A 57,671-nucleotide genomic window follows, 5' to 3' on the forward strand; every position below is an offset into this window, starting at 1 on the left:
ACTCTACATTATTTTCAGAAGAAGAAAAGATCTACTATTTGAAGCAGAGGTCATTAATTCAGGAACTTTATGAGAGTGTTGATATAGAAGAAATTAAAATTGAATTTGAGTCTTATATTTTCGATAATCTAAATAATATTATGCAATTATTTTGCAATGAGGAAAGTACTCACAATACATTTAGCACCTTTTTAGATACGCTTAATCTTAATTCAGAATTCAAAGAAGTAACTATTAATGTGTTTGATTTTAGAATAAGCGAACCTCATGGAATGATTACATTATTTGCTCATCAAAATGAAAATGGAGAACCCTCGAATTATGATCCAGCTAAAGAGGTAATGACAATAGATGAGTTTGAGGAAATATTTAATTTTACAGGAGAGGGAGGCATGCGTTTTGAAGATGAAGGCATAATTGAAAACTATGACTATGATTCAAAATATCATCAATTACTCGAAACAACGTACTATTTCATATCTCGTCTTACAGAAGATTTTATGAAAAGAGCTGTACAGAAATATTTTACGAAAGAAAATTTAGCAGAACTAAATATTAATTATCCTGTTTCATTCTATTACAATGAAGATTATGACGGAAATGAGGCTACAGGAGGTACTTTATTATTAGCATTAGAAGCTTAAATTAGATTTGCTTTACAACTTAGATAGAAATAAAACAACATGCTTAAAAATTAACTAGACAATCCCTCGCTCTTTTTTAATCTGATCATATGCTTTTTGTACCTCTCTAAATTTGGTTTCGGCACCTTTGATATGAATCTCATCCATATGCTGTACTTTATCGGGATGATATTTTTTTGCCATAGTTCTAAATGCTTTTTTTACTTCGGCATCGGTAGCAGTTTTATCAATTTCCAGAATTTTATAAGCATGATCCCCAGTTTTGAAAAACATAGCTTTAATACTCTCGAAATCTTTAAAATTTATTCGTAAAAACCCCGCTATTTTCTGAATCTCTTCAGCTTCAGAGATACTTACTCTTCCATCAGCATTTGCAATTCCAAATAAAAAGTGTAGAATCTGTAATCTAGATGGGTATCGGGTATGTTGATTGATATACAAACAAACACGTTGTGCAGAAACATGTCTGTTTTTGATAATTTCATTAAATGTTCTAAAAGTAGCATTAGCTCGCTCTTTGCCGTAAGCACTTACAAAATAACGTCTTACATAATCAAGTTCTGTTTGGTTTACTCTTCCGTCTGCTTTAATAACAATAGAAGACAACGAGAGTAAATTAAGCTCAAAATCGGCTGGAGTTACTTTTGGTTCTTGAGAAAATACTGTTTTAAATCCACCACTGGTTTTGATTTTTGTCGCATCGAGTAGACTACCTAATATAAAACCTAGAACTGCTCCTGGTAATCTGAAAAATATATAGCCTAATATAGCAGCAAACCATTTAATCATTCAAAACATTTTTTTGGGTTGTAAAGATAAACTAATTATTAAAAGATAATTTTTTAGTTCTCTATTATATTAGTAAGTGATATTCTTTATTTGTTACGAAATAGATTATGATATTAAATCTTATTGATTAATTCTCTATATGGGTTAAAAGGAGCTTCAGGTTTTTAAATAATATATAAACAGATAAAATTATAACATCAACAATTGGGTTTTATTCATAAATCATAATCGAATTTTCAGACTACTTGTCAGTTGTTCTTATGTGGTACATAATTTGTAACTTTGCATAAAATTGAAACACGAAAATAAAAGATAAAAATATGTATCCAGCAGATTTAGTAAAACCAATGAGAGAAGATCTTACAAGTATTGGTTTTGAAGAATTACATACAGAAGAGGCAGTAGAAACGGCAATAGCTAAAGAAGGAACTACTTTGGTAGTTGTAAATTCGGTGTGCGGTTGTGCTGCTGCAAATGCTCGTCCGGGAGCAAGAGCGTCATTAGAGAATGATAAAAAGCCAGATAATTTGGTTACCGTTTTTGCAGGAGTAGATAGAGAAGCGACTGATAAAGCACGTAGTTACATGATCCCGTTTCCTCCATCATCACCTTCTATGGCATTGTTTAGAAATGGAGAATTAGTTCATATGCTAGAGCGTCATCATATCGAAGGACGCCCTGCAGAAATGATAGCAGAAAACCTTAAAGATGCTTATAACGAACATTGCTAAAAAAGTAAAGCGTATACGTTAAAAATAAATTTAAACCGTTTGCCATTGCAGGCGGTTTTTATTTTGACAAATCTATTGATTTGCTCACATAATATAAGACCTTTTAATACCTTTACACAAATTAAATTTTATTAATTATACAGATAAAATGGGGGCAATAAAAAAGATATTAAGTTATCCGCTTTCTATAGTTTTCTATTTGTTTTTTGGTTTGACCCTGGTGATTTTTCATGGGCTACAATGGCTAGGCATAAAATTAGGGGGATCCAAAGGACATAGAGGAGTTGTAAATATTATGAATCTATGTTTATTACGATGTTTACACATTTTGGGAGTAACATTTAGTTTTAAAAACCAATATGCGTTACCTCAGAATCAACCTTTAATTGTGGTGTCGAATCACCAAAGCATGTTTGATATACCTTTGATATCTTGGTATTTACGAAAACATAAGCCAAAATTTATTTCTAAGATTGAGCTAGGTAAGGGCATACCAAGTATATCTTTTAATTTACGTCATGGAGGTAATGTTTTAATTGATAGGAAAAACCCAAAACAATCAATTCCGGCATTATCAAAATTTGGAAAATTTGTGGCAAAAAATAATTTTTCGGCGGTTATTTTCCCCGAAGGAACACGTAGTAGAGATGGAAAACCTAAATCGTTTGCTCCAACAGGGCTAAAAATCTTATTTAAGAATGCTCCAGAAGCTTTGATAGTGCCAGTAACTATAAATAATAGCTGGAAGCTGGTTAGATTTGGTAATTTCCCTATGGGAATAGGAATCCATATGACATTAGAAGTACAAGAACCAATAACAATTAACAAAGAACCCGAAATATTATTAGATAAAATAGAAGAAAGGGTTACTTTAGCAATCAGAACGTAACATCAACCATAATGGCTTTAGATAATATTAGATTAGAGGTAATGCAGCTACTAGAAAAGAAAGTAGATGGTTTTATAGATAAATTCTTGATTCCAGTAGATAAGATATGGCAACCAACTGATTTTTTACCAGATTCACAAAATGAAGATACTTTTTTTGAAGAAGTAAAAGAATTAAGAGAATTGGCTAAAGAACTCCCTTATGATTTCTGGGTAGTATTGGTTGGAGATACTATTACCGAAGAAGCTTTACCTACTTACGAATCCTGGTTAATGGATGTAGAGGGAATCAATCAACATGAAAATGGGAAAGATAATGGTTGGGCCAAGTGGGTACGTTATTGGACAGGTGAAGAAAATAGACATGGAGATGTATTGAATAAATATCTCTATTTGTCGGGTCGAGTGAATATGATTGAAGTAGAAAGAACTACGCAACACTTAATTAACGATGGTTTTGATATAGGTACAGATAGAGATCCTTATAAAAACTTTGTATATACTAGTTTTCAAGAATTGGCAACCTATATTTCTCATAACAGAGTTGCAAAATTAGCTAGACAATACTCTAATAAATCATTGTCTAAGATGTGTAAAATTATTGCAGGAGATGAGATGCGTCATCATAATGCATATAGTGAGTTTGTAAGAAGCATTTTTGAGGTAGATCCAAGTCAGATGATGATTGCATTTAGTGATATGATGAAGAAAAAGATTGTTATGCCTGCACATTTACTTAGAGAATCTGGGCAATCTATAGGAACTGCTTTCGAAGATTTTTCGTGGTCTGCACAACGTATCGGAGTATATACCTCACAAGATTATATCGATATCATGCAACGTCTTATCGATCGATGGGAAATTGACAAAATAATTGATCTTACCGATGAAGCAGAAAGAGCACGTGACTTTTTAATGAAATTGCCTGCCAGAATGCAGCGTATTAGTGAGCGATTGGTTATCCCAGAAGAAATTTTTGAATTTAAGTGGGTACAACCAGCAATGGCAAAATAAATAGTATTGGGTATGATTGAAGATCAGATTATATCTAAAACTATTGATTTTGTAAAGGATACGCTTAATGGAGCAGAGGGAGGACATGACTGGTTTCATATCCAAAGGGTTTTTAAGAACGCTCAATTAATTTCTAAAGAAGAAGAGGTTGATTTTTTTGTAGTCTCTCTGGGTGCATTACTTCATGATATTGCAGATTCAAAATTTTATGATGGTGATGAAACTATAGGTCCAAAAATAGCTGCAGACTTTTTAGAAAACCTGCAGGTAGAACCAACAGTTATCAATCATGTCGTTAAGATCATCAAAAATATTTCTTTCAAAGGAGGAAATATGGATCAAAAATTTAGATCTCCCGAACTAGATGTTATACAAGATGCAGACCGTTTAGACGCCATTGGAGCTATAGGAATAGCAAGATGTTTTAACTATGGAGGGTTTAAAAACAGAACTCTGTATGATCCAGAAATTGCTCCAAACCTAAAGATGAGTAAAGAAGAATATAAATCTTCAACATCGCCTACTATTAATCATTTCTACGAAAAATTATTACTGCTTAAAGATAGAATGAACACTAAAACCGGAAGAAAATTGGCAGTAGAACGACATCAATTTATGGAACAGTTTCTAGAACAGTTCTATCAAGAATGGGAAGGGAAATCTTGATTAGAAAAGTCGTAACTGCTCATCTTTATAAAATTGATGTAGATCGCAATTTAAATGTATCCTTTGCTCTTGAGAGAAGTATTTTTGTCTCGCTATAGTAAATAACTGGTGGATTTGATCTGCCATATTACCCGAGCCTCTCATTCTTCTTCCAAAAGCACTATCATTTAGATTGCCTTCATGACACTGCATGATTTGATGTAGGATTTTATCTTTACGATCTGGTAAGGTGTTTTCTAACCATTTAATGAATATTTTTCCGATTGCTCCATTTAATCTTACGATTGTATACCCAATACTTTTTGCACCATGCTTTGAAATTTCTTTGGCTAATGGCAATATTTCGTGACTATTAACTGAAGGAATTATTGGTGCCATCATCACATTCGTAGGAATCCCAGATGCATTTAGTTTTTCTAGAGTTTCTAATCGTTTTTTTATACTTGTGGTTCTTGGTTCAAGGATTCTTCGTGTATCTTCTTTTAATGTAGTGATAGAGAGGTATACCGCTACCAGACTATGTTTAGATAATTCAGAGAGAAGATCCAAATCTCTAAGGATTAAAGCATTCTTAGTGATGATACCAACAGGGTGCCTGTATTTTAGAAAAATTTCAAGAAGTTTACGGGTGATTTCAAGTTTTTTTTCAATAGGTTGATAGCAATCTGTATTTCCAGAAAGTGAAATAGGATATGCTTTCCATTTTTTATTTCGCAACTTCTTCTCTAATAATTCAGGAGCATTCTTTTTAACCAAAATTTTACTTTCAAAATCTAATCCAGCACCATAACCCCAATATTCATGAGAATTTCTAGCATAACAATATACACAACCATGCTCACAACCTTGATATGGATTGAGAGAATATAGCATGCCAACATCAGGGCTGGTAACTTTGTTCACAATCGTTTTTGGAAACGTTTCTATATAAGTAGTTTGATATTTATTGATCGATTCTCCCTGGTCAAGACAATAATTAAGAAAATCATCTCTTGTTTCATGATGCAGTTCAAAAAATCTATTATGAACTTTTTCTTGAGCCCCTCTACCTTTTATGTGCTTTTTTATCTTCATTACAATGGATGATTTGAGGTATAAAGGTAAAATTTATTTATGGAATAATTCCTTTTTTATATGGAATTATTCCATATAAAAAATAAACTAATAAAGCTAAATATTTGGATAATGATTATCATTCGAATGATATATTCAGGTATTTGCTCCTGTTGTTTAGGGGGATTTACCCCTTGATGCTGACCCTCTTAAATAGTAATTTCAATCTGTGATAAATAATAGTGTTTTATGAAACCTAAAAAAGGAATTGTAGAATACGTAATGACCTCAAGAAATAGTAAATAACTATAAGCTTTTAAAACCATAATCACCTATTAAAAAATAACAGTACAGAGTAAAGAATATCAATAATTTGTAGAGATTGAACTTCACTTTATTGAATGTTTTTTTAAAAAATATTACCCCATTTAATTTTCACATTTTATCTTATTTATTATGATCGGTAAAGCTATGTCTTTTATTGAAGACAGGACTAATCAATATTTCCAAGGAATTCTTGGTCCATCCACAGAAAAATATGCTGCACTTGGTAATATCGCCAAGATTGTAGAAGGAGGGGACACTACTGATGAAGAAGGAGGTTCTGGTATTGTCATTACACTGGTTAATATAGAAGAGGATAGGATATCAAAAAACCCTGATGGTATATATAGACAGGGTGATAAAGTAATTAGAAGTAATCCCGAGATATTAGTTAATCTATATGTGTTGTTTTCGGCTAATTTAACCTATACAACGGCTTTAAGCAGGATTTCGAGTGTTATACAATGTTTTCAAAGTAACAATTTTTTTACCGTACCCAAATTTCCCTCTCTTGATGAAGATATCATGAAATTACATATAGAATTGTATACCATGAATTTCGAACAAATCAACCACCTGTGGAGCACTCTTGGTGGAAAGTATTTACCCTCTGTGCTGTATAAAATGAAATTGATTCCGATTTCAGATAAAGATAACAAAATAGAAGGTAGTCTAATTACCGAAATACAAACGAAAAAAAGTGCAATTGCAGGAGCACTAAAGTAACCTGAATACATATAGAATTTGCCCCAAAATTCGATTATCATTTTAAAGTATACGGCCAGTAATACTAGCCAGAATTTAAGGAATAACGTCCAAAATTAGGTAAAGAAATGAAGTATACTCCTTTATTTACTATAGAAATAGAACATGATTATTTTTCTGTGACCAAACCTCAGTTGCTACGTATTGTACCAACTGTATCAACACAAAAAATACTTCAGGGAGCTGGCTTGATTTCAAAATTTATTCAGAACAAATTATATGTTCTGGTAAAACATAATGATAGTAGCGAACCTTATCTTAAAATTTCGAATGATTTTACTCTTCAGTTTTTCCTTGAGGTTATTGGATATGATTTTACAAAAATCACAAATTATGAGTTAAAAGACCCCTACAATACAAAACTATACTTCAGCAACGCAAATTCTATTATTGATGGAAATGATAAATCTGTTGAAGATGTATTATATCTAAATGAAAAATTACCAGTATTTGATGCAACACAAGAATATCTATATAATGATATTGTACGTAATGGTGCTAATACAGCATATGAATGCCTTACTAAGATAAACGCTAATACAGGTGATCTTAACAATGCTGATCAATTCAGAGAACTCGAAAAAGTAAGTTATGTAACCTCTGCAACAAGATTACTATTTACAGGACCAGAAAAAGTAATAGTTTTAAATACTCCATCTGCAAATGTTGAAATCAAATACTATCAATATAATCCGGTATCTAAGCAATTTGATATCGAGATAAAGAGCACCAATATTGGACCTGTCGAAAATCCTACTAACGCTAATATAGAAACCGTTTTATTGAATTTCTATACCCAAGAAAACATCCCGTTTTCAGAAGGGATTTATAAAGTAACAATTAATACACAAGAGGAATACTTGTATCTCAGATTAGAAAATGACTGGAAACCATATTTGGGGCTAATTAACATTCATAATGATACTTTGGCAAGCACAGAAAAATACCGATTCCTAAAAGAAGACGGAACATTCTATATGATCGCTCCGGCTAATACAGAAATAGAAACACGTAACTATAAGATTCGATTTGCACCAGCACAGTATTTATTAAAGTATGTATGTAAAAGTGACAAGGTAACTAACATAACAGATGATGATGGTACTATCGAATTTGATAACCTGGGAGCAAATATATTTCGAAGCAAATTACCTGTGAGAATGAATGAAAAGGCAATTGATACGATCTCTGTTACTTACGATAACTCTGAGATACTGAAGAAAATGGAAATCCCAGGGCATGAGGATTTATCTATCCTGGACGGTGAAAATAAATATATAGTAAGCGAAACATTTTTGAATTTATAAAATAATTAAAATCACACATTATGGCTACAGTTTTTAAAACACCAGGTGTCTATGTTGAGGAAATACCGAAACTACCACCTTCAGTTGCCCAAGTAGAAACGGCAATTCCTGCCTTTGTGGGTTATACTCAGAAAGCAGAAAAACAAGGAGGCTCTCTCCTAATGAAACCAACCCGTATTTCTTCACTATTAGAATATAAAGCATTATTTGGTGGTGATAACCCAATAGATAACATAGAGGTTGTGGTTGATGAAACCAATAATTTTGCTGTTAGCAGTATAAGTATCGGAAATGATGTTCGATATTTAATGTATGATAGCTTACGATTGTTCTTTGATAATGGTGGTGGAGAGTGCTACATAGTATCTGTTGGTAAATATGGCACAGCACCAGAGTATGGTGATGAAAACACTGTTCCTGCTACTGGATTAAGAGGAGGGGTAAAGGCCTTAGAGAAGTATGACGAACCCACCATTATTTTGTTTCCAGATGCCACTAATGTACTTAAAGATGGTAATGATGATGCAAGCTTCTATAGTTTGCAACAAATGGCTTTGGAGCAATGTGCAAAATTACAGGATAGAGTTGGTTTATTTGATTTAAAAGAAAATATTACAGGAGATCTTGATAACGCGATAGATAATTTTCGAAATAATATAGGAATCAATAACCTAAAGTATGGTACGGCCTATACACCTTGGGTTGTTGCTACCTATCCCAGAGAAATTGACTTAAGTACTTTTAAAGATAATATTGATGATTCAAACGGTGATGTCTCTTTAAAGGCACTTTCTTCAGATGGTGAACACTTATCTTTAATTGATAGCTATGACCTTGCAAATAAAGAAGGGGATTCGGTTATAGATATTGTTGTTACCATAAAAAGAGCTAATGAAAGTAGTGGAGCATTCGATGATAATGTTCCATTGATTGATATACCACCGTCATTAAAAGAAAAGTTTCTGGTTTATAAAAAAGCTGTAGATGCCGAAACCACTTCTGGACCCGCTAAAACGGCTTTAAAAGCATTATTTACCTTTTGTAGAAATACAATCATGGAGTTTCAAAAAGCCGCCGCCGCTTTAGATGCTGGTTCAAGTCAAATACTCAATGATGTAAATACCTATGCAAAATCTGTTAATATGTGGCGAGGTGGTGCAGGTGGAATTATTGCGATCGATAAGAATGCAGAAGTTTTGGCCCTAAATGATTTAGCGAATGAAGCTGCTGCAGAAGCATTATATACCACAGTGCCTGATCCAGCATGGCTCGGGGAAGCTATTGGAGATGTAGACCCTGTTACAGCAGGAACCTATGATGCTGCTACTAATGCAGATAGGGCCAAACAGGTGGCAAATTCTGTATTAGGTGAGTTTGAAAAACTAATTGCCTATGCAGATGCAATCACTAGTGCAGCAAATGGGTATAAAAAAGCAGCCCAAGATGCCTTGTATGAAAAACACCCGGTTATAAGTAATATTGTTAATCATATTAAGAAAAATATCAATACGTTACCACCAAGTGGAGCTATTGCGGGGATTTATGCCAAAGTAGATAATGCAAGAGGGGTATGGAAAGCCCCTGCTAATGTGAGTGTAAATTCTATTAGCGCGCCATCGGTGATGATTAGTCATGAGGAACAAGCCAATATTAATGTAGATGCCGTAGCCGGAAAATCGATTAATGCAATCAGAAGCTTTACTGGTAAAGGTAGTTTAGTATGGGGAGCAAGAACCTTAGCAGGCAATGATAACGAATGGCGATATATTAGTGTAAGGCGCTTCTTTAATATGGTCGAAGAAAGCTGCAAAAAATCTACAGAACCCTTCGTATTTGAACCTAATGATTCTAACACCTGGGTCAAAGTACAAACTATGATAGAGAATTTCTTAACTAACCTATGGCGACAAGGCGCTTTACAAGGAGCTAAGCCAGAACATGCATTTTATGTGGCAGTTGGTTTGGGTAAAACCATGTCTGCTCAGGATATTCTCGAAGGAAGAATGATCGTAGAGATAGGAATGGCAGTAGTACGACCTGCAGAGTTTATTATACTTCAATTCTCTCATAAACTAGCTGAGTCTTAAACCCAGTTAGCATCATAAAATATAAACGAATTCATAATTAAAAAAACAATAATCATGGCAGCATATCCATTACCAAAATTTCATTTCAGCGTCGACTGGGGTGGAAGTAAATTTGGCTTCAGCGAAGTCACAGGTTTAGATGTTCAGATTGAACCCATAGAATATAGAGATGGCAGCAGTCCAGAGTTTCATAAGATCAAAATGCCTGGGATGCAAAAGTTTAGTAACATTACTTTTAAACGAGGCACTTTTAATGAGAATTTTGACTTCTCAGACTGGATCGATACCATAAGTCTTAATCAGGTAGAACGAAGAGACATTACCATTAAGCTATTAGATGAAGGACATGAACCCGTTATGACTTGGAATGTAAAAAATGCATTTCCGATAAAGTGGCAACCAAGTGATCTTAAATCAGATGGTAATGAAGTTGCTATAGAAACCCTTGAAGTAGCGCACGAAGGGATGAAGATTCAAAAACCATAATCTAATCGTTTAATTGTAAATCGTGGCTAAAGAAAGTGTTCATACCGCTGGGGGATACTATCCTCCTGTTGGTTTTCATTTCAGGGTAGAGTTTATCAATATCGGCAATGATAACGACGTTCGTTTTCAAAGTGTCGGTGGGCTCAATATGGAGTTAGAGGTCGAAAACATTAAAGAAGGAGGCCAAAATCTGTTTGAACATAAACTCCCGGGGAGAAGTAAGTTTTCAGACCTCACCTTGAAAAGAGGCTTATTACTCGATTCTGATATTATCAAATGGATCAAAAACGCACTTTATAATAAGGAATTTGAACCTGTAGATATGAATATAAGCCTCTTGAACAGCGATCATACTGCATTACTAACATGGAAAATTTTTAGGGCATGGCCGCGAAAATGGAGTATTAGTGATTTAAATGCTACAGAAAACTCAATCATGGTAGAAACACTTGAGATCGTGTACAATTATTTTGAAATTGAAAAAGGATGATATGTCACTAGAAATAGGAAATCTAACCGTAAAAATATCGGTAAATCAAGGAAAGTCTGAAGGTGGAGATGGTAGTAGTACTCCTTTGACCGATACAGATGTGGGTAAAAAACCGCAGCCCGAAAAAATGGCCAAAGATATTGTAGAGCAGATTATAAAAATTATTGAAGATAAAAACGAAAGATAATGGCTAAAGGTCAATTAGAAAAATTAAAGATCATTGCATTCAAAAATGCAGATTACTCTGATCTGCCCAATGAGCAACAAACTTATACCGCCATGCTAAATCCAGAGACGTACACTTTAGATTATAAGGTAGAGTATCAGGATGGGCAAGGACAGGGAGCTAGTAGTGCGCAGCAAAAATTTACCGTTACAAAACCAAAGGAAGCTAACTACGAATTGTTATTTGATAGTTCTGGAGTTATTGATGGCAACCCAAGAGAGTCAATAGAGGATGACATCAATGAGTTTAGAGATTTGCTATTAAAGTATGAAGGAGAAATTCATGAACCTAAGCATTTTCAGATCATATGGGGGAGCCTAACATTTAAAGGTAGATGTACCGGGCTAAATATCAATTTCAAGCTTTTTAACTCAAATGGTAAACCTACACGAGCAATTTGCAAAGTTTCATTTATTGGTAGTGTCGATGATAAGTTAAGAACTGCAGAAGAAAAAAAGAAATCTCCCGATATGACGCATTATCGAACGCTCAAGGCTGGAGATACTTTACCCATGATGTGCTATAAAATATATGGGAATTCGGGTTATTATTTACAGGTAGCACAAGTAAACAAGCTTTCGAGTTTTAGAAACCTTTCTCCTGGGACAGAAATCTTTTTTCCACCACTTAAGAAAAATACACCTGTAGCATGAGCGAAGTTAATGCCATACCAAGTACAAAGCCTAAATCGGTATCAACATATACGATACTACTCGATGGCAACAAAATATCTGAGCAATTTAGAGTAATGAGTATTGTAGTACAGAAAGAAATAAACAGTATTTCTAAAGCAACAATTTTATTACAAGACGGATCGGCTGCAGAGCAAGGGTTTACATCTAGTAATAGTGAAGAATTGGTTCCTGGAAAACAAATCGAAATCCAAGCTGGATATCAAAATGATGAAGAAACTGTTTTTAAAGGAATCACCATAAAACATAGTATAAAAGTTAGAAAAAGTGTTTCGGTTTTGGTTATCGAATGCAGACACGAAGCTATTAAGATGACTACCAAATTAAAGAATAACTATTTTCATGAGTTAAATGATTCTGACATTGCAGATCAACTTTGCAGGAATCATGGTCTTAGTTTAGATAGTGATTCTTCAGAAATTACCCATAAAGAGATTGTACAGTTTAATTGTACCGATTGGGATTTTATGGCTTGTCGAGCTGAAGAAAATGGATTTTGGATTACTACAGAAGAAGGAACCAAAGTAACGTTTAAAGCCCCGGATTTTAATCAGGAACCAATCCTAACATTGGCTTATGGAGGTACCATTAAGGAACTGGATGCCGAAATTGATGCACGATATCAATATGAAGCACTAAAATCTATTAGTTGGAATCCGGCAGATCAAGAAACCATCAATAGTGAAGCACAAGACCCATCGGTTCCCGCAGCGGGAAATATATCAGCTACAGATTTGGCTGGAGTTGTTGATAACGACCAACTAGAAATAAGACATATGGCTTTATCTGAGGCAGAGCTCCAGAATTGGGCAAATAGCATATTAAAAAAACAACGGCTCTCCAAAATAAGAGGTAAGCTTAAAATAGATGGTATTCATACCCCTAAACCAGGAGGAATGTGTGATTTACAGGATATTGGCGAACGTTTTGAAGGGAAAGTAATGATTTCTGGCGTGAGACATCATATTGAAAAAGGAAATTGGGAAACTTTTATTCAGTTTGGAGAATCTCCACAACGATTTGCAGAGAAATTTGAGATAGAACAACCTCTCGCTTCGGCTCTTTTACCGGCAGCACAAGGACTACAAATAGGGGTGGTTACAAATTTAGAAGACCCAGATGGAGAAGAAAGAATTCAAGTAAGGTTACCCATGGTACATGATAGCGATGATGGAGCATGGATGAGATTATGTGCACTAGATGCTGGAGAAAATAGAGGATGGGTTTTTCGACCCGAAATAGGAGATGAGGTAATAGCAGGGTTTCTAAATTCTGACCCCAGATATGGTGTTATCCTCGGAAAAGTACATAGTAGTAAACATACTGCACCTTATGAAGCAGCAAATGATAATCATGAAAAAGGATATTTGTCCAGAGAAGGACTAAAACTTTTGTTCGATGATGATAAAAAAGTAATTACAATTGAAACATCAGGGGGGCATAAAGCCATCCTTGATGATGATGACACCAGCATTACATTAGAGGATAGTAATGGAAATAAAATTGTAATGAACAATGAAGGAATCGAAATAAAAAGTATAAAAGATATAAAACTAGAAGCATCTGTAGATATTAAGATGGACGGAGGAGCAAATGTCGAGATCGGTGGTGGGGCAAATGCAAAATTAGAAGGAGGAGCAGGAGCAGAACTTTCATCGGGAGGTTCTACTGCGGTAAAAGGAAGTACAGTAATGATAAATTAAAAAATATGGGAGCACCAGCAGCAAGAGTAACAGATTTTCATGTTTGCCCTATGGTAACAGGAGTAGTGCCACATGTTGGCGGTCCGATTTCTATGGGTAGCGGTACCGTAATGATAGCAGGAATGCCTGCCGCACGCGTAGGGGATATGTGTACTTGTGTAGGTCCTCCAGATACAATAATGGCAGGGTCTGGAACAGTAATGATAGAAGGTAAACCAGCAGCCAGAATGGGTGACTCGACAGCCCATGGAGGTACAATTATATTAGGAGCACCAACAGTTTTGATCGGATAAGAATAAAATTATGAATAAAGCAAAAGACTTTATAGGAGTGGGTTGGAGTTTTCCTCCAACATTTAATCGAGAAAAAGGCCAATTAGAAACCACAGAACTATTTGATGATATCCAGAAAAGCTTAGAGATATTATTAACAACAAGACCTGGAGAAAGAGTAATGCAACCAAAATATGGTTGTCATATGGAAACCTTATTATTCGAATCGTTAGATACGGGGACTAAAACCATGATAAAAGAACGAATAAGAATTGCCATACTATATTTTGAACCGAGAATTGAAGCAAAAAAAATTACACTCGATGATTCCAGACAAAACGAAGGAGTATTATTGATTTCAATAGAATATATCGTTAGCTCTACAAATAGTAGATTCAATTTTGTATTCCCATTCTATAGTGAAGAAGCAACCGAAATGAATATTTTAACTACAAACCATCCATTAGCTGTATAAAATGAGTGATTGTCCTGAAAATAGAAATCCACTAATTCGAAATGGCACTAGCCAAGGACAACGAGTATTGTCAAAACTCAGTCCATCATCTGTAGAAATAATTGATAAATCTACGGAAGATTGGATGGTATGGGCAGGTAAATTTTCGGATAATATTAGATATACGGCATTAAATAATGCTGCTGTTGGAACAATGAAACCTTTTTTTACTTCCAATATAAGTGCGCAGTTGGCATTGGCCGCAAGCTACCCTCCCGAAATGTTGTCACAGTATATCAGAGAAATATTGTTGTATATAGAAACAGAAGATACTGGACTTAAAAAAGCATACACTTATCTTTTTGATATCATTTTCTCGTATTTTGTTATAGTAGATAAGTTGTTTCAATTAACCCAAGAAGATAAAGAATATAATAGCATTCTTCTTAATCATATTCAGGCAAAATTATTACCTCTGGAGCACAGAGCTTTTGCGTATTATAAAGCATCTTTAACAGGAACTCCTGCTCAAAAATTAATAGTAAATAGTACTTCAATTGATTTGAATATCTTTCATGAGCCAATTACAGGGCATGAAGAAGCTATTAATTCTGGATTGTCCGGTCTTGCAGGAAAAAGATATTTGGATTCATCAGATTTTAGTACCTATTATAGTGCTATTTCTTCAGATCCTTCAATCTTTGGAGGTTTGTCCGGTTTTGCTAAAAAAATAAAGTATGTAAGCCAACATAACTTCTTTACCAGTATTTTGGATGAGATTAGCGCTTCGGCAACATTTATCAGTAAACTTTCTCAGAAGTACCTTAATACATATTTAAGTGACTGGCCAAACCATCAGCCAAATTATGCACTTTATCTCGCTTGGTTAGAACTTCTGGATGCCACTAAGGGGCATTTGAATGAACTTACAGGACGACATCTTGATTTTTATTACAAAAATGTTTTGCAACTTAAACCTCTGTCGCAATCTCCGGATAAGGCATTTTTAACGTTAGAGTTAAATAAAATAACCTCTTCTTATGCGATAAAAGATGATACACTATTTATAGGCCCCAAGGACGATACAGGTAATACTATTACTTACAGCAGTAACAAAGAGACAGTTCTTAATAAAGCAAAAATAAAGCATTTGTCTGCTCTGTATTTTGGCGAAGCAGAAGACAACATTGGAAGTCAGATAAATAACAAAAGATTATTCGCAGCCCCCATCATCAATAGTGCAGATGGATTAGGAGAAAAATTAGAAGAAGATGTTATCGCATGGCATCCATTCCATATTAAAAAATATGAGAACGCAGAACTAGCAGCTATTACTATGCCCAAAGCTGAAATTGGTTTTGCAATTGCTTCACACTTTTTAAGGTTAAAAGAAGGTTTGAGAACTATTACTATGGAAGTCTTTTTGGGAAAAAACGTTTCAACAACTAATTTTAACTACAAGGCATATATTACAACGGAAAAAGAATGGCTGGAAATTGATTTTCCAGACCTAAAAAAAGATACGCTTGATGGTAAAGTGGGATTCACTTTTACATGTACGATACCTGCAGACAAAGACCCAATTGTAGCATACAATAAAGATACGCATTTGGGAAGTCTTACTGCTACAGAACCGGTGTTAAAAATTGTATTAGAACACCAGGATGATCAACCGTTTATTTATGATGAATTAGCTAGCACTGCGGTTAGCAAAATTAAATTGACGGTTAATGTCGGTCAGATTGAAGGTTCATATAATGAAGACGGAATTAAAAATTTAGAATTGCACAATGACTCGAATCCATTGAATCCTTCTAAACCTTTTCATCCTTGGGGACCAGAACCCACAATTGGTAATTCCTTTATTATAGGTAGTGATGAGATATTTTATAAAAAAGGAGCTAAAATTAAATTTAACTTCGATTGGAAAGATTATCCTTTAAACGATGATGGTAGCATTAACTTATCAGCTATAGATCACGACCCTAAGAGTTCGATAAAATATATTTCTTTTCGCAGTACAAATAGAAAAAGTACGGGTGATGATGGTTATGTTCCAAAGGTTGAGATCCTAAAACTAAGTAAAAATAAATGGGTGTCCTTGTATGATGATAAACAGGTATTTAGGGTTAGCAATGATGCAGAATCCGAGATTGTTTCTAAAACTAGCTTGAACATTAACTTATCATCCAATACGCATAAAGATTTATTTCTAAATAAAGATCAATCTTGGAGATCTTATAGTGCTAATTCTAATAAAGGCTTTCTAAAAATCAAACTCAATAATGACTTTGGGCATAGAGATTATTATTTGGCATTACAAAGTTTTTTTAAGCTTAATGATGATAACGCTACTGCACCTGCGTATCCTTATAACCCAACTTTGCAATCGTTCTCGGTTAGTTATGAGGCAAGTTGTACATCACAATTATCCAACAAAGATAAATTTGATGACAGGCCGTTGGAATTTTTTCATATTGGCCCTTTTGGTGATAGCGAACAACATAAGATATTGCAAAATCGACCAATAAAATTAGTAAGCAAATTAATCAGAAGAACAGACGGGATATATAAGTCTCAAGGTAGTTTATTGATTGGTATAGAGAATATACAACCAGGAGATACTCAGGCAATTTTGTTTCAGGTACAAGAAGGTAGTGAAGATCCATTATTAGAAAAGCCAGAAGAACACCTTATTTGGGAATATTTAATGGCTAATAATGTTTGGGAAAAATTTGATGATGATAGTATTGGAGACAATACCAGTGGTTTGATCGAGTCGGGTCTTATAAATTTCATTATCCCTAAAAATGCAAGTCTTGAGCATACCGCTTTTGAAAATGGGCTAATATGGATCAGGTGTTCTGTTAAAGAAGCTCCTGATGCTGTCTGCAAAATAGTTGGGATTTATCCAAATGCAATAGAAGTACAAAGAATTATACCCGAGAAAACAGCATATGAATCTATGATTTCATCTCCTGGTGAAATCAAGAAATTATTTACTCCCGAGGCTAAGATTAAAAAAATTGAACAACCATTCACAAGTTTTGACGGAACTCCTATAGAGAATGATGAAGCTTTTTACTTAAGAGCTTCAGAACGATTACGTCATAAAAATCGGGCAATTACCATCTGGGATTATGAGCGTCTGGTACTACAGGCATTTCCCGAAATATATAAAGTAAAATGTCTTAATCACACAAAAATTGGAGGATCATTAAGCGAAGGTAATTTGGTCTATAATGAAGTAGCACCTGGGAATGTTTCAATAATTACAATTCCCAATTTAGCCAATAGAAATGATATTGATCCACTAAAACCATATACCAAAAAAAGCACATTAAAAAAGATTGAAGAATTTCTTAATGAACGAACCTCATGCCAGGTTAGCATTCATACAGCACAACCTGACTTTGAAGAAGTCAAAGTGAAATGCACAATAACGCTTAGAAATGAATTTCCGGATATTAATTACTACAAAGAAGTAATCCAAAAAGATATTACTAATTTCTTAAGTCCATGGGCGTTTGCTTCTGATACTGATTTAAATTTTGGAGGTCGTATTCATCAATCTGTGTTAATCGACTTTATTGAAGAATTACCATATGTAGATTTTCTAACGGATTTTGAGTTATTCCATATAAAATCATCTGGTGAAATCACTAAAGTAGATGAGGCCGTTGCTTCAACAGCAAGATCAATACTGGTTTCTGTTCCTGCAATTAAACATGATTTGCATGTAATTCTTAAAACTATTAATACAACCGAAGCAATAGATTGTAACGATGAATGAGCACATTACCATATTAAAAAATCCCGGTTTTAGGGAAAGTGAAGATTATATAGCTCTTCGAAAAAAAGGTATTGAACTAATTGAAAAATTAGGAAGCACGTATTGGACAGATTATAATATTCATGATCCGGGAATTACATTACTAGAACTTCTTTGCTTTGCTCAAACAGAAGTTGGTTTTAAACTTGGTTTTTCAATTGAAGATTTGTTGGCCTATCAAACAAACCAAGAAGTGAAATGGGATGATCAATGTTTCTATACTGCTCGTGAGATATTAACAATTAATCCTTTTACCAATAATGACTGGCGTAAAGTGCTAATTGATCAAACCGGAATAGCAAATGCATGGATGAGTTGTACTCCTTGCCCTTGTCATCCAGATTTTTATGCAGATTGTAAAGAAAGTGAGTTAACCTATGATGAAACAGAACATCCAATAGTGATAAAAGGCTTTTGGGATGCTTTATTAGAGTTGGAAGTAGATTCTCAATATGGAGATTTAAACGGAGGAAAAATCTTTCATCAATTTGGCTTTGATACGAACAAACATAGAGCAACTGCAGAAATTAGATTTAGCCCCTGGCACAAAGCGCAATCAGATCTGGGTCTAATGAATATAGTTCAGGCGAATGAAATAATTGCCATAGAGTTAACCAACTATCATTTAGATGTATCCGATGAGAAGTTCTACAGAGCTCTTAGAGATCCCTTAAGAATTGATGTAGACTACAAAGTCACCACATCTGATGGAGTAGAACATATTAATCTCTTAGAACTACCTGTAAAAATTTGGTTCAAAACAGATGATGGAAGAGCGGCAATTAAAAAAGCAGATATAAAAACGGTTTTTGAAGACGTCAATCAAACGGGACCTTTTAGTCAATATTTATTTCAGCTTAAGAAGGCCAATGAAGCTGTCAAAAAAGCAAAAAAAACTTTAAATATACATAGAAATTTGGCCGAAGATTACTGCAAAATATCAACAATCCCAATCGTAGACGTTGGGTTATGTGCAGACATAGAAATGTCGGCAGATGTAGATATTGAGGTAGTATTAGGAGAGGCTTATTATCTAATAACTGAATATCTAAATCCTGTAGTAAAATTTTATACGTTAAGTGAATTACTATCGGATGGAAAATATACAGAAGAGATATTTCACGGGCCTAAATTGGATCATGGTTTTATACTTGATGAAGAACTAGATCATTCGAATTTACGAACCACATTGTACACATCCGACATCATTAATATTTTGATGGATGTTAAAGGAATAGAGGCCGTAAAAAATATAACACTTACACGATATGATGAAGCCGGAAAATTGGTTGAATCTCAACCTTGGGAACTAAAAATAAAATCAGGACATCAGCCTCGATTATACATTCATGCTTCTAAGGTTTTAGTCTTTAAAGATGATTTGCCATTTCTTCCGTTTCAGGACGAATTGCACGATACGTTGCAAATGTGGAGAGGTATACGACAACAAAATAAAGTGATACAAACTGACAATGACTTAAAGGTGCCCGAAGGAGAATATTTAAATCAGAAAGGACATTACCCTCTTCAATATTCATTACCAGAAACCTACGGAGTGGGTATCCATGGTCTAAAAGAACCTTCAACCATACAAAGAAAAGCTCAAGCCAAACAATTAAAGGCATATCTGTTGTTATTTGAACATTTATTTTCAGTATATCTCAAACAATTAGAACGATTCAAGGATATATTATCTATTAATCCAACGATTTCGAAAAGTTATTTTGCCAGTTTGTTTAGTGAGAAAGAAATGAAAGGAGTCTCAGATTTATATGTAAATATTGATGATAGCGGTTTTCATGATTTATTAGAAAACAGAAGTCAATTTCTGGATAGACGAAATGGGTTTTTAGATCACTTACTGGCACGGTTTTCAGAATCATTTAGCGAATATGCTCTAATGCTTTATCAGGCATATGGATCAGAAGAAAAGGCCGAAGAAGAACTTGTTTTCGATAAAATTAATTTCTTAGAAAAATTCCCTGTTATTTCCTCTAATCGTGCGAAAGCAATTAATTATAAGGATGAAACAAAAGTTTGCGATATAGAAAATTCATCTGGATTAAGTGAGAGAATAAAAGTAGTATTAGGGTTAAACGGCGCAAATTCATTCATTAGATACCAGGTCAAAAAAAATACTGATGGTAAATGGAATGGAAACTGGTTCTTAGATGATTATGAAGGAGAGAATATACTGGTTGGCAGTGAGTTGATAGACATAGATCAAGAATATGATTTACGAAATCAATTAAAGAAAGCTGTTAATCTGGCAATAGAACAATTAACATTAAAAACGCATCTCAAGGTTATTGCAGAAGGTTCAGAATTTGCAATACAATTAGAAGATAATAATGGAGATTTGATAGCATCTGGACCTACTACCTTCCCGTTAGAACCTGATGCAAATACACAAAAAAATAGTATAGAGGCATTTATTGATCAAATAGTTCTTAGCGAAAAAGTATACGTTGTAGAACATATTCTATTACGTCCACGCAATCTTCCGTCCCTTACCATTCCAGAAGGCGATCCGTTTCTTCCCATTTGTATCCCAAAAGACTGCAAGGTATGTGGGGAAGAAGATCCTTATTCCTTCAGAATAACAGTGGTTTTAAATGGGGAACAAGGCGTATCTAATAGCGGAATTGCCTTTAGGAAGTTCGCAGAAAAAACAATTCGTATGGAAACTCCAGCACATTTGGGTGTCAAGATTTGCTGGGTCTCAGAAGAACAATTACAAGAATTTGAAGAAGCCTATTGCAATTGGTTATTAGAGTTAGCAAAGCCTGAATCAGATGAAATCATTTTGCACGATAGACTAAAAAAAGTACTAGAAATATTTAAAAATTTAAAAAGTGTTTACCCTCAAGCCACCCTACATGATTGTGAAGATGGGGATGATGAAAACAGGGTTAGGTTAAATAGCACTATCATTTAAAAATTATTATTATGGGGCAATCTATTCAACATGATCGGTATCCAAAATTTGTAGCAGATCAAGTGCTTACAGAGAAAAGCCTTAATCAGATGTTTGGCTATTTGGAGGAGCAACAACGACTTACCAGAACTACCTTAATTGGTATTGGAGTAATGTGTGGTATGCAAGTTAGTGTAAATGCAAGTCGGACGGCTTTAACAATATCGCAAGGCGTTGGAGTGACTTCAAAAGGATATTTGGTACCTTTTCCCGAAACCACGTATACATTTTATAATGATGAGTTTTCTGCCGAGCAGGAGTTCATGTATCCTCCTTTTATAAACGCTATAACTAAGAAACAAAAGTTCCCGCTGTATTTGTTACATAACAATGGAGCTGCAGAAATAAAAAAAACTATTAATGCTAGTTTTCTTGAGGACAAAGCGGTGGTTATTTTTGTTGAATTACTGAGGGTGGATAACAAAAATTGCGACCCTGATTCTTGTGATGATAAAGGTTGTACGGTAGAAGTAACACATAGACCACTATTGGTTGATCTTGAGAATCTAGACGAACTCATATTTAGTGGTGCAAATAAAAAACCATTTTTGCATGAGCCATCATGTGTAGAGTGGCCTTCGATAAAGATGCTCAGGTATAATGTACCTAGTACACTATTGCTTAGTTCTGAAGAAGTGTTGAAGAACTTTCTTAAAGTATTGGATAGTGGTTTTATCTTAGAAATTGAAAAAATACTAGAGGCTGCTTACAGTTCATTTGGATATTACATAAAAGATGAATTTCCTAGTAATCCATTTTCAGGACTTAAAAATAAGTTCAAATTTTTGTTTGATGGAAGCCTAACAGCTCAACAATTACTTCATGTACAGTATTATTATGATTTCTTCTCAGATTTAATTTATGCTTATGAAGAGCTGCGAAAAATGTGTAATGAATGTTTAATCCTTTGCAGTCCTAACCAGGATTTATTTCCTAGACATTTGATATTAGGAAATGCAATTTCTTCTGAAGACGAATTTAGGCATCACTGGATTCAATCTCCTGCTTTTTCTTGTAATTGCTGTTCAGAAGGAAAAATAAAATTCTTATTAAAAAAGATAGCGCTATTAATTAAGAAACTGGAAATTCCATTCTCATCATTTACTGAAGATCGAAGAACTGTAAAAGTTACACCTAGTAACTATGGAGATATCACTCTTTCGGATAAAGCAATACCTTATTACTATGATATTGTAAATGGACCAGATGAATTGTATAATCACTGGAATTTCAAAAAAACAAAACTCAAAAAAGGAGATACTAACTTATCGTATGATGCAAATAAATATGGAACAAATAAATATATCAAAGATCCTTTAAGCTATGATATCGAACCATACAATTTTTTTAGAGTTGAAGGGCATTTGGGCATGAATTGGAAAAGTGCCTTAGCTCAAGTCAATAAAGTGAAAAATGAAAAACGACTGCCCATTGATGTTGTGGCATTGAATGGGGATGTATTTGAACTTTTTAGAAGTCTATTGTCGAACAAAAATAGCTTAGCCGAAATTATTTCGGGCAATAAGGATATTGTTGAAGAATTGATATGCTATTTTGCTGATATAGAATCACAATATGATGCACATGCAGCCGAGTTGAGGTGTACAATACTTAAAGTAATGGTGTATTTCTACAATTTACCCGTTGTGGCTGGCACACCTATAACAGAGACCAATAATTTTCCGGAATCGGATATGGTCAGAAAAAAATTCCCAAATTATAAAACAAAAACAAATACATATGGAGAAGCATTTGATAAATTCTATGCCCCATTAAAAAATGCAGAGTACATTACTCCATTGGCATTTAGCACTACAATAGGATTTGCGGGTATTCCTGTAGCAGCAAATAATCAGATATTTTTACTCAACCCGGTCTATCTCATGTATTATTTGGAAAAAATTCATGAAACACTAGCAGATGGTTTGGTAGATCTCAAAATAAATGTACTTACTCAAAGATTAGAAGATGCCTCTAATGTTGCGGCTTACATGTTATTATTAGTTGATAATCTCTCGGGTAGTGATAATAATATAGAATTACCTTCTTTATGGGAAGAAAGCCTGGCAGCTGTGACATGGATTTGTAAAGCGGATGTGTTTAACGTACTTTATAGAAATTTCCTTTTCAACTATGCGCTTTTTATAACCAATCAAACATTTGCAATGTATGCTTTTAGAAATAGTGGGATACAGCATAAAGCAGGGGTGACTACCGGAGGTACTTTTATATTAGTATATAATGATAAACGAGAAATAAGAACATCAACAATTACGGGCACTATAACCGATGTTACAGGAGCTTCTTTACCAGGAGCAAATATAATTGTAAAAGGCACGACACAAGGCACAACCTCTGATTTTGATGGTAACTATTCAATTACTGTATCAGATCCGGATAAGGCAGTTTTGGTCGTTTCTTATGTTGGTTATCAAACAAAAGAAGAACAAGTTAAAGGTAGAAGTAATGTTAATATAACACTGGCAGGAAGTTCAACAGTTGTAACTATTGATGAATTTGCCGCAGCCGAAAATGTGTCAAGAGCTGCAATAGATACTGCATCAAGAGATTTCAGAGAATTTGTAAGCGCTAAAGAATATAAGAGAGCAGCAAATACGAGTAATCCTATTTCGGAGGTAAGAAATAGTAAATCTGTAAAAGGCCTTGAATTTAACAGAGTTTTTGAGGAGTTTGAAACCTTGCAAAAGAGTGATAGGCTAACAAGCGATGAGTTAAAATCGCTGGTGAATCAATTTCCTGATGGTACAGTAATTGCAGATTTTTTTGTTCCTAATATGTGTAAAGCATCCTGTATGCCCATGAATTTTATGGTTATTGGAGGTGAGACAGAACCTGATCCAATTGATATTCGATTAGAAATAGAAAAGAGAGAGTATTGTGATGATGATGATACACCCTATCCTATAATAGCAGAACCAGAAGGGGGTGAGTTAGAGATAGATGGTACTATGGTGAGTACTAATGAATTTATACCATACAATTTCAAAGCTGAAAATAGCGCTTTTAGAGAAGTTGAGATCACGTATTACCCAAATGAAGATAGTAAAAAAAGTATAACAGTGAAAGTTTATAAGAACCCAGAGGTTTCTATTGCTGCTAATCTTATTGATCGAGTGAAACACATCATCGAGTTTGAAAGTGCGACAGAATTTGTAGATAGTTATTTTTGGGATTTCGGAAATGGGCAAACTTCAACTGAAAAAAAACCTGGACCTATTACTTTTGAAAGCTTTCCGGCGACAGTAACATTAAAAGTGGTAAATGGTATTTGTGATGCATCCGAAACGGTAACGTATAATTTCCAAAATGAAGGTCAAACAGAAACCAGACTATGTACTCCAATAGATGAAATTGCAGCAGAATTTAAAATTCTTGATAAAAATAGTAACAGTAAATTTAAAAGTGAAGAGCAATACATAGCCTTGAAAACCATATTCATTGACAAGTTTTCAAGTATTCAGGCCTTACCTCAGAAAGAGCAATTCAAACTGTTAACAGGACAAATGCCGGTCTCTACAATTTTAGAAATCCTTAAATCTCTGAATTCGACTATAACTTCTGATTCAAAGCAAAGAAGGTCTGCACTTTTATTCTATGAAATTTTATTAAAACTAACCATGTTCTATGCTTGCTGTCAAAAAGCAGATGTAAACAAGGCAAAAGTAAAAACAGAAAAAGTACTAGGTATGATGATCCGGCAGATAAATTCCTGGAGAAACTCTATCAAATTTACAAATCCAGAAAAGAAAATCTTAGATAGTATGAAAAAAATAACCACTGGGGAACTTACTAAGACTTCTTCAGAGACACCAGATAAGACGACTTATATTCAATTACTAAAAAAATTAGATGATGTATTAACACAATTATTATCCTAGTGGCAAAGAATCATATACATAGAATACATAATGCATTCATTGAGTTTGATTTCAAAACTCTTACGAGTGATGAATTAAAAGGAAATGATTTTGTGGATTGGGCAAAAAAAAATGTCCTGGAAACTATTGATCGCCATGCCAATAATTTGACAGATATTCATACCATTATTCATATTCCTGAAATAAGTATAGAACTAAATCTTAATGTAGAAGATCACTTTTTTAAGGATGATGAAGATTTACTTTCTGTGATTAGTGACCAAATTCTTAGTGCTCTAAAAAAATCAATACACCAAAATCAATCTTCAAAAGTTTCTATAGAACAATATAGTGCCAATATTGTATTAGAATACATAATAAGTGGCCAGATAAACCAATATTATTCTAATGAGAAATGGAACGATCTGGTCGCTACTTTTTTTGAAGAGATTATTGCGAATAAAGAATTATACATGCGATGGCAAAATCGGATACAGAATAAGAGTGTATTTGTCAGGTTTTTTGAACTCGTACAAATTAGTGAGTTGAAAGAATTTATAAGGAAATGGTTAGGAGAAAAAAACGCATTAAAATGGCTTACTGCTGTAATACAATTACAGGTTGTTAATCCAGATTATTTATGGCCCATTAATCAGGTTGATTTTTATTTTAAGATCTTTAGATTGTTACCTAAAAGCGAAATGTCGTTATCGTTAACACTACAAAAGGTTATTAGACAACAAAATAAACAATCAAAAGCAGCTATAGTTAAGCTTAAAATCCCAAAACAAATTGAAAAAGAATTGTCTGCAATCTTTGATCATAGTGATATTAAAAGAGAATTAAATTCTCTTGCCATTGAAGAATATAGTGTTGGTAAAGATCCTTCAAATGAAAAAAGTACAGATAAAGAAAAAAACACAAGTGAAGAAGTTATTATAGATGTTAAAGGGGATAGCGCATATGTAGGTCAGGCAGGACTTGTTTTGTTAGCTCCGTTTCTTTCAATGTTTCTAAAAAACCTGGGGTATATCGACACAAAAGCAGGAGTGTTAAAACAACAAGAAATACCAATGTTGTTTCATTATATAACAACTGGAGAAACCACAGCGCCAGAATGGAAACTAACCTTACCAAAAATCTTATCTGGATTAAAACCCGGACAACATTGTGATACCGAAATAAAATCAAATAAAAAATTAGATTCTCACATAAACGAACTATTAGATTCTGTTATTGGGCATTGGGAAGCGTTAAAAAATACAACTCCGGATGGTCTAAGAGAAACCTTTTTAATTCGGGAAGGAGAATTAAAATTCAAAAATGGATTTTACTATTTATATATAAAAGAGCAAACAGTAGATATTTTACTATCCTATGTTTCATGGAACTATACGACCATAAAGCTAGATTGGATGCAGAATATTCTATTTGTAGAATGGAATAAAAATTAGGATTTGTTTTCTACAACAGCAGATAAGACAGCGAAACCCTCTGTGAGCGTACAACGCAAGACAGAACAAACTTTTTTTGGATCTCAAAAAGAGCAGAGGACAACTGCGTCAGAACCTACCTTTTTTAAGCCAGCCATTCAGGCCAAATTACGAGTGAATCAACCTAATGATGTCTACGAAAAAGAAGCAGATCTTGTAGCAGAAAGAGTGGTAAATATGTCGGATCAGCAGGTTGGTTTGCAAAATACTGCTCCTCCCGAAGTGCAACGTCAGGAAGAAGAAAAAGAAGAAGAGGAAACTATCCAGACAGCAGCTATTTCTGTACAAAGAATGGCAGATGAAGAACAGGAAGAATCTCCTTCTATACAAACCAAACAATACACTTTTATACAAAGAGAAGAGAATACAGATATGCAAGCATCATCTAGTGATGAGGAAGAATCCTTGCAGAGATATTCGAATGAGCGGTCACCTTCTATGTATCATTCAGATGTTATACAAAGAAGTGGCCGCGGTCCGCCCGCTACGGGTGTGCGATTTCAGAATCAATTGCACAATTCAACTTCAGGTGGCCGATCCATGTCTAAATCGGTCAGTAGTTTTATGGAATCCCGCTTTGGGGCAGATTTTAGTGCAGTAAAAATACATACTGACACGAGCGCTCAGCAAATGAGTAAGCAAGTAAATGCACATGCTTTTACTTATGGAAATCATGTCTATTTCAATAGCGGAAAATACGATCCGGATTCAAGTTCGGGTAAAACGTTACTTGCGCATGAGTTAACACATACCATTCAGCAGGGAGCATCTCCTGTTGCCCAATCCAAAGTACAGCGAAAACACGCATTCACAGCTGTACAGAAAAAGTCTATTCTTCAAAGACAAGTAGCACCACAACTAACAAAAGCTGTAGAACTTGCAGAGGGTGAAAAAGGAAAAGTTATTGCCAATAAAGAGGGGGCAGATGGGTATCGTTACGGTTGGGAAAGATTAATGGAGTATTTTGAAACCACCTTTGGAAAGGACAAAATAGTCTCACAACCAACAGGCGAAAAAAATATAGTTCCTAGAATAAATATCAAAAAACAATCCAAATTCAAAGGAAATATTATTGATCATAATGACAAACTCGGTGTAGGAATGAGAGATGCTATGCCTAGTTGGTGTGGTATATTTGCTTTCTGGGCATTAAACAAAGCCGGTATCCCTATGCCTAAATGGCAATTAGGAGTACCATTTATCCCACCTGAAGCAGCTTATCCACCAGGTTATACTCCAAAACCAGGAGATTTGGCATATAAAAAACTACGCTCTCATTACGGGTTGGTTGTAGGTATGGAAGGCACCAATCGTGTAAAAAGTGTAAATGGAAACACAGCTGGTGATGATAATTTAGGTGGTGAAATCCAAGTACAAACCCACGATATTAGTAACTGGCAAGGCTTCTTTAATCCGATGGTGGCTAAAACCGGAAATTTAAGAGATCCAGAACACGGTGATAAGGATACCAAACCTAAAACCCTGGAAGAACTACTTAAACTTAAGTATGGCGTAAACCGAAAAGCTGAGAACGAAAACGAAGAAGAAGAAATCCAGGCTAAACCAGAAGAAGATCAGAAGGAAGAAGAAATCCAGACCAAAAAGGATGGTGTTAAGAAAGAGGAGGAAGAGGAAATCCAGACTAAACCTGAAGATGATCAGGAAAAAGAGAAAGATGAAGAAATGCTTCAGGCAAAATCTGAAGAGCCAGAAAAAGAAGAAGGCGAAGAAACGATACAGAGAACTGAAATTGGTAGCCCAGGAGGGTTTGCTTCAAACGGGGTAGAGTACGAATCTGATGATAGTGCTGCAGACATACAAACCAAAGCAGAATCGTCGTTAGCAAGCCAGGTGAAAACCAAATCGAATGGTCCAATGATACAGGGTGGATGGCTTGGTGATGCCTGGAATGCTGTGTCAGGATTAGCCTCTGATATGGCGGATCTTATAGAAGAAGGAATCGATAAAGCCAAAGATTTCTTGATCGATAAGGTGCTGGATTTTGTTGGAGAAATACCAGGATACACCCTATTGACCTATATTATGGGTAAAGACCCAATTAAAGGTACCAAGGTAAATAAAACACCGCTTACATTATTAGATGCTGTATTGGATATTATTCCAATAGGAGGGGATACCGTGAAATGGGTATTGGATTATTTTAAGGCTACAAATCCGGTAGCAAATTGGTTATTTGATTCTGTAAAACGTTTTTCGGGCCTCATAGAAAGTGTGAAATCGAAGTTTGCTAGTTTCTGGAATAGATTAAGTATCAAAGATGTTGGTAATCCCGAACGCGTTATGAATGATGTGGCAAACTTGTTTCAATCTGTGGTTACACAGGTGGTTTCATTTGTGGATGATGTAGGAAAGGATTTCCTAAGTACGGTCAAAGATATTGCTGTTACCAATCTGGTAACCGTGGTTAAGAAATATTTCCCAAATGCTTATGATCTACTAACGGTAATACTTGAGGAAGATCCAATAACCAAGAAACGAGTTGACCGAAATGGAACCAATATTCTTAATGCCGGATTAAAAGTGTTAGGAGATCGAGGAGCACAAATAAAACGCCAGATGATAGAGAATGGCATCTTCGAAAAATGCGCTGGCTGGATCGATAGAAGTATAAATCTGATGCTTTCTTTGGTATCTGATGTTAAAAATATTTTTAGTACTGCTTGGGAACTCATTTCGTTTAAATCACTTTTCACTCCAATAGAAACATTTAATAAAATAGCAGAAGCATTTACAACACCAATAAAACGAATTTCATCTTTTATTACAGATGCAATGATAGAATTATTAGCCCTATTGAGAGAGGTGCTAGTATCAAAATTAAGTGATTTTGCTAAGAAACAGAGAGGGTACTTCTTGGTAACCGTATTGATTGGTAAAGATCCGTTTACTGGTAATAAGGTAAGAAGAAACACAGAAAATATCATTCATGGATTCTTTAGCCTTATGGATGGTGGAGAAGCGCAGTTCCAGCAAATGAAGGAAAGTGGGAAAATTGATCAAATGACCCAAAAGGTTAACAAAGCAGTCAAGCGTCTTGGATTCACGGTCGAATATGTTCTCGGACTCTTCACAAGTTTATGGGAATCCATGAGTTGGAAAGACTTCCTTAATCCGCCAGGCGTTTTCGTGAAGATCTTTAACACTTTCAAATCACCAGTAATACGACTAGTGAAATTTATCATCACGATTGTAAAAATTGCCATTGAAATAATGCTCATTGCTATGAACTTCCCGTTTGATACGGTTAACAATATTATACAACGTTCTCTCGAGGCCTTTGGTAATATAAAACGTGATCCTATTGGATTCCTGAAAAATATACTTAAAGGTATTAAGCAAGGCTTTGTACAGTTCTTTGATAATATTCTCAAGCATTTAATGAGTGGATTAGCTACCTGGTTATTTGGCTCACTAGGTGGTTTAGGTATTAAAATGCCTCCTGATTTCAGCTTCAAAAGTATACTTAATCTTGTGCTTGAGATTTTGGGGATAAGTGTAGATAAAATAATGGAGCGCGTATGGATCAAATTAACCGAGCAAATAGGTGCTGAGAAAGTCGCTAAGATTAAAGGAGCTATAGATAAATTAACGGGTATTTGGGCTTTTGTAAAAGACGTTATCAAAAGAGGACCAATAGCTATTTGGGAATATGTGCAGGAGAAATTAAGCGAGTTATGGAATATGGTGTTGGATGCTGCCAAAAACTGGATCATGACCAAGGTTATAGAATCAGTTATCACCAAATTGTTAAGTATGCTAGATCCAACAGGAATCATGGCTGTAATCAATAGTGTAATTGCCATTTATAAAGCGATTCAATCCTTTATTGAGCACCTCAAGGCAATGCTAGAGATCTTAAATTCATTTGTCAATGGTGTGGCAGAAATCGCTGCAGGAAATATTAAAGTAGCTGCCGATTTCTTAGAAGGAGCCATGGCAAAAGGAGTTCCGGTATTGATAGGCTTCCTGGCAAACCAGGTAGGTTTAGGGGATATAGGTAAAAAATTGGCAGAGATTATTGGTAAAGTAAGAGAGAAAATTACCGAAGGTATAGATTGGTTGGTAGGTAAAGCATTAAAAATCGGAATGCCAATTATAAATGGTGTACTTAAAGCCATCGAATTTGGAGAAGGTTTGGTCGAGAAAGGAAAAGAGAAATTGAAAGATATAGCCTCTAAAATAATAGGTTGGTTTAAGTTTAAAGAGAATTTTAAATCGAAGGATGGAGGAAGCCATAAACTATTTATAAAAGAGGTAGGAGGTAAAAAAATATTCTATGTTGCCAGTGAAGAGACTCCAGTTGAGAAATTTTTGAAAGATAAGTCAGGAAAAGAAACTGATACGACAAAAAAAGCAGCTATAACAGGAGCATTAAACTATTACCAGGGAACAGTTGTTACAAAAGAAAAGGATGTGTCAACCAAGGAGGCAGAATACATAGCAGAGCCAGATAAAAAGAAAACTAGAGCAAAAAGATTTCAATATCAAAAAGCTACACAGGAATTAAGATCTATAATGCAAACATTTGCAAACAAATTATCAGATTTAGATTTTGGAAATGAAAATGATGCAACGGTTAGAACAAAAATCAAAAAAACCAAAAAAGGAGCAAGAGCTGGAAATGTTACTGCGTGGCCACTAACTCATTTGCCAGGTGATTTTATAGGATCTTCTCCAAAGCAGAACCCTCCAGGATGGACTGCACATGCACAAGATGCTTCTGACAAATGGGTGCGAGGTCATTTATTGAGTGAACACCTTCATGGTCCAGGTCTAAATTGGAATTTAACTCCAATTAGTCAAAGTGTGAATTCTGGTATGGAAGGAGTGGAAAGTGCAATGATTCCAAGAATTAAAGAACAAGATAAATTCTTTTTTTACATTACTAATGTTACCTATGATGATTCCAGAACTGATGAAAATGTTAATATTCCTACAGACATAAGCATTGAGTCTGGTGAATTAGAAAGAGAAGAAGGGAAGGATGATTCGTTTATCAAGAAAGATACTAATACTGTACCATTCACTGTTGGTATACCTACGATGAGTGGTCCTCCTAATTTAAATAGTATAGGTAGGCCGACTATGGAGATTAAAGGAATTAACTCCCGCTTGGCAAGGGATATTCTAAGTTGTAGAGATAAGTTTCAAGAAACACATGGAGGGTTTGATGATTTGCCTGACCTTATTAACAAACTACAAATGTTTTATGCTGGAACTCTAACACCAAAAGATGGCAATTATCCAAAAAAATGGCTTAGTGAGTTATCTAATGATCACATTACGAGTCTAAATACTATAATAAATACAAATAATGTTATTACTATTTCATGATATGAGGAGTACTATACAAAAATTCGATAAGCTATTAATTGATATGAAAAGGAATCCTTATTTAAGAGTAAGTAATGGGTTAATAGGAAAATCTACAAACATCCGTTTGAAAGAAATTATACTTAAAAGTATTGATTTTAAATTGAATGAGATGATACATGAATTTTACGATTCGATTTCATCTGTTAAAATAAGATGGGAATGTGATCTAAATGCCCATTCAGAGATTCAGAAATATGATAAAAATGATGAACAATTATACGGAGAAATAAATATAAATACCTTAGGTAAAATGGTACTCTTTGATAGTGCTCTTGATAATGAGTATTGGACTGCAAATTTCGAAAAAGATGGTTGGGAAGACCTCAAACAGTTCAGAGTTTTTGAAAAACATGATGAATATAGGAAGGTAGGTTTCTTAATCGAAAACAACTTCATAGATACAAATCTATATTCTCTTGAAAAAGGAGCTACAGGCTTTAGCACATTTCCATTAAATTTTGAAGAATATCTGGATAAACTAATTGAATTCAAAGGTTTTTTGGGATGGCGTTATAACATCATTGATACGAAAGGAGAAGACTACAAGCGTATGATTTACTATTTAAACCAAATATTCTAATTAAAGTAAGAAATCATGAAACATAAATCATTTAGAAAACGAAGGGTAAAAAAACAACAACCTTCTAAGAAAAAGCAACAGAACGATAATTTCTTTGAATCACAAGTACAGCGCAAATGTGAAAAATGTAAGGATGAAGACAAAAAAGAAGTGCAAAAGAAATCTGATGGACAATCAACTACAGCTTCTAAGAGTTTCTTTGGTTCTTATATGAATACTATCGATAGTAAAGGAAGTTCATTATCAAAAAACAATCGAGCATTTTTTGAAAGCAGAATGAATGATAATTTTGGAGATGTAAAATTGCATAACGATAAAGAATCAGCAAGTGCTGCCAAAGAAATTGGAGCTAAAGCCTTTGCATGGCAAAATCATATTGTAGTTAATAGTGAGTATTACAAAGAGGGGAGCCTGGAAGGAAAAAAACTATTAGCTCATGAATTAAAACATATTCAGCAGCAAAAAAACGGAAAACATATAATCCAGATGATGCTCGAAGAAGATGCTACAGAACCTGCAACAAAAGAAGAGGAAGAAGTTGCAGAACCAACTACAGAAGAAGGAGTACAACAAACCTCTGCGGCCGATTCTGAAACAATGGAGAAAGAGGCCGAGCAAGAGGAAGAGATGATAATGGTTCCAGAAAATATTCCTGATTTTCAAACCTTTGGGAAAGCATTTGCCAAAACAGCCTATGCAAATTCTGTAACTTTTGAAGGAAGAACAGATGCTACTTTTGATGGTGGTACAGGTTCGACAAGAAGTTTAAGTAGAACACCCTCAGAAGATTGTGTGAATTGTGCAGAAGGGGATTGCTGGCATTATACCGGGCAGTTACAAATAGATTATAGTGTATCTACTAATATTACGTTACCAGATGTTCCCGAAGGGCTAACAGAGTGTCAACATGAAAGAGTAAGAAATGCAATCGATAACGTCCTGTCTCCTCATGAGGATGATCATGTAACTGCTTTTAACCAATATAACGGTAGTGTAACATTACCTATTGATTACACAGGATGTAGTGCTGGTATCCAGGAGTATGTAGAGAATTTGCATTATATAAATGCAGCTTCAAGAGAAGCAAGAGTACAAGCGGCCAGCGATGCTTTGGATCCATTTCATGTTGCTGTAGATTTAGATTGTGAAGACGAATCAACTCCAGCTCCTACACCAGACGCAGAGCAATAAGGGGCAAAACACTCTTTTTTAAATATCAAATATGCAGTATCTTGAACAAAATACGTGTTAGCAATATTGTGCTCTATATTGCCAAGTAAGTAGCAATACACTTTATATATTAAGATATGCAAGGAATAAAAGGTAATCTGAAAATAGTTCCCTCTTATGAAGACGATTTTGATAAGTGCCTCGATTCATTAGGTAAAATATTAATAGAGCGAATTACTACAGCCCATAAAAATTCGGAAATCGATCTGGCAAAATATGATGATATTTCGTTTACACCAGTTTTGGATAAGGTTTTACAAATAAACGATGCTTTTTCATTTGAAGAGAAACTGGTGCTTTTATTAGGTATTGCTCCTTATATCAGACCTGGGTTTCTTGAAGATATTATGGCTCAAGCACTTCCGCAGGGAGGTGAATTTATAGCTTTTGGAGGAGTAAAAGGACAACATCATCGAGGTATTTTACCTACAGGAGAAACTGCACTTTTTTTATTAGCAGGTATGAATATCTCTAAAAGATTACATTTTCAGAAAATATTTGGTAGTGATGCTTTATTTGCCAAGTACGGATTATTACAAGTAGATTCTGTGTCAAATAAGGAGCCGAATATGAGTGGACGCCTCACGCCAGACGCAGATTGGTTAGAGTTAATCTTATTAGGGCAAGAAGCTGCACCAGTTCACAGTATAGAATTTCCTGCACGCAAAATCTCTACTTCTATGTTATGGGAGGATTTAGTATTGCATCCTCAAACCAAAGATCAAATAAATGACATTCAAGTTTGGATGAATCATCATGATAAGATATTTAAAGACCCTACATTCGGAAGGAAAATCAAGCCAGGATACCGAGTTCTTTTTTATGGTAAACCAGGAACCGGAAAAACCTTAACCGCATCCTTATTGGGGAATAAGTTTGATATTCCGGTATATAGAATTGATTTATCATTGGTAATATCAAAATATATAGGCGAAACCGAAAAACACATCGAATTAGTGTTTTCAAGAGCAGAGCGTAAACGTTGGATTTTGTTTTTTGATGAAGCAGATGCGCTATTTCATAAAAGAGTTGGGGTCAATACTTCTAATGATAGAGCAGCAAATCAAGAAGTTTCTTATTTGTTACAACGTATTGAAGATTTTGAAGGGCTTCTAATTCTAGCATCTAATTTCAAAAATAACATAGACGATGCTTTCTTAAGACGATTTCATAATATTATTCATTTCCCTATGCCAGGGACATCAGAAAGGTACAAATTGTGGGTACAGAGTATTCCAGGTGATATGAAATGTAATAGTGATATTGACTGGAAAGAAATTGCCGATAAATACGAAATTACAGGTGCAGAAATTATTAACGTAATGTATTATGCTTCTTTAAAGGCTTATTCTAGGAAAGAAAATATAATACTTAAGAATGATGTTTATGAAGGAATTAAGAAAGAGCTTAAAAAACAAGATAAGGCTTTTTCCTATTAGGAGACTTTCCACTTTTACATTTCAAAGATTTCGTCTTTTTGACCTTCAGTTGAACCTTTTCGATGAAAATTTAGGCTTTAGAGGTTCAACGTTGGGTGACCAATGTCTAAATTTAAGCCTATGTTCTCTAAAATTAGGCTTCCTGCACTCAATTTTGAAACCCTAACCTCTAAATTTGAGACTCTCTTGTCTAACCGAACGTCTTTTTGACCCACCGAAAGGTCTTTTTCATCTATTCTTCTGCATTATTCGACTTTGGAGCACTTTTGGTACGATTAAAAAACTGTTTTAGCTCGGTTACTTTTTTGGTAAATTCAATTCGGAGATGGTATAACACATCAAAATACCATTTCTACATTGCATCATGCTCTAGATGATACAGATCTTATTCTTGATTTTTATCCCTTATTATCACTCACTTTATAGCGCTAAACTCACCTGTTTTTACGGTTTAAAAGTAAAAGTTTTGTTGGAATATTTCCTATAAAAATTGGAAATATTCCAAATAAACAAAGTAATTTTGTAGTAGCAATTTTTAGTAAGAATTAGTCAGTTTTAGGTTAAAAAAAAAGAAGTCAGTGATGAAAAACAAGAATTATGAATATGATGTTGCGCTTTCTTTTGCTGGAGAGAATAGAGCATATGTAGAGGAGGTTGCGAATAGCCTCAGGATAAGAGGAATCAAAGTGTTTTATGACCTATTTGAGGAAACAAACTTATGGGGTAAAAACTTATATGAATATTTATCCGAGATTTATCAAAACAGGGCAAGATATACAGTACTATTTATATCAGGGTTTTACAATCAAAAATTATGGACCAACCATGAGAGAGCCTCTATGCAAGCAAGGGCATTTCAGGAAAGTAGAGAGTATATTCTGCCAGCTAGATTTGATGATACAGAGATTCCTGGGATATTGAAAACTGTAGGATATATTAACTTGAAAGATAGAAGTCCAGACGAGTTTGCGGGGCTGATCGAAAAAAAACTAAAAAAAGATCAAACCTTTTTGAAAAGTAAATGGTCAAAAATTTCTACCCTGATCAATCCAAAACCTTTCATTTTTACTATTAAAGTGGTAAATGAAAAAGAAGAATCGATTAAAAATGCCAAAGTGGTCTTAGTCGCTAATAATTCTACATATCTTGAAGGGTTTTCTGATGAAAAAGGATTGGCACATTTTATTATTCGAACACGTAAATTATATACTGTGCTTATTGCTCATCCAGAATATCCGGCAGTACTATTCAAAAATATTAACCCAAAGGAGGATATAGAAGTAACTATTGAAAAATTAAAAGGATCAGGTTCTGTAATCCTTAATAAATCTGGGGAAACACCAGGGATTATGGGTAGGATAAAACCTGTGTTGAAATCAAACAATAGAATATCATTATATGCCGACAACATAGCGATTGAAGGGGGGCAACATCAACCTTATGATATTGAGTTAAATAAATCAATAATTTTAGAAGATAATGGAGGAAATAGTATACATTTAACCTTCAGATTCTTTCAAGGGAGAATCGCTTTAATCGATTATTGTAAACACAAATTATCTTAATTATGAAAAGAGTAATCATCTTTTTTAGTTTTATTTTGTTTTTGGCTTGTAAAGAACAGCCAAAGGAAACAGCAGAAACACCTATTGTCGAAACTGCCAAGGAGGAAATTAAAAAACCAGAGGATAGTTTTGGAATTGTAATTCATGGTGGAGCAGGAACTATCTTGAAAAAGAATATGACTCCAGAAAAAGAAGCAGCTTATAAAGCTAAACTCGAAGAAGCAATAAAAGTAGGACATACCATTCTTAAAAATGGAGGGACCAGCCTTGAAGCTGTTGAGAAAACGATAAATGTCCTTGAGAATTCTCCATTATTTAATGCAGGTAAGGGAGCAGTATTTACTAATGAAGGAACTAATGAATTAGATGCTTCTATTATGGATGGTAGTAACCTTAATGCCGGGGCAGTAGCAGGAGTTAAAACTGTTAAAAACCCAATCAATCTAGCTAGAGAAGTAATGCTTAATTCTCCTCATGTATTATTATCAGGTAGTGGAGCCGAATTATTTGCTAAAGAAAGAAACCTTGAGATTGTTGATCCAGCATATTTCTTTACAGAAGACCGCATGAAATCGCTAGAGAGAGTAAAAGAAAAACTAAAAAACAAAGAAGCAAATAAAACCACGGCTTTTTATGACCCCTTTATAAAAGACTCTAAATTCGGGACAGTTGGCTGTGCTGCATTAGACAAAAATGGAAATTTAGCTGCAGGAACCTCTACAGGAGGAATGACTAATAAAAAATGGAATCGTATAGGAGATTCGCCGATTATTGGAGCAGGAACATATGCTAATAATGCAACTTGTGCGGTGTCAAGTACAGGGTGGGGAGAATATTTTATACGAGCGATGGTGGCACATGATATTTCGGCATTAATGGAGTATAAAGGGCTTTCTCTTGAGGAAGCTGCCAAAGAAGTAATACAGAAAAAGCTTACCGATCTTGGTGGTACAGGAGGAATTGTAGCAATAGATAATAAAGGTAATGTAACTATGGAATTTAATACTGCCGGAATGTATCGTGCAACAATGAACGCTACCGGAGATCTTACTATAGGAATTTATAAAGAATAATTCTCCTGTTTTTAATTTTAAAAATTTACCCTCCTGTACTAAGGAGGGTTTTTTATTTTGAAGATATTGTAGAGCAAAAATTCACTATTTTCTGGGGGAAATAGAACCAAAAATCTCATTACTTTTATCCAATAATTACAATTGTATAAATGATAAGCTGATGAAAAGAATATTGATTTTTGTAATAATCTGTATGATGAATAAAGGTATGGCTCAAAATAAAGAAAATATAGTTGGTTTATATGCATTAGGCTCTCATTCTCCAGAAGGAGGAAGTCATCTGTTTGTTTTAGAAAATGGCAAATTTGTGATTACTTATTTTGGAGGTGTGCAAGTGGGAAGTTGGCGTATAGATAAAGATCAAACTTTTTTGTTTACCCCAGACACTAAGAAAAATGAATTCGAACTTTATGGGAGGTATAATAAAAAGATACAAGACAGTTTAAAGATCTTTTTTACAGGTTTTGAAGAATCACGAAGTTTTATGAGTCTAAAAAAATCAAAAGATGATCACTATATCATGAAACAGGTATTTAATGATGACGCTAACTGCTTTGGTTATCCTTATGTAGAAACTTTTAAAAAGGATTCTGATTTGATTTCTTTTATGGCCATAAATGAAAGAATGAATACGGCTATATATGATTTTAATATCAAAGGATTTAATGATTTTATAGCTTGTTTTTTTACTAGAGAAAATGAGGTGTATCCTTTTTATACTACATTGAAAGACAACAAACTATACATAGATGAAAACGAATATTCAGAAAAACGCCCTTTGCCAACAGAAGGAGAGGATATAGAATTTATTAGAGCAATAGCCAATAAGAATACTTCTGAAAACGCGCTCTTTTATAATCCTTCATATAATCCCTTTAAAGAGGACATAAATGCAAGCCATGTTTTTGACAAAGAAAAGCAAGCATATATTATTCCGGGGTTTTATAAAGAAGGAAATGAGGATAGAACAGATGACGAAGCATTTTTCGATATATCGATCATCTATAAATATGAATTGTGTACAGGTACTTTTGCTAAATCAGTCAATTATAAAATTGAAGATAAACCTATTTTTCAGGTTAACTGTAAATAAGTGAATTTATAGATGTTGGATAAGTGTCAAAAAAGACAGATTATAAAGGATTAAAAAATAAAATTGAAATTTACAACTTTAAGCAGATTGAGATGGTGTAGAATACAGTTAATAATTACTACCTTTAATCCGCTAAACATCGACTAATATGAAATTATCACGAATTCTCTATCTGTTACTTTTTGTAGCATTCGCATTTTCTTGTAAAAAAAAAGACGATCAATCTATAGCTGAAGCAAATGCTTCAGAATTAAACAAATATCAAGAATATATCTCAGATGTATCTTCAGGGGTAATTTCGGTTTTGGATAATGTGTATGTCGTATTACAAACACCAGTAGAAGGTTGGGATGATAATCAAGAACTACCAAAAGATATACTTACTGTATCACCAAAAGTAAAAGGTAAAATTATTGCCGTAAATAATCGAACTATTTCTTTTCAACCAGAAGAAGGGTTTGACGAGGACACAGCTTACACTTTTACTCTAGATCTAGAAGAATTAGTTAAAGATTTTGAGGACGATCTAGATGAAGAATTTGTTTTTACAGTGAAAACATTAAAGCAACAGTTTTCGATAATTACCGATAATCTTCAGTCGTATAGTAAAGATTGGCAATATATAGATGGAACAATAACATCTAGTGATCAAATGAAATTTGATGTTGCAAAGCAACTTATTACTGCTTCGCAAAAAGGAAAGAAAGTAGCCGTAAAATTTAGTGAATCCATCGATAAAAGCCGTCAGTTTAGTTTCAGAATAGATAGTATTCAACGTTTTGAAGAAGATTCAGAAGTTACTATTAAATGGTCTGGTAAATCTTTCGATATAGACACAGAAGGCGAGGATGTATTATCCATTCCTGGGAAGAATAATTTTTCTATAATTAGTGTTTCGGTTGCTAATGTAGATAATCAATATGTAGAGATTAATTTTTCTGATCCACTTAAGAAAAATCAAAACTTTAATGGTCTGGTTACCATCTCTGGAGCCAAAAACTTAAAATATACTGTACATGGCAATGTCCTTAAAGTATATCCAAAACAAGAACTTAAAGGAACATTAGAGGTAACTGTTTTTGAAGGAATTAAAAGTACAGATAACTATAAATTAAAGAACACATATACCGAAAAAGTATCTTTTCAACAACCAAATCCAGAGATTCGCTTACTGCAAAGCGGAGTGATTTTACCGACTTCGGATAATCTGAAATTTAATTTTGAAGCGATCAACCTTCGTGCTGTCGAAGTACAGGTAGTTAAAGTCTTTGAAAATAATGTCCTTCAGTTTTTACAAAACAATAACCTTAACGGTTCTGGTGATTTAAGAAGTGTAGCAAGACCAATTGCCAAAAAACTAATTAATCTTCAGGAGAATCCATCTTTAAACCTTAGCAAATGGAATGCTTTTGCAATTGATTTAAAAAAGCTCATTACACCAGATCCCGGAGCAATCTATAGAGTCGAACTAAATTATCGTAAAGCATATTCGCTTTACAAATGTGATGGTGCGGCTACAGATGATACTCCAATCGATGAATTAACAGATAATTATGACGAAGAAGAGGAATCTAGTTTTTGGGATAGCTCTCAATATTACTATGATGATTACTACGATTATAATTGGGAAGAAAGAGAAAACCCATGTAGCACTTCTTACTTTAGAGATAAAAAAATTAGTGCAAATGTATTAGCTTCTAATCTGGGAGTAGTCGTTAAAAAAGGGCTTAATAATGCATATATGGTTACGGTTAATGATATTATTACTACCAGTCCTGTATCAAATGCAAAAGTAACTTTTTACAATTATCAGCAACAAGAGATGGGAGTGGCGACTACCGATGCAGAAGGAATAACTGGTTTTGATGCAGATCGCCCGGCATATTTTGCTATTGCCCAATCCGGAAAACAGCAAACCTATGTAAAATTAAATGATGGGAATGCATTATCGGTAAGCAAATTTGATGTTTCTGGAGTGAGATTGCAAAAAGGAATCAAAGGATATATTTACGGAGAACGTGGTGTTTGGCGTCCTGGAGATACTTTATTTTTGTCTTTTATGCTTAATGATAATGCAAATAAATTACCCAAAGGACACCCAGTAAAATTTGAATTACGTGACCCATATGGTAAAGTAACTTACCAGGAAACAAAGACTAATGGGATCAACAATTTCTACAAATTTGTTGTACATACTTCTGATGAAGCGCCTACTGGTAATTGGCAAGCCAAAGTTAATGTTGGGGGAGCTAATTTTAGTAAAACACTTAAAATTGAAACCATAAAACCTAATCGTCTTAAAATCAAAACGACTTTTGATGATGAAGTTTTGGGAGTTAATAAAAACATACAAGGTAATCTCGAAGTATTATGGTTGCATGGCGCAATAGCAAAAAACCTGAAAACAGATATAAATGTTCGATTCAATCCAAAAACAACCAGTTTTAAAACCTTCCCGGGATATGTTTTTGATGATCCAACCCGTAGGTTTGGAACTGAGGAACAAGAAGTATTTCAAGGGCAAATTTCTAACGAAGGAAAAGCGAGTTTTAACCTTAGGCCAAAACTAGAAAATAAAGCAGCAGGGATGCTAAAAGCTTCTTTTATTACGAAGGTATATGAAAACGGGGGAGATTTTAGTACCGATGTGATTAGTAAAGAATTTTCTCCATATAGTACCTATATTGGAGTAAATGTTCCTAAAGGAGACAAAGCACGAGGGATGTTGTTAACCGATACAAAACATAATTTTGAAGTTGTCTCTGTAGATGACAAAGGAAACCCTAAATCGGCCAAAGACCTTGAGGTCTTTATCTATAAAGTCGATTGGAGATGGTGGTGGGATACATCAGAAGATAATCTGTCTTCTTATAATAGAGGATCATATCATAACGAAGTATTCAAGACCAAGGTAACAACTAATAGTAATGGTAAAGCCAACTTTAATTTTGAATTAAAATACCCAGAATGGGGAAGATACCTAGTAAGAGTAGTAGACCCAAATGGAGGACATGCTACCGGAAAAATAATGTATATCGATTGGCCAGGTTGGGCTGGGAAATCACGTAAAAATGATCCTTCGGCCGCAACAATGTTATTATTTTCGACAGATAAAAACACCTATAATGTTGGAGAGAAAGCTATTGTAACCTTTCCGTCTAGTGAAGGAGGAAGAGCATTAGTAACAGTAGAAAACGGTACCGAAGTACTATCTTCACAATGGGTAACTCCGCAAAAAGGAGAAACGAAGTTCGAATTACCCATCGAAGAATTATACACTCCCAATGTGTATATACATATCACATTATTGCAACCACATGCAGATACAGCAAACGATTTACCGATACGTTTGTACGGGATCGTTCCAATTTCTGTTGAAGACCCAAATACTAAGGTGCAACCTAAGTTAACAATGCCAGATGTATTACGACCAGAAGAAACAATCACACTGAAAGTTGGAGAAAATAATGGTAAACCTATGACCTATTCTATTGCTATCGTAGATGAAGGTCTATTAGATTTAACACGATTTAAAACACCAAATCCCTGGAATAGTTTTTATGCACGTGAAGCACTCGGAGTAAAAACCTGGGATGTATATGATGATGTAATTGGTGCCTATGGCGGAAGCATTAATCAGGTATTTAGTATTGGTGGTGATGCAGAAGCGGGTGGTAGCAAATCAAAAAAAGCGAACCGATTTAAACCAATGGTTGTCTTTGAAGGGCCATTTGAACTTAAAAAAGGAGAGACGCGTGCTCATAAAATTAAAATTCCAAAATATGTAGGATCTGTACGTACCATGATTGTGGCTTCAGATGCCGAAAAAGCAGCTTATGGTAGTGTAGACAAGACTACACCAGTACGTAAACCACTAATGGTTCTGACTTCGATTCCTCGTAAAATTACTCCTGGAGAAAAAGTAACCATACCGGTTACCGTTTTTGCAATGGAAAATAAAGTGAAAAACGTAACTGTTACTTTAAAACCTAACAAAGGATTTACAGTAATTGGTGAGGCACAACAAAAACTATCATTTCCTCAACCCGATGAGAAAATGGCCTATTTTGATATCGAAGTGCTAGAAGGAGCTTCACTTACAGATATCGAAGTAGTGGCTAGTGGTGGTGGAGAAAAAGCATCATACAAGGTTCCAATCAATATAGTGAACCCAAATCCAATGACAACAGAAGTTACATCGATTGTTTTAGAACCTAATAGTGAACAGGAAGTAGATTTTGCAGCATTTGGAATTGATGGAAGTAATAGTGCAACAATTGAGTTCTCATCATTACCACCAATGAATTTTGAAAGTAGATTAAGTTATCTAATTCGTTATCCACATGGTTGTGTTGAACAAACAACTTCAGCCGCATTCCCACAATTGTATCTTGGTGATGTATTCAATTTATCATCTGATAAAAAGCAGAAAATACAGAAAAATATAGAAGCCGCAATGTATAGGCTAAAACGTTTTATACAACCTAATGGAGGAATGTCATATTGGCCTGGATATAGTAACCCTAATGATTGGGGAACAACCTATGCTGGTCATTTCTTGCTAGAAGCAAATAAACAAGGATACGTATTACCAATAGGCTTTAAAAGTAACTGGATTAATTACCAACAGCAACAGGCTAAACGATGGAGAAGTGGTAATAATGATCTGGCGCAAGCCTATCGATTATATACATTAGCTCTTGCCGGTAGTCCTGATCTATCTTCAATGAACAGGTTAAGAGAGACTTCGGGATTATCTAATGATGCCAAATTGAGATTAGCCGCAGCTTATGGATTAATTACTCAGACAAAAGCAGCAAACCAATTGCTTAATTCGGCAAATATTGATTTTCAGCCCAGAAATAATAGCCATTACACTTATGGCTCTACCAATCGAAATCGAGCAATGGCACTAGAGACACTTGTAGCTTTGGACCAAAAAACGAAGGCTCAGAAAGTAGCAGTAGATTTGGCAAAAGAATTATCTTCTAAAAACTGGATGAGTACACAAACTACATCCTACGCATTAATGGCAATGGCAAAATATGCAGCCTATGTAGGTGGGAAAGGAGTAAACATAAACTATATTCTTAACGGGAAATCAACAAATGCCAATACAGATAAAACATTAGCTACCTCTGGTGAACTCTCTATTCTAAAAGACAATAAACTGATTCTTAAAAACAATAAGGATAACACCATTTTTGTGCAAATTGCAACAAGCGGAATTCTACCTGTCGGTCAGGAAAAAGTAATTCAAAGCAAGTTTAAAGCAATTGTAGATTATAAAACAAAAGATGGTAATATTATTAATCCGATACTATTAACTCAAGGAACAGATTTTGTGGCAGAAGTAACCATTACGAATACTACTGGTTCTAAAGTAAAAGATATTGCATTAACCGAAATTTTCCCATCTGGGTGGGAAATAGTCAATACTCGATTTACAGATTTCGGATCGTTTAAAGCCAATGCAGTAACACATACCGATATACGTGATGATAGAGTAAATTTCTATTTTGATCTAAAACCAAATGAAAGTAAAACGATGACCATTTTATTAAATGCATCCTACCTGGGTAAATATTATCTGCCAGGTATCCAATGCGAAGCGATGTATGATAATAGTTATTTAGTAAGAAGTAAAGGGAAATGGGTTGAGGTAGTGAAGTAGATGAATGGGTTTTGATTTATAAATAAGCTCTTTAACCTAAATAAAATGTTACAAATATTATGAAAAAATACCTGCTTAAATATATCATGCTCTTTGTATTAGGGTTGTATTCTACTCAATCCTTTGCTTGTGATTGTGACTGTGATGGAGACTGTTCATTTTCTTCAGTTTCAACAGGAGGTTTTGTTGCTTTGGTAAAAGTAATTGAGTATTCTGAATTTTTAGAATTTGAAGATGATGGGAAATCAAAGAAAATGCCTTTGGCGATGAAAGTAGAAGTTATAAAAAAATACAAAGGTGAAGATACCCGTAAAATCATACAGATTTGGGGGGATAACGGAATGCTATGTCGGCCATATACTGATTATTTTAAAATTGGGAACCATTATTTAATTGCGCCAAACAAAATCTGGAAGAATTCTGAAAATGGAAAAGAAGGAGATTATGATTTCTTTGCATGTGAAGTTGGTTTTTTGGATGTTGATCTCAAAAAAAAGATGGTCTATGGAGCATATGCTAAAAACATAAATAAAATTTCATTTTCTAAAATAGAAACCATTTTAAATAAATAAAAATTAGCTTGATGAAATAATGATTTTAGAACAAGCGATTTTATATATAAAACCAGGAGAATCAGAAGCTTTTGCCAAAGCTTTTAAAGAAGCTCAAAAAATCATTTCTGCTATGAAAGGATATATCAGACATGATGTATTGAAATGTATAGAAGAAAATGATAAATATTTACTGTTGGTTGAGTGGGAAACGATAGAGGATCATGAAACAGGTTTCAGAAAATCTGAAGAGTATCAGGAATGGAAAAAATTATTACATCACTTTTATGACCCTTTTCCTGTAGTGCAACATTATGCATCTATATTATCCTGATATTGCAAAGTGGGTATTTTAACTTAACGATAAAGCAACGTACTGTTTTTTTTATTACCATTGTTGAAAAATCGAAAAATATATGAATACTAAGTTTTATAAGCTTTTACCAGGCCTTTTTTGCTTGATAAGTATTTGTTCCTGTAAGCAACAATCGGTTTCTGTACATAAGATCTCAGCAATTCAACAAAAAATTGATTCTACAATAATTGCAGATAAAGCTATAGATTCATTTATTGCACCTTTCCGAGATCATTTGAATAAAACTTTGGATGCTACACTGTGTATTGCTCCAGTAGATTTCACTAAACACGATAGAAAATTAGAAAGCAAATTAGGGAACCTTACAGCAGATATTTCTTTACATCAGGTAGAACCGATTTTCAAAAAAAGATATAATAAAGAAATTGATTTTGTATTATTAAATCATGGAGGTCTGCGGGCACCAATACTCAAAGGGCCGGTAACTGCAAGAACAGCCTTTGAAGTAATGCCTTTTGAAAATGAATTGGTAGTAGCAGAATTATCTTATGAAAAAGTACAGGAGCTAGTTTCTTATTTGATTGAAAAACAACAAGCGCACCCTGTTTCTAATTTACAACTCAGTATTGTAAAACAATCAAAAGAAGTACAAAAGTTAGTTATTAATGGAGAACCATTGCAAAAAGGTAAAACCTATTTAGTACTTACTACAGATTATTTGCAACAAGGAGGAGATAGTATGAACTTCTTTAAAGATCCTATACAGTTATACAAAACAGATTATAAATTTAGAAATGCACTAATCGATTATTTTAAATCAATAGACACCATAAAAGTACAACTGGATAAAAGAATGAGATATGCAGAATAGGAGAAGATTTATACAGCAAATAGTATCGGCAACAGCTTTAGCTAGTTTAGGAGGGGGAAGTTTAGTGTCCTGTGTTAAACCAGCATCAAAAAAGATAACAGTACTACATACCAACGATGTACATAGCCAGATTGATCCTCTACCAAATAATCATTATAAATACCCAGGATTAGGAGGATTTGCCAGAAGAGCATCGATTATAGAAAAAGTACGAAAAGAAAATCCGAATACTATTTTATTAGATGCAGGGGATATTTTTCAGGGCACTCCATATTTTAATTATTATGGTGGGGAAATTGAATTTAAACTAATGTCAAAACTAAACTATGATCTTGCTACCATTGGAAATCATGATTTTGATAACGGGATAAATGGAATACTGAACCAATTACCTAATGCCACTTTTGATTTTGTATCAGCCAACTATGATTTTAAAAATACGGTGCTAGATGGTATCGTAAAACCATATAAAATATTAGTTAGAGAAGGGATTAAAATCGGAGTTTTTGGTTTAGGAATAGAGTTGGAAGGTTTAGTGAATAAAAATTTATATAAAGAAACCCAATATCTCGACCCTATTGAAATTGCTCAAGATATCACAAGGGTATTAAAAGAAGATCAGCAGTGCGATCTTGTAATTTGCCTTTCTCATATTGGGTATGAGTATAAAAATGCTAAGGATAAAATTTCTGATCTTCACCTAGCCAAAAAAACAAAAGATATTGATCTGATTATAGGAGGTCATACGCATACTTTATTGCCGAAACCAGCAGTTGTAGATAATGTGGCAGGAGAGAAAGTACTTATTAACCAATGTGGTAAAAGCGGGGTTTATATGGGACAAATTGATTTTTATTTTGACACCAACGGGAATAAAACAGCAGAAGGAAGATCAATAGAGGTTTAAAATGCTTTTTTGAATAATATATAGATTCATCCACATACACATTGAACTCATCTTGACTTTTTGTTTTTAACCGAAAATGAAGTGAAATTTGACCAGATGAGATACTTTTTGAAAGTCATAGCAGGGCCTACGGCTAAGAAAAGTAACGAAATATGGGTGAAATTCAACCATTTTTTAGGAAATAGAAAAAGTCAAGATGAGTTCATTGCTTAAAAACATAAAAAACTACATAAAAACCCATCCAAAACGCTTCTTAATTCTTGGAGTAGCGTTAATTGTATATTATTTTTTATTACCAAGACCATTATTTGATGATCCAACTGCAACAGTAATTGAGACTAGAAACGGTGAATTATTAGGTGCTAAAATTGCAACCGATGGGCAATGGCGTTTCCCCGAGACCGATAGTGTGCCCGAAAAATTCAAACGATGTATCATTGCATTTGAAGATCAGCAGTTTTATCGACATTTAGGATTTAATCCTGTTGCGATGGGAGAAGCAATTATCGAAAATAGTAGTGCAGGTAAAGTGGTTAGAGGAGGAAGTACTATCACTCAGCAGGTTATTCGTTTGGCACGAAAAGGTAAAAAACGTACCTATTTTGAAAAACTAAAAGAATTAATACTGGCTACGCGACTGGAGTTTGGAGCTTCTAAAGAAAAGATTTTGAAACTATACGCCTCTCATGCTCCTTTTGGGGGTAATGTAGTAGGAATCGATATGGCAGCTTGGCGTTATTTTGGATTACCAGCCCATCAATTATCCTGGGCAGAGACAGCAACACTTGCAGTACTACCTAATGCGCCTTCTTTAATCTACCCTGGAAAAAATCAAATTAAATTATTAAAGAAAAGAAACCGATTGCTTCTTACGCTTTTAGAAGAAGAAACCATTGATTCATTAACATATCAACTATCAATAAGCGAAACACTACCTAAGAAGCCTTATTTTTTACCACAAACAGCTCCGCATTTGTTAGAAAGATTAGCCAAAAAGCATCTAGGTAAAAGAGTGCAAACTACAATTGATCCAATACTACAAAAACAGGTTAACCGAGTGGTTAAAAGGCATTATGAGGTATTAAAACAAAATGAAGTACATAATATGGCGGTTTTGATTTTGGATGTTGATACCAGGGAAGTACTAAGTTATGTAGGAAATTCACCAACAGATAAAACACATCAAAAAGATGTAGATATTATCGAGGCAGGGCGTAGTACAGGAAGTACATTAAAACCATTATTATATGCCGCAATGATGGATAAAGGAGAATTGTTACCAGAACAATTGGTCTCTGATATTCCTACAGTAATTTCGGGGTATAATCCCAAGAATTTTGATGAAGGCTATAGTGGTGCTGTTGCAGCAAATCGAGCTTTGGCACGTTCTTTAAATATACCAGCAGTTCGATTGTTGCAAAAATATGGCCTACAGAGATTTAGAGATGAAATGAATGCATTTCAAATTAGAGATTTGAAATATGGGGCTGACCACTATGGATTGTCATTAATTGTTGGAGGAGCAGAAGGAAACCTTTGGGATCTTAGTAAAACGTATGCAGGTTTTGCAGGTACGTTAAATCATTATCAAAGTACCTCTAGTGAATATTTTACTCGAGAATTTATCGAACCAATTGTTTTGACTGAAAGGGAAGTGGATTTTGGCAAAAGAACACAACAAAAACCAGTATATGGCGCTGGTAGCATCTGGTTGACCTTTGAAGCTATGAAAAAAGTAAACAGACCAGAAGGTGATGAAGCATGGGAGTTTTATGATTCTTCTAGAGAGATTGCCTGGAAAACAGGAACCAGTTATGGTAACAGAGATGCTTGGGCAATAGGTGCTAGCCAAAAATATGTAGTAGGTATTTGGGTTGGTAATGCCGACGGAGAAGGGCGACCAGAACTCACAGGATTAAATTCGGCTGCACCTGTTTTATTTGATGTATATAACCTATTACCAAAATCTAAGTGGTTCCCTGCTCCTTATGATGATCTGATTACTGTTACGGTCTGTACTAAAAGTGGTTTTTTGGCGGGTAGCAATTGCCCAACCAAATTAATGGATGTTCCCGTTTCTGAAACCAGAACCAAACCTTGTCCATATCATCAATTAGTACACTTGGACAGGACAGGGCAATACAGAGTAAATTCTTCTTGCGAACCTGTTGGTAATATGATTCATGAATCTTGGTTTGTTCTACCTCCGTTGCAAGAGTATTTTTTTAAAACAGGTAATTCTCGTTATCGTTCCTTACCACCATATCGACCTGATTGTATAAAAGAATCTCAGGAACGAATGGATTTTATTTTTCCAAAACCTAATAGTAGTGTATATTTACCCAAAGGATTTGATGGTAAAACTAATGAGGTAATTCTTAAAATTGCACATACAAATCCCGAAACCCGTGTGTTTTGGTATATAGATCATCAATTTGTTGGTACAACAAAGCAGTTTCATGAAATGCCTGTAGCTCCAAAACCAGGAATGCATATTATTACCGTTTTAGACGAAAAAGGAAATGAATTAAAACGGAAAATAGAAATCAAAGATTGATTTTGATTTAATCCCGTAATTCTTCTGTTTTTTTCACGTAAATAGCCTCATAATGAGATTGTTAAGAAATATATAAAATACTGCAATTTTGTGTTAAAATAATAAAATTGTTAAATTTTGAACAATTGTCTTGTTATCTTAGAATCAACATTTTACAAACTAGCTAGCGTTAATTATTAACGTATAACTCAAACTTAACTCTTAAAACCAATGAAAAATGCAATTTTATTGCTTGTCATATTTTTATGTTCAAGCATTACAGCCTATTCCCAAATAGGCCAAGGAGGAGAACCTTTGTTCTCGAATGAACGTATTTCAAAATCAAGCCAAATTCCTAGTGTCACATTACCTAAACTGGATGTGGCTAAACTACTAAAAGAAGATGCATTAGAATCAAGTAAAGACGTACCAATGCGTTTTGCGTATGCTCATCAAACGAATCTTAATCCAAAAAATTCTGGAAAATGGTATACCAATTCGAAAGGTGACCGGTATTGGCTGATTGAGATTGAATCTAAAGGAGCACTATCACTTAACCTTACTTTTTCGAATTTCAAGATTCCTGAAGGAGGTAAATTATTTGTCTATAACAGAGACAAATCTGATGTTCGCGGAGCATTTACTTCTGCTAATAATAAGAGCTCAAAGCGATTAGGTTTAGCTCCTGTAAAAGGAGATAAAATTATAGTAGAATATTTTCAACCAGCTCAGGTAAAACAACAACCAGATTTAAATATTTCTACTGTTGCTCATGATTATAGAGGTATAATGAACATGGCAAAAGACTTTGGACAATCTGGATCTTGTAATAATAATGTAGTTTGTTCGGAAGGAGATCCATGGAGAGATCAAATTAGATCTGTTGCATTAGTAATTTTAGGAAACGGAACCAGATGGTGCTCTGGATCCTTAATTAATAACACAGCTAACAACGGAACTCCATATTTTTTGACAGCAAATCACTGTACATCAGGCCGTGACGTGACCAATTGGGTTTTTGTGTTTAACTATGAATCTCCCGGGTGTACCAATAACTCTGATGGATCCACAAGTCAGTCTATTTCTGGTTCGCAGATGATGGATAGCGGATCGAGTTCTGATTATGCATTATTAAAACTGTCTTCTACACCACCTTCAAGTTATAATGTATATTATTCGGGATGGGATGCCACTGGAAGTATTCCTACTCAAACTACGGGTATTCATCATCCTAGAGGTGATGTTAAAAAAATATCATTTGATAATGATGCATCTTCTATTTCTGGATATTTAGGAGGTTCTGGAAGTACACATTGGCAAGTTACTGATTGGAATGACGGAACCACAGAAGGAGGGTCTTCGGGTTCTGCTCTTTTTGATCAAAATAAAAGAATTGTTGGCCAATTACACGGGGGATATGCTGCTTGTGGTAACGACAGAGGTGATTGGTATGGACGTTTATCTGTAACATATCCAAATATTTGCCAGTGGCTGGCTCCTGGATGTACTACCAAAATAGTGGACGGACATAACCCTGGGAGCGGTGGAGATACACAGGCACCTTCTGCTCCTGCAGGATTAAGCGCCTCTAATGTTGCAGCAACCTCTGTATCACTTTCATGGAATGCCTCTACCGATAATATTGGTGTGACTGGATATGATGTATATCAAGGAAATTCAATTGCTACATCGGTAACAGGTACTTCAGCAAATATTACTGGACTAACGGCTAATACAGCATATCAATTTAGAGTAAAGGCCAAAGATGCAGCTGGAAACATTTCTGGATTTAGTAATACAGTTAATGTAACTACTACAGGCGGTGGAGTTACCTATTGTTCTGCTAATGGAAATAATGCTTCTGAAGAATATATTAGTAGAGTGCAACTAGGGTCTATTGATAAAACTTCTACCGCAGGAAGCGGAGGATATAGTGATTTTACATCAGAATCTACAAATCTATCCAAAGGAAGTTCAAATACGATTACGGTAACACCAACCTGGACAGGCACGACATATAATGAAGCATATAGAGTCTGGATAGATTATAATCAAGATGGTGATTTTACAGATGCCGGAGAACAAGTCTGGACGCAATCTGCTACCCAAAACACAACGGTAAGTGGAAGCTTTACAGTACCTTCGTCTGCTACCAATGGAACGACTAGAATGCGAGTTATTATGAGGTATAATACATCTCCTTCTCCTTGTGGATCATTTAATTATGGAGAGGTCGAAGATTATACTGTTGTGATTGGTGGATCGGTTGCTGCAAAACAAAATAATAATGTAACACTTTATCCTAATCCGGCCAGAGATATACTTAATGTATCATTCAACTCAGGGTCTGAAGAAGTCTCGTATTCGGTAATAGATATTTTAGGAAAAACAATTATCTCGGAAACAGGTAAAAATAGATCGACTATAAATGTCGGAAGTTTAAAACAAGGAATCTATTTCCTGAAATTTAGCGATGGGAACAATCAATATACTAAACGTTTTGTGAAGCGATAAAGTCAAACTAGCTAGCTTAGTATGTAAAATATGAAAAAGAGAGTGAGATTCCTTAGTTTTATCAGGAACTCACTCTTTTTAATTTACTTATCTCAAAGGAAATCCTTTTGCTGCCCACCACGGATGTATTTCGATAATTAGACGGCCAGATTTTACCATAGGATCCATGTTAGCCAAGCTATCTGCCATTTTTTGTGTTGGTGTATTATAAATTGTGATCCCGCGAATATCACCATCATCCCCAAAAGGCCCCGAAATATCAGCGTATCCTTCTTTATACATTCTACCAAGATGTCCAAGGTGTAATTTTTGCAAACTATCTGCTTCTTCCTTATTTTGAGAACGATTAGGTCCTTTTTTTAAGAAAGCAATAAAATATTGTTGCATAATCACAGTATCTCCAGTTTCTTCATCTATATAATCAAAGATCTTAAACCCGTCTTTTTTCAACTTTTCCTTGATTGATTTTGCTGAAGGTTTTATTTCTTCAGTAACCTCTTTTGTACTCTCTGATTGTGGGATGCTTTCTTCTTTAGACTGCTGTTTACAAGAGAAAAGGAATAGTAAAGCGAAAAATATGAGTAGTTTTTTCATTTTAATGAAGCTTTTAGTCATTTCTGGTGTTAAAATAATGAATTTTACTCGAATTGGATAGTATCTCAATTTTGTAACCAAAATATAATTAGATAGTGATTTTAAATGTAGTCCCCTTACCAAGAGTACTTTCTACATGAACCTTAGCATCGTTCATATCTAAAAAATCTTTGGTGATCAATAAACCTATACCTGTACTACTTTCTCCTCCTGTACCTTCTTTTTTATGAGTCTTATTGTATTCAAAAAGCCTATTTAATTCATCAGGGTTCATACCGATTCCTGTATCTTCGATTTCAATGAGATGTTTGGTTTTGGATTGACGTAGTCGTACTTGAATTTCTCCTTCTTTTTGAGTGTATTTTATAGCATTAGAGATGATATTTCTTAAGCTGGCTAAAATCATATTCTTATCCGCATGAATATAGGTGTCATTGGTAAAATAATGTGTAGAAAACGTTAGGTTTTTTAGATTTATAATAGGCTGAAAATATTCAGTAATGTTTTCAAATAACTCGATAATACTGAATAGAGATTTTTCTGGTTTTAACGCTAATAAATCATTTTTAGACCAACTAATAAGGTTTTCTAAAGTAAAATGAATAGAAGTGGTATTTTGTTCAATAGATTTTATAATTTCTTTTAATTGAGTTTTGTCATAGCTTTCAAAATCTTCTAATACTAGTTTCAGAAGTACATCCATAGTTCCTATTCCTCCTCTTACATCATGTGATATTAGAGACAGGAATTTTGATTTCATGATATTAAGTTGTGTTAGTTGAGTGTTTCTTTTAGAGAAAGAATAAAAAAGTAATACAAGTAAAGAGGTGAATACTACTCCAGCTATTAGAATGATTAAAGGGTAAGATGTTCTTTCGTTTTTTATATATGTAATTGTAGGATTGGCGACTAACACCCATTTTTTTCCCCATAAAATTGGTAAATCAAATTGATGTGTGAAATTTATCTGGGTATCGACTTGTTTAGATTGATAGGTAAATAAGGTATCTTTAGAAATCTCGTTTTTTTGATTTAGTAACGACATCTGAATTTCTTTAGATATATTGGTGTTATTAGCAGCTTCAAAGATTTTCGAAAATTTGAAAACCCCAAGTACAAATCCTTTAAGGTTTTTTGGGTCGTAGTTTTTTTGGGATTCATTTTCAATAAAAATAGGTAGAAAAGCTAAGCATCCTTCTGGATTTGTTTTTTCTTGCACTAATTTCACATTTCCGCTAATAAGGGGCTTACCCAGTAATTGTGAGGATTTAAGAGTGTTATACCGCTCTTTTTCTGAAGCTAAGTCATATCCAAAAGCATTTTTATTTTTTGTGAAAGGATCAACATAATAGACAGGAAAATATTCTTTTCTGATTTTTGCATTTACCAATTGATTAAAGGTGTCTTTTTCTGAAAAGCTAAAATCAGAGAATTCTTGTTGATGCTTTTTCTCATAGAATGATCTCATTTCATGTTTTACCCAAGGAACCCATTCTAAAGCCAAAAAACTACTATTTCTTTTACGTATAGATTGAGATTCTGTAATAAACATATGATAACTAGGAATCTCGTTTGATTTGAATAATATGGCTAGTGTGTGTAAGGACTCTAGGTTTAACTCGAATTCTCTGTGCAGAGATGCTGCAAATTGATCAACTTCATTCTTGAATTTGATTTCAATTTTTTTTTGCTCTAGGATATAATAAGATCTTGCCAAAAGTATTGAGAGTGATAACCCTATAGCCCAAATAACAGGAATACAATATTTAGAATCAATAAGGGATTTTAAATAATACCGTTTTCTTTTCATAATTTTTAGAAGCTCAATAGGTCTTTTATATTAATGGGGTTGTAGTAATAAAAAGAAGAACTCTTCAGATGTTTTGAAAAGGAATATAAGCTTCAGAATTCTCAATAGGGGTAACTTTCTTAATAGGGATAATTTAAAGATAGTAATTATTAAGTTGATTATGATGAATAGAAGATGTAAATTTTATTTTTTTTATTATTGATTTACAGTTGTTTATGTTGTGTTATTGTAGTAACTTTAATACAAACATTATATCCCTATTATTCTAATGTTTTACCTTACCCTGAGACCGGTTTTTTAATATCAAAATATTAAAAACAAATAACTACAATGATAGTTGTTTTAGGCTACCTCATTAATAAATTTCAATGTCAAAATTTCATATAATGCTGTAATGACAATACGATGAAAACAAGTTCTGTATATATAAAAAAAAATGTACTTAATAATGATCTTATTACAATAGTAAATGATAATGGATATTTTGTTGAGTCAAACCCTCAGTGGTCTGTTTTATTGGGATATAGTAAAAAGGAATTGTTAAGTATTCCTTATTTAACTTTGGTGCACTATGAAGATAGGAGTAAGGCCAAACAAGCAATCAAGAACCAACTACAAACCCCTAATTCTAAACCATTCATAGTTAGACTTATCAGTAAAATGGGAGATATAATATGGTTAGAATCTATTATAACCAAGATAGGATATGAAGAAGGCTTTTTACTTATCGCAAAAGATATAACTCAAAAAAAGACAGAAAAATCTTCAATAGAAGCAGATTTAATTGCTCTTAAACTTAAAAATAGACAATTAGAAGATTTATTTAATTTAAGTCAGGATTTAATAACCATTTCAAACCCAGAAGGGTATTTTACCAAATTAAACCCGCAATGGAGTAAAATTATGGGATATACCGAAACAGAATTAATGGATAAGCCTTACTTAGCATTTGTACATCCAGATGATCAACAAAATACTGTTGCAGAAGCAGCAAAACAATTTGATGGGACTACCATATTTAACTTTAGGAATAGATACCTTACTAAAGCAGGAGAAATTGTTTGGTTAGATTGGAACGCCACTGCATTAGATCATACCGGAGAAGTATTTGGAATTGCCAGAAATATTACAAAAGCCATTAGACAAGAACAAAAAATAGAAGCGACATTACAGGAATTGATAGCAAAAAATAAGCAATTAGAGGACTATGCCTATATTACCTCTCATAACTTAAGATCACCAGTGGCTAATATTTTTATGCTTACCAAATTTTTGGAAGAAAGTACGCTTACCGAAGAGCAAATGAATTATACAGATATGATCAAAAACTCTGCAGAGGTACTTAATAAAACAATGAAGGATTTGATAAACGTTGTGCAGATTAACGAATCTACAGATATGACTATTCAAAATATTTCTCTTCAAGAAACATGTATAGAAGTAAAAAGGCAATTAAGTGCAAAAATCATGGAGACTCAGGCAAAAATCATTACTGATTTTAAAGTTGAAGAAATTTCCTATTCGATTGCTTATTTAAGAAGTATATTTCTTAATCTTATTTCAAACTCACTAAAATACTGCTCTTCCAAAAGAAAGCCTGTCATTCATATTTCTTCTGAAAAAGTAAATAATAGAATTCAACTAATATTTAAAGATAATGGATTGGGAATTGACTTAGATAAATATGGAGATAAAGTATTCGGGTTTAGAAAAACGTTTCATAAAAATGCTAGTGCTAAAGGACTAGGGCTTTTCATAATTAAATCTCAAATTGAAGCCTTAAAAGGGACAATAGCTATTGATAGCGAACTTGATAAAGGAACTAAATTTACTATAAATATTGTATTATGAGTAAGGAGAACCATATTTTATGTCTTATAGATGATGATAATATTCACCAGTTTATCATAAAAAAAATCGTACATAAGCTTAGCCCTAATCAAAAACTACTTGTATTCTCTAACGGAGAAGAGGGTATTAATTTCATAAGATCAACAATTGGGAAAATAGAGAAGTTACCAGATTTAATTTTACTAGACATAAATATGCCTGTTATGGATGGCTGGGGATTTCTGGAAGAATTTGTTACAATCACTCCAGAAATTAAAAAAGATATTATTATTTACATCTTATCATCGTCTGACAATCCAACAGATACAGAAAAAGCTAAAGAATTTGAATTGGTTTCTGGATATCTTATTAAACCTATTAATGAAGATCAATTAGAGTCACTATTAGAAAGTGTCTGACTTATACATTAAGTTTCTAGTGTCATCAAACTCATATCTATGTTAGATAACCATAACCCCACCAAGTATATTTGTATTTGATGGGAGTTATTCTTTATCATGTATACTATCTAGAGGTGTATACCAATCCAAATGAAAAAACAGATTCTTTATTATAATTTCTACCATCTAGAGTAGTGCCGTAACCAGCAGAAACACCTAAAGCGTTTTTGTAAATGGGAACATAAAAATCGAAAGAAAGATTAGTGAAATCTACTTCGGTTTCGGGTAAGATAGCGGGCCCTCCTGCATTGCCAAATTCTGGGGTGCCAATATCATATCCCGACATAGAGTTTTGTATGTCAAGTTTAGCATGTACATAAAGAAATTTATTATAGTACCCTATTTTGGCACTGTACAACATAGCATTAGGAATATCAAAATTATTACTGTTACGTATACTATATCCTAATTGTAGTTCACTAAATATTTTAAACGGAGTGGTATATTGAAATATAGCAG

The 57,671-nt window shown here is 34.1% G+C and carries 40 protein-coding genes (2 of these 40 cut by a window edge); 35 read left to right on the forward strand and 5 right to left on the reverse strand.

Going from position 1 to position 57,671, the window contains the following annotated elements; all coding sequences use genetic code 11:
- Nucleotides 1-644, forward strand: partial view of a hypothetical protein gene (locus NNL09_RS09350; protein ID WP_196911548.1) — the 3' portion only. It extends 31 nt beyond the left edge of the window; the window shows 644 of its 675 coding nt (coding positions 32-675); its start codon lies beyond the left edge, outside the window; its stop codon occupies nt 642-644.
- 54 nt (nt 645-698) lie between these two features.
- Here the strand turns inward: NNL09_RS09350 and NNL09_RS09355 are convergent, their stop codons facing one another.
- On the reverse strand, nt 699-1,433 hold the full coding sequence (locus NNL09_RS09355) for a TerB family tellurite resistance protein (RefSeq protein ID WP_196911549.1): 735 nt from the start codon (nt 1,431-1,433) through the stop codon (nt 699-701).
- 320 nt (nt 1,434-1,753) lie between these two features.
- Between NNL09_RS09355 and NNL09_RS09360 the strand changes: the two genes are divergently transcribed.
- From NNL09_RS09360 to NNL09_RS09375, 4 genes are all read left to right on the forward strand, one after another.
- Entirely contained in the window at nt 1,754-2,164 is a 411-nt protein-coding gene (locus NNL09_RS09360; RefSeq protein WP_025665849.1) for a BrxA/BrxB family bacilliredoxin, read from the forward strand.
- A 148-nt stretch (nt 2,165-2,312) separates the two neighbouring features.
- Nucleotides 2,313-3,053, forward strand: coding sequence for a 1-acyl-sn-glycerol-3-phosphate acyltransferase (locus tag NNL09_RS09365; RefSeq protein WP_231389252.1), 741 nt, complete (start codon nt 2,313-2,315; stop codon nt 3,051-3,053).
- A gap of 11 nt (nt 3,054-3,064) precedes the next feature.
- A complete protein-coding gene (locus tag NNL09_RS09370; RefSeq protein ID WP_025665847.1) occupies nt 3,065-4,066 on the forward strand; it encodes an acyl-ACP desaturase in 1,002 nt (333 codons plus the stop codon).
- Nucleotides 4,067-4,078: 12 nt separating this feature from the next.
- A complete protein-coding gene (locus NNL09_RS09375) occupies nt 4,079-4,732 on the forward strand; it encodes an HD domain-containing protein (protein ID WP_196911550.1) in 654 nt (217 codons plus the stop codon).
- On the opposite strand, the gene NNL09_RS09380 is transcribed toward NNL09_RS09375, so the two are convergent.
- Entirely contained in the window at nt 4,733-5,806 is a 1,074-nt protein-coding gene (locus NNL09_RS09380) for a PA0069 family radical SAM protein (protein ID WP_025665845.1), read from the reverse strand.
- A gap of 435 nt (nt 5,807-6,241) precedes the next feature.
- Here NNL09_RS09380 and NNL09_RS09385 point away from each other — a divergent pair, with 435 nt between their 5' ends.
- The 28 genes from NNL09_RS09385 to NNL09_RS09520 all read left to right on the forward strand — a co-directional run bounded on the left by NNL09_RS09385 (nt 6,242) and on the right by NNL09_RS09520 (nt 52,517).
- Nucleotides 6,242-6,835 (forward strand): DUF4255 domain-containing protein, encoded by a 594-nt coding sequence (locus NNL09_RS09385; protein WP_196911551.1) that lies wholly within the window; start codon nt 6,242-6,244, stop codon nt 6,833-6,835.
- A 107-nt stretch (nt 6,836-6,942) separates the two neighbouring features.
- Entirely contained in the window at nt 6,943-8,181 is a 1,239-nt protein-coding gene (locus NNL09_RS09390; protein ID WP_196911552.1) for a hypothetical protein, read from the forward strand.
- A 20-nt stretch (nt 8,182-8,201) separates the two neighbouring features.
- Complete coding sequence (locus tag NNL09_RS09395; RefSeq protein WP_231389251.1) at nt 8,202-10,268, forward strand: phage tail sheath C-terminal domain-containing protein; 2,067 nt, start codon at nt 8,202-8,204, stop codon at nt 10,266-10,268.
- Nucleotides 10,269-10,322: 54 nt separating this feature from the next.
- Entirely contained in the window at nt 10,323-10,754 is a 432-nt protein-coding gene (locus tag NNL09_RS09400; protein ID WP_025665841.1) for a phage tail protein, read from the forward strand.
- A gap of 22 nt (nt 10,755-10,776) precedes the next feature.
- Nucleotides 10,777-11,244, forward strand: coding sequence for a phage tail protein (locus NNL09_RS09405; RefSeq protein ID WP_025665840.1), 468 nt, complete (start codon nt 10,777-10,779; stop codon nt 11,242-11,244).
- 1 nt (nt 11,245) lies between these two features.
- On the forward strand, nt 11,246-11,431 hold the full coding sequence (locus tag NNL09_RS09410; protein ID WP_025665839.1) for a DUF5908 family protein: 186 nt from the start codon (nt 11,246-11,248) through the stop codon (nt 11,429-11,431).
- The gene (locus NNL09_RS09415) at nt 11,431-12,123 is read left to right on the forward strand and encodes a hypothetical protein (RefSeq protein ID WP_025665838.1); all 693 of its coding nucleotides are present in this window, start codon (nt 11,431-11,433) and stop codon (nt 12,121-12,123) included. Before NNL09_RS09410 ends, NNL09_RS09415 begins: the two co-directional genes overlap by 1 nt.
- Complete coding sequence (vgrG, locus tag NNL09_RS09420; protein WP_196911553.1) at nt 12,120-13,865, forward strand: type VI secretion system tip protein VgrG; 1,746 nt, start codon at nt 12,120-12,122, stop codon at nt 13,863-13,865. The genes NNL09_RS09415 and vgrG overlap by 4 nt, the downstream gene beginning before the upstream one ends.
- Nucleotides 13,866-13,870: 5 nt before the next feature.
- Complete coding sequence (locus NNL09_RS09425; RefSeq protein WP_025665836.1) at nt 13,871-14,158, forward strand: PAAR domain-containing protein; 288 nt, start codon at nt 13,871-13,873, stop codon at nt 14,156-14,158.
- Nucleotides 14,159-14,168: 10 nt separating this feature from the next.
- Nucleotides 14,169-14,612 (forward strand): GPW/gp25 family protein, encoded by a 444-nt coding sequence (locus NNL09_RS09430; protein ID WP_025665835.1) that lies wholly within the window; start codon nt 14,169-14,171, stop codon nt 14,610-14,612.
- Between the two features lies 1 nt (nt 14,613).
- Nucleotides 14,614-18,384 carry a baseplate J/gp47 family protein gene (locus NNL09_RS09435; RefSeq protein WP_196911554.1) on the forward strand — a complete coding sequence of 1,257 codons (3,771 nt, stop codon included), beginning with the start codon at nt 14,614-14,616 and terminating at the stop codon, nt 18,382-18,384.
- A complete protein-coding gene (locus NNL09_RS09440; RefSeq protein WP_196911555.1) occupies nt 18,377-21,361 on the forward strand; it encodes a hypothetical protein in 2,985 nt (994 codons plus the stop codon). The genes NNL09_RS09435 and NNL09_RS09440 overlap by 8 nt, the downstream gene beginning before the upstream one ends.
- Before the next feature lie 11 nt (nt 21,362-21,372).
- Complete coding sequence (locus tag NNL09_RS09445; RefSeq protein WP_231389250.1) at nt 21,373-25,299, forward strand: carboxypeptidase-like regulatory domain-containing protein; 3,927 nt, start codon at nt 21,373-21,375, stop codon at nt 25,297-25,299.
- Entirely contained in the window at nt 25,299-26,732 is a 1,434-nt protein-coding gene (locus NNL09_RS09450; protein WP_196911556.1) for a contractile injection system tape measure protein, read from the forward strand. Before NNL09_RS09445 ends, NNL09_RS09450 begins: the two co-directional genes overlap by 1 nt.
- Nucleotides 26,733-26,735: 3 nt before the next feature.
- On the forward strand, nt 26,736-32,126 hold the full coding sequence (locus NNL09_RS09455; RefSeq protein ID WP_196911557.1) for a DUF4157 domain-containing protein: 5,391 nt from the start codon (nt 26,736-26,738) through the stop codon (nt 32,124-32,126).
- 43 nt (nt 32,127-32,169) lie between these two features.
- Nucleotides 32,170-32,748 carry a hypothetical protein gene (locus NNL09_RS09460; RefSeq protein WP_152538318.1) on the forward strand — a complete coding sequence of 193 codons (579 nt, stop codon included), beginning with the start codon at nt 32,170-32,172 and terminating at the stop codon, nt 32,746-32,748.
- A gap of 15 nt (nt 32,749-32,763) precedes the next feature.
- Nucleotides 32,764-33,939, forward strand: a complete 1,176-nt coding sequence (locus NNL09_RS09465; RefSeq protein ID WP_196911558.1) for a DUF4157 domain-containing protein — start codon at nt 32,764-32,766, stop codon at nt 33,937-33,939.
- A gap of 116 nt (nt 33,940-34,055) precedes the next feature.
- Entirely contained in the window at nt 34,056-35,417 is a 1,362-nt protein-coding gene (locus NNL09_RS09470) for an ATP-binding protein (RefSeq protein WP_196911559.1), read from the forward strand.
- 581 nt (nt 35,418-35,998) lie between these two features.
- The gene (locus tag NNL09_RS09475; protein WP_025665826.1) at nt 35,999-36,982 is read left to right on the forward strand and encodes a toll/interleukin-1 receptor domain-containing protein; all 984 of its coding nucleotides are present in this window, start codon (nt 35,999-36,001) and stop codon (nt 36,980-36,982) included.
- Nucleotides 36,983-36,984: 2 nt separating this feature from the next.
- Nucleotides 36,985-38,055: an isoaspartyl peptidase/L-asparaginase family protein gene (locus NNL09_RS09480; protein WP_025665825.1), complete on the forward strand. Its 1,071-nt coding sequence runs from the start codon at nt 36,985-36,987 to the stop codon at nt 38,053-38,055.
- Nucleotides 38,056-38,215: 160 nt separating this feature from the next.
- The gene (locus tag NNL09_RS09485; RefSeq protein WP_196911560.1) at nt 38,216-39,148 is read left to right on the forward strand and encodes a hypothetical protein; all 933 of its coding nucleotides are present in this window, start codon (nt 38,216-38,218) and stop codon (nt 39,146-39,148) included.
- 148 nt (nt 39,149-39,296) lie between these two features.
- Nucleotides 39,297-44,822 (forward strand): alpha-2-macroglobulin, encoded by a 5,526-nt coding sequence (locus tag NNL09_RS09490; RefSeq protein WP_196911561.1) that lies wholly within the window; start codon nt 39,297-39,299, stop codon nt 44,820-44,822.
- 59 nt (nt 44,823-44,881) lie between these two features.
- Nucleotides 44,882-45,394, forward strand: coding sequence for a hypothetical protein (locus tag NNL09_RS09495; protein WP_196911562.1), 513 nt, complete (start codon nt 44,882-44,884; stop codon nt 45,392-45,394).
- 19 nt (nt 45,395-45,413) lie between these two features.
- Nucleotides 45,414-45,707 (forward strand): antibiotic biosynthesis monooxygenase, encoded by a 294-nt coding sequence (locus NNL09_RS09500; protein WP_025665821.1) that lies wholly within the window; start codon nt 45,414-45,416, stop codon nt 45,705-45,707.
- Between the two features lie 82 nt (nt 45,708-45,789).
- Nucleotides 45,790-46,560, forward strand: a complete 771-nt coding sequence (locus NNL09_RS09505; protein WP_196911563.1) for a 5'-nucleotidase C-terminal domain-containing protein — start codon at nt 45,790-45,792, stop codon at nt 46,558-46,560.
- Complete coding sequence (locus NNL09_RS09510; protein ID WP_025665819.1) at nt 46,550-47,467, forward strand: bifunctional UDP-sugar hydrolase/5'-nucleotidase; 918 nt, start codon at nt 46,550-46,552, stop codon at nt 47,465-47,467. The genes NNL09_RS09505 and NNL09_RS09510 overlap by 11 nt, the downstream gene beginning before the upstream one ends.
- A 196-nt stretch (nt 47,468-47,663) precedes the next feature.
- Nucleotides 47,664-50,024 carry a penicillin-binding protein 1C gene (gene pbpC, locus NNL09_RS09515; protein WP_196911564.1) on the forward strand — a complete coding sequence of 787 codons (2,361 nt, stop codon included), beginning with the start codon at nt 47,664-47,666 and terminating at the stop codon, nt 50,022-50,024.
- A 210-nt stretch (nt 50,025-50,234) separates the two neighbouring features.
- Complete coding sequence (locus tag NNL09_RS09520) at nt 50,235-52,517, forward strand: GEVED domain-containing protein (RefSeq protein WP_196911565.1); 2,283 nt, start codon at nt 50,235-50,237, stop codon at nt 52,515-52,517.
- A gap of 87 nt (nt 52,518-52,604) precedes the next feature.
- On the opposite strand, the gene NNL09_RS09525 is transcribed toward NNL09_RS09520, so the two are convergent.
- A complete protein-coding gene (locus NNL09_RS09525; protein ID WP_196911566.1) occupies nt 52,605-53,111 on the reverse strand; it encodes a YciI family protein in 507 nt (168 codons plus the stop codon).
- A gap of 88 nt (nt 53,112-53,199) precedes the next feature.
- Entirely contained in the window at nt 53,200-54,921 is a 1,722-nt protein-coding gene (locus tag NNL09_RS09530; RefSeq protein ID WP_196911567.1) for a CHASE domain-containing protein, read from the reverse strand.
- Between the two features lie 405 nt (nt 54,922-55,326).
- Between NNL09_RS09530 and NNL09_RS09535 the strand changes: the two genes are divergently transcribed.
- Both NNL09_RS09535 and NNL09_RS09540 read left to right on the forward strand, forming a co-directional pair.
- Nucleotides 55,327-56,772 carry a PAS domain S-box protein gene (locus NNL09_RS09535; RefSeq protein ID WP_025665814.1) on the forward strand — a complete coding sequence of 482 codons (1,446 nt, stop codon included), beginning with the start codon at nt 55,327-55,329 and terminating at the stop codon, nt 56,770-56,772.
- Nucleotides 56,769-57,170 carry a response regulator gene (locus NNL09_RS09540; protein ID WP_025665813.1) on the forward strand — a complete coding sequence of 134 codons (402 nt, stop codon included), beginning with the start codon at nt 56,769-56,771 and terminating at the stop codon, nt 57,168-57,170. Before NNL09_RS09535 ends, NNL09_RS09540 begins: the two co-directional genes overlap by 4 nt.
- 106 nt (nt 57,171-57,276) lie before the next feature.
- Here NNL09_RS09540 and NNL09_RS09545 read toward each other — a convergent pair whose 3' ends face one another.
- Nucleotides 57,277-57,671: the 3' end of a hypothetical protein gene (locus tag NNL09_RS09545; protein ID WP_196911568.1), read on the reverse strand. It continues 511 nt past the right edge of the window; only the last 395 of its 906 coding nucleotides appear in the window; its start codon lies off the right edge, out of view; it ends in the stop codon at nt 57,277-57,279.

Origin of the sequence: Aquimarina sp. EL_43 (genome assembly GCF_943422735.1) — a bacterium.
Classification (GTDB): domain Bacteria; phylum Bacteroidota; class Bacteroidia; order Flavobacteriales; family Flavobacteriaceae; genus Aquimarina; species Aquimarina megaterium.

What these genes read in the sequence shown, in the direction of transcription:
- NNL09_RS09490 (WP_196911561.1), top strand. Translation starts at nt 39,297, where the DNA reads ATGAAATTATCACGAATTCTCTATCTGTTACTTTTTGTAGCATTCGCA.
- NNL09_RS09500 (WP_025665821.1), top strand. Translation starts at nt 45,414, where the DNA reads ATGATTTTAGAACAAGCGATTTTATATATAAAACCAGGAGAATCAGAA.
- NNL09_RS09505 (WP_196911563.1), top strand. Translation starts at nt 45,790, where the DNA reads ATGAATACTAAGTTTTATAAGCTTTTACCAGGCCTTTTTTGCTTGATA.
- NNL09_RS09510 (WP_025665819.1), top strand. Translation starts at nt 46,550, where the DNA reads ATGCAGAATAGGAGAAGATTTATACAGCAAATAGTATCGGCAACAGCT.
- NNL09_RS09540 (WP_025665813.1), top strand. Translation starts at nt 56,769, where the DNA reads ATGAGTAAGGAGAACCATATTTTATGTCTTATAGATGATGATAATATT.
- NNL09_RS09400 (WP_025665841.1), top strand. Translation starts at nt 10,323, where the DNA reads ATGGCAGCATATCCATTACCAAAATTTCATTTCAGCGTCGACTGGGGT.
- NNL09_RS09475 (WP_025665826.1), top strand. Translation starts at nt 35,999, where the DNA reads ATGAAAAACAAGAATTATGAATATGATGTTGCGCTTTCTTTTGCTGGA.
- NNL09_RS09380 (WP_025665845.1), bottom strand. Translation starts at nt 5,806, where the DNA reads ATGAAGATAAAAAAGCACATAAAAGGTAGAGGGGCTCAAGAAAAAGTT.
- NNL09_RS09440 (WP_196911555.1), top strand. Translation starts at nt 18,377, where the DNA reads ATGAATGAGCACATTACCATATTAAAAAATCCCGGTTTTAGGGAAAGT.
- NNL09_RS09530 (WP_196911567.1), bottom strand. Translation starts at nt 54,921, where the DNA reads ATGAAAAGAAAACGGTATTATTTAAAATCCCTTATTGATTCTAAATAT.
- NNL09_RS09535 (WP_025665814.1), top strand. Translation starts at nt 55,327, where the DNA reads ATGAAAACAAGTTCTGTATATATAAAAAAAAATGTACTTAATAATGAT.
- NNL09_RS09395 (WP_231389251.1), top strand. Translation starts at nt 8,202, where the DNA reads ATGGCTACAGTTTTTAAAACACCAGGTGTCTATGTTGAGGAAATACCG.
- NNL09_RS09385 (WP_196911551.1), top strand. Translation starts at nt 6,242, where the DNA reads ATGATCGGTAAAGCTATGTCTTTTATTGAAGACAGGACTAATCAATAT.
- NNL09_RS09430 (WP_025665835.1), top strand. Translation starts at nt 14,169, where the DNA reads ATGAATAAAGCAAAAGACTTTATAGGAGTGGGTTGGAGTTTTCCTCCA.
- NNL09_RS09485 (WP_196911560.1), top strand. Translation starts at nt 38,216, where the DNA reads ATGAAAAGAATATTGATTTTTGTAATAATCTGTATGATGAATAAAGGT.
- NNL09_RS09445 (WP_231389250.1), top strand. Translation starts at nt 21,373, where the DNA reads ATGGGGCAATCTATTCAACATGATCGGTATCCAAAATTTGTAGCAGAT.
- NNL09_RS09425 (WP_025665836.1), top strand. Translation starts at nt 13,871, where the DNA reads ATGGGAGCACCAGCAGCAAGAGTAACAGATTTTCATGTTTGCCCTATG.
- NNL09_RS09480 (WP_025665825.1), top strand. Translation starts at nt 36,985, where the DNA reads ATGAAAAGAGTAATCATCTTTTTTAGTTTTATTTTGTTTTTGGCTTGT.
- NNL09_RS09495 (WP_196911562.1), top strand. Translation starts at nt 44,882, where the DNA reads ATGAAAAAATACCTGCTTAAATATATCATGCTCTTTGTATTAGGGTTG.
- NNL09_RS09470 (WP_196911559.1), top strand. Translation starts at nt 34,056, where the DNA reads ATGCAAGGAATAAAAGGTAATCTGAAAATAGTTCCCTCTTATGAAGAC.
- NNL09_RS09525 (WP_196911566.1), bottom strand. Translation starts at nt 53,111, where the DNA reads ATGAAAAAACTACTCATATTTTTCGCTTTACTATTCCTTTTCTCTTGT.
- NNL09_RS09355 (WP_196911549.1), bottom strand. Translation starts at nt 1,433, where the DNA reads ATGATTAAATGGTTTGCTGCTATATTAGGCTATATATTTTTCAGATTA.
- NNL09_RS09520 (WP_196911565.1), top strand. Translation starts at nt 50,235, where the DNA reads ATGAAAAATGCAATTTTATTGCTTGTCATATTTTTATGTTCAAGCATT.
- vgrG (WP_196911553.1), top strand. Translation starts at nt 12,120, where the DNA reads ATGAGCGAAGTTAATGCCATACCAAGTACAAAGCCTAAATCGGTATCA.
- NNL09_RS09370 (WP_025665847.1), top strand. Translation starts at nt 3,065, where the DNA reads ATGGCTTTAGATAATATTAGATTAGAGGTAATGCAGCTACTAGAAAAG.
- NNL09_RS09465 (WP_196911558.1), top strand. Translation starts at nt 32,764, where the DNA reads ATGAAACATAAATCATTTAGAAAACGAAGGGTAAAAAAACAACAACCT.
- NNL09_RS09460 (WP_152538318.1), top strand. Translation starts at nt 32,170, where the DNA reads ATGAAAAGGAATCCTTATTTAAGAGTAAGTAATGGGTTAATAGGAAAA.
- NNL09_RS09415 (WP_025665838.1), top strand. Translation starts at nt 11,431, where the DNA reads ATGGCTAAAGGTCAATTAGAAAAATTAAAGATCATTGCATTCAAAAAT.
- NNL09_RS09390 (WP_196911552.1), top strand. Translation starts at nt 6,943, where the DNA reads ATGAAGTATACTCCTTTATTTACTATAGAAATAGAACATGATTATTTT.
- pbpC (WP_196911564.1), top strand. Translation starts at nt 47,664, where the DNA reads ATGAGTTCATTGCTTAAAAACATAAAAAACTACATAAAAACCCATCCA.
- NNL09_RS09360 (WP_025665849.1), top strand. Translation starts at nt 1,754, where the DNA reads ATGTATCCAGCAGATTTAGTAAAACCAATGAGAGAAGATCTTACAAGT.
- NNL09_RS09365 (WP_231389252.1), top strand. Translation starts at nt 2,313, where the DNA reads ATGGGGGCAATAAAAAAGATATTAAGTTATCCGCTTTCTATAGTTTTC.
- NNL09_RS09410 (WP_025665839.1), top strand. Translation starts at nt 11,246, where the DNA reads ATGTCACTAGAAATAGGAAATCTAACCGTAAAAATATCGGTAAATCAA.
- NNL09_RS09435 (WP_196911554.1), top strand. Translation starts at nt 14,614, where the DNA reads ATGAGTGATTGTCCTGAAAATAGAAATCCACTAATTCGAAATGGCACT.
- NNL09_RS09375 (WP_196911550.1), top strand. Translation starts at nt 4,079, where the DNA reads ATGATTGAAGATCAGATTATATCTAAAACTATTGATTTTGTAAAGGAT.